Below are 56,865 nucleotides of genomic sequence, written 5' to 3'. Positions count from 1 at the left end.
CGCCAGGTCCTTGTACGCGAGCTGCTGGGCCTTGGTGTTCAGGGTCAGGTCGACACTGGCGCCCTTGGCCGGCTTGCCGCTGACCAGGTCAACCGCGCGGCGGACGATCAGGTCGGGGTGGCTGCCGTCGAGGAAGCGCCTCTCGGCGCCTTCGATCCCGGTGGAGTTCTCCGGGGCGAAGTAGCCGACCACGTGGGCGAAGGGTTTACCCAGCGGATACTGCCGGGCGAACCGGTAGGTGGGGTCCCCGGTGTCCACTGTTTTGGCCAGCGTGGTCTTGCCGTCGTCGGCCGTGATCCAGCCCCGGTCGACGGCGTAGCGGGCGTAGAAGGCCCGCGCGTTGCGCGAGTCGGTCCGCAGCTCCTCGGCCTTTACCGTGCCCAGGTAGGTGACATTGGCCATGAGCAGGCCGAACATCACCAGGCACGCGATCGCGACCCGCTTGAGCGTGCCGTTCATCGTTGCATCACCTGAGTGAGTCCTTCGTCCTGGATGGCCTGGGGCGGCGGGCGCCGGGCGGCATCCGACATGCGTACCAGCAGAGCGATAAGCATCCAGTTAGCGAGCAGCGCGGAGCCGCCCGCCGACATGAACGGCGTGACCAGTCCGGTCAGTGGGATGAGCCTGGTCACGCCACCGACGATGATGAACAGCTGCCAGGCCAGAATGAAGGCCAGGCCGCCCGCCAGCAGCTTGGAGAACGGGTCTCTGGCGGCGAGCGCCGTGCGGAGCCCGCGCTGCACGATCAGGGCGTACACCATGAGCAGGGCCATCAGGCCGGTGAGGCCGAGCTCCTCGCCGGTCGCGGCGAAGATGAAGTCGGAGAACGACAGGGGGATCAGCTTGGGGTGACCCTGGCCGAGCCCGGTGCCCAGGATGCCGCCGGAGCCGATTCCGAACAGGCCCTGCAGGAGCTGGTAGCTGCCGCCGAACGGGCGATCGTAGAGCGCCGGGTCCTGCGGGTCGAGGAACACCTCGAAACGGTCGTGGACGTGGCTGAAGACCTGTCCGGCGAGGATCGCGCCGCCCACGAACAGCAGCACGCCGATGAGCACCCAGGAGGTGCGCTGTGTGGCGATGTACAGCATGGCGATGAAGGCGCCGAACAGCAGCAGCGAGCTGCCGAGGTCCTTCTGCATGACCAGCACGCCCAGGCTGACCGCCCACGTGATGAGGACGGGCCCGAGGTCCCGCGCACGCGGCAGGTCGATGAACAGGAGCCGGCGGCCGGCGAGGGCCAGCACGTCGCGCTTGGCGACGAGGTAGCCGGCGAAGAAGACGACGAGCGCCAGCTTGGCGAACTCGGCCGGCTGGATGGTGAAGCCGCCGATGCCGATCCAGATGCGGGCGCCGTTGATCTCCTTGCCGATGAACGGCAGCAGCGGGAGGACCAGCAGTCCGACGCCGACGAAGCCCGCGGTGTACGTGAGGCGCTGCAAGGCGCGATGGTCCTTCAACACGATCAGAGTCGCGGAGAACATCACGACGCCGAGCGCCGTCCACATGAGCTGGTTGGTGGCGGACGCGCCCGCCTGCCCGGTCTGCTCGATCCGGTAGATCATGACCAGCCCGAGCCCGTTGACCAGGGTCACGAGCGGGAGCAGCAGAGGGTCGGCCCACGGGGCGAATTTGGCCAGCACCAGGTAGGCCGCGAGCATGAGCCCGCCGAGGCCGAGGCCGTAGGTCAGCATGCCGGAGGGGATCTTCTTGTCGATCCCGAGGCCGACGCTTGCGTAGGCGGCCATGACGATGAGCACGGCGAAGGCGAGCATCGCCAACTGCGCCCCGCGCCGCTTCGCGGTCATCGGGACGGGTTCGCCGTCTACGGCACTCACTTGACGGACCTCGTGGGGGTCGGCGTCGCGTCGGCGCCCTGCGGGGGCTGCCCTGCCGGGGCCTTGAAGCTTTTCATCGTCGCGATCCCGGCCTGGAGGTCGTCGGCCGGGATCCCGCTGCGGATCTGGTCCTGCTGGACGGCGGAAAGCGAAGAGACACGCACGTGTTCTGTATAGGCGACCTTTCGGAGTGACACCGGCCCCAGCTGCGCGTCGACGCCCTGGAAGACTGCCAGCTCGTCTCCGTTTGCCCCGACATAGAACTGATCCTGCGTCCACTGATAGCCGAAATAGCCGCCGACCCCGAGCACGGCGACGACCAGCAGCGGAGCGGCCACCTTCGGCCAGGACCGGCGGCGTTTTCTGGAACGCCGGCCGGAGGCCAGGGCCTCCGGCGCGGCGTCGTCGTCGAGATCGTCGTCCACGATCACCGGCTGCGGCGCGGTCACCGTGGTGGCCCGCCCCGCAGGGGTGTCCGGAGGCGCGGAACGCACCCGGCCGGAGCCGGCCGCGCCCACGACCGCCGCGGTGGAGGTCACCGGCGGCTGCAGGTCGTCGATCTCGATCACATCGGCGACCACGCAGGTGATGTTGTCCGGCCCGCCGCCCCTGTTGGCCAGGTCGATGAGCTGCCGGACGACGTCTTCCGGGTCGTCGATCGTGCTGAGCGTGTGGTGCAGGGTCTCGGCGCTGACGACGGTGGACAGGCCGTCCGAGCACAGCAGGTACCGGTCGCCCACCTGGGCCTCCCGGTCCTGAAGGTCGGGATCGACCTCGCCGCTGCCGTCGAGCGCGCGCAGCAGGATCGAGCGTTGCGGGTGGTTGGCGGCCTCTTCCTGCGTGATGCGGCCGTCGTCCACCAGCGACTGCACGAGAGTGTGGTCGTGCGTGATCTGGTACAGCTCGCCGTTGCGCAGCAGGTACGCGCGGGAGTCCCCCACATGGACCAGTGCGAACCGGGGGCCGTTCCAGAGCATCGCGGTGAGTGTGGTGCCCATGCCCTTGAGGCTGGGGTCCCGGGCCACCATCGCGTGGAGCTGATGGTTGGCGTCACGGACCGCCGCTTCGATCTCGCTGAGCAGGTCACCGCCGAAGGCGTCCTTGTCAAGGGACGACAGTGCGGCGATGGCGACCGAGCTGGCCACCTCGCCGTGAGCATGTCCGCCCATGCCGTCGGCGACGGCGAGCAGGCGGCCGCTGGCGTACGCCGAGTCCTCGTTTCCTTCACGGAGGAGGCCGACGTCCGAGCGGGCGGCGTAGCGGAGTGCGATTGTCATTTGCGCAATTCGATGACGGTCTTGCCGATGCGGATCGGAACTCCGAGAGGCACCGGGGTCGGGCGGGTCACTTTCGAGCGTTCGAGGTACGTGCCGTTGGTGGAGCCGAGATCTTCCACGATCCACTGGCCGTCCTGGGGAAATAGCCGGGCATGCCGGCTGGAAGCGTAGTCGTCGCTGAGAACCAGCGTGGCGTCATTCGCCCGGCCGATGGTGATTGGCGTCTCCGTGAGGTTGATGATGGTCCCTTGCAGGGGGCCACCCGTGACGATCAGCTGACGTGGTTCCCCCTTCTTGGGCTTGGACACCGGTTTGGCCACCTTCGCCGGCTTCCGTGCGGGTGCGGGAGCCGTACGCGGGCCGAACAAGTCTGTCCGGATTACGCCGACCGCGGCAATCACGAAGAACCACAGCACCGCCAGGAAGGCGAGCCGGATCAGCAGCAGCGTTAGCTCGGACATGGACCGTTTGTCTACCTCTAATCGCGCCGGAACACCAGTGTCGTGCGACCCAGTGTCACCCTCGTCCCGTCCTGCATCTCGATCCTGCGGATCGGCTGGCCGTTGACGAAGGTGCCGTTCGTGGACCCCAGGTCGACGAGCACGACCTGCTGTCCTTCCACTCGTAGCTCGGCATGATGCCGTGATACGCCCGGATCCACCAGCCGGAGGTCGCAGTCGGTACCGCGGCCGAGCAGCGTCACCGGGGTGGTCAGCTCGTAGGACCGCTGTCCCTGCGGGTCGTCCTGGGTGGAGACCAGTAACCGCGGCCGGCCGGCGAACGCGCCGGGACGGCTCGCGGGCAGGTCGCTCACGGGCTGGCGGATCTCGTCCTGCTCGACCGTCGCCCCCCGGATGACGCCGGACCGGATTCGGAACAGCCCGACCGCGAGGTCGTCGGCGGTCTCGAAACGCACCCGGACGGGGCCGACGAACGAGTACCCCTGCTCCTTGGCGTACTCCCTGGCGAGGTTCGCCAGCTCGTGGCTGATGCTGTCGGCGTACACCTCCAGCCGCTCGCTGTCGGTGGTCGACAGTTCCACCACGAAGTCGTTGGGCACGAGCGTGCGACCCTGAGCGACGATCGCGGCGCGCTCGTCCATCTCCCTCTGAACGGCGCTGGCAACCTCGACCGGCTGAAGCTCGGACTTGAACGCCCGCGCAAAGGCCCCTTCAACCAACCCTTCGAGCCTCCGCTCGAAGCGCTGAAGGACTCCCACCGGGTACCTCCCTTCCACACTGTCTATGGTCGCGACCGCTCCGGCGCTGCAGCGAGCTCCTTCGCTCCGTCGTTTAGAAGGATCGTATCCGGGTTCCGTAGCACGGGCGGTTACGTGCTAACCTTTCCAAGCACCCAGCAATGGGAGTTCCCGCAAGGGGCAAGTGGCGGAATGGCAGACGCGCACGGTTCAGGTCCGTGTGTCCGAAAGGACGTGGGGGTTCAACTCCCCCCTTGCCCACCAGCGATGGTCAGGCCTCGGAAGGCCGGAAGCGAAGCTTCCCTCTCCGGGGCCTTTTCGTTGTGCCGGTCGGCCTGGTCGCACGGAACTGCCTCCCCTTCGTCGGAGTACGGATCAAGCTACTGGCTGGGTGAGCGCGATTGAAGCCCCCGGCGGCGAGCCGGGCGTCTCGTCTCCACGCCGGTCCGGTACGGCGCGCGCCTTCCAAGATTCTCTGGAAATGACCTTTCAAACCGCTTTCTCGTGGCTCGCAGCCATCTCTTGGCGAAAACCCACATGGCCACGCCTTCTGTCTCAATATATGAGCGAATACGTCTTGATATGAGAGATGTGGCGTAAGGTCCCCGGTCATGGAGACACCGAGTCGCTGGGCCATGCTGAGCCTGGGTGTGGCCGCCCAGGGCGCCGGATGCATGTTCATATACGGCCTGCCGTTCCTCCTTCCGACCCTTCAGGCGGCCCGTGGACTGTCCCTCGCCGAGGCGGGCGCCGTCGTCGGTGCTCCGAGCGTGGGGACGCTGTTCACGCTGATCGCGTGGGGCTGGGCCGCCGACAGGTACGGTGAGCGGATCGCGATGACCAGCGGCCTGGCCCTGGCCGCCGTCTTCCTGGCGCTGGCGGCGTTCGCCGGCCATCCGGCGCTGCTGACCGCGCTGCTCGGCCTGGCCGGAGCCGCGGGGTCCTCGGCGAACGCGGCGAGCGGGCGGGTGGTGCTCGGCTGGTTCCCCAAGGAGAGGCGGGGTGTCGCCATGGGCTGGCGGCAAGCCGCTCAGCCGCTGGGCGTGGCCGTCGCCGGCGCGGTGACCCCGCTCGCCCTGCACCTGGGCGGCGTCCGGGGCGCTCTGCTGGCGATGGCCGCGATCTGCCTGGTCACCGCGGTATCAGTGGGCCTCATGGTCGTGAACCCCCCTCGGCCGGAGGCCGTGAAGGGCGAGCGCGCGGCCTCGCCGTACGGGAATCCGGCGCTCTGGAGGGTCCACGCGGCGAGCATGCTGCTGGTGGTCCCCCAGTTCGCCACAGCCGTGTTCGCTCTGACCTACCTGGTGACCGAGCGCCACTGGGCGGCCGGGACGGCCAGCCAGGTGGTGGCGGCCGCCCAGTTCGCGGGAGTGGGCGGGAGGTTGCTGTGCGGCCGCTGGTCGGACTGGGCCGGGAACCGGGTCGGGCCCATGCGGCAGCTCGCCATGATCAACGCCGCCGCCATGATCGCCCTGGCGGCGGCCGTGCAGGCCGCGAACGCCGCGGCCCCCGCGCTGCTGATCGCCGGTCTCGTCATCTCGATGAGCGGCAACGGGCTGGCCTTCACCGCCGTCTCCGAGCTGGCGGGATCGACCTGGGCGGGCCGGGCGATGGGCGCACAGAACACCGTCCAGAACCTCGTGGCGGCCGGGACGCCACCGGCTCTGGGCGTGCTGATCACCCACACCGGCTTTGGTACGGCTTTCGCCCTGGCCGGCGCGCTGGCCCTGGCGGCCTCCGCCGCGACCCCCGGCGTCGCGGCGGTCACACGGCCAGCAGCTCGCCGACCAGCCTAGTGAGGTCGATCACTCCGATGGGCGTGCCGCTCTCGTCCGTGACGAGCCCTAGCTGGGCGTGGGCCTCCTGGAGCACGGTGACCGCGTCCGGGATCGTGGTGCCCTTCACCACGCGCGGCGCGGGCGTGGCCAGCTCCTCCGGGCGCCGCCCCCGCTGGACCAGCACGTCGCGGACGTGCAGGACCCCCATCACGCCCGGTGTGTCGTCCGGCGAGACCACCAGCATCCGGAGGCTGCCCGTGCGAGCCGCCGTCTCCCGCACGAGCCGGTCGTCCGCGCCGGCGGGCACCGAAGGCGCCGCGGAGATCGGCGACATCAGCCGCTCGACCGGCTGTGACTGGACCCGGAGCGCGCGGGTGAGCAGGTCGTGCTCGTCGCGGTCGAGCATGCCCATCCGGCCCGACTCCGCGACCAGCATGGCGAGCTGGTGAGGGGTGCGGGTGGTGGCCAGCTCGTCGCGCGGCCGAACGCCGAACAGGTGCAGCAGGGCGTTGGTCAGGCCGTTCAGCACGGCGAGGATCGGCCGGACAATCCAGGCGAAGCCGCGGAACGGCAGCGCCAGCCCCATGGCCGCGCGCTCCGGGTGGGTGAGCGCCCACGACTTGGGCGCCATCTCTCCCACGACCATGTGCAGGAACGTCACGAGCCCGAGCGCCACGACGTAGGCCACCGGCGTCCGCGCCGACTCGGGCAGCAGCGCGAGCACCGGCTCGAGAAGGTGCTCGATGGCGGGCTCGGCCACCATGCCGAGGCCCAGGGAGCACAGCGTGATCCCGAGCTGGGCGCCCGCGAGCATGAGCGACAGCTCGCGCCCGCCGCGCACCGCCGCCCGCGCGGCCAGCTTCGCGGGCCGGCCGCCCGCGAGCGCGGCCTCCTCCAGCCGGTGCCGCTTGGCCGAGACCAGCGCGAACTCGGCGGCCACGAAGAGCCCGTTGCCGATCAGCAGGACCATTCCGAGCAGGATCGCACCCAGGCTGCTCACGCGGGCCTCCCCTGGAAGAGGGCGGAGAACAGCTCGGGCGCGTAGTCCACGGCGACGTCACGCCGGTCCGTGAGGTCCTCGACGGCCCGGCCGTGGCCCGGCTCCCCGTCGATCAGCGAGAGCCGCACCCACTCGGGGACGCGGCGGCGGACGCTCGTCACGGTGAGGAGGGCACGATGGTCGCCGGGCCGCTCCTCCGCGAACGGGTCGGCCTCGGGAAGGACCTCGACGGTGACCTGGTCGCCCGGCTCGGCCATGCGGCCGAGGGAGGCGAGCACCAGCCCGGCGATGGTCTCGTAGTCGTCGCTCTCCGGCAGCCGGACGCCGGTGGCGCGCTCGACCTCGTCGAGGCGGAGCGTCCCCGGCACGTCCCAGGAGCCGTCCTCGTGCCGGACCACGCCGAGCGGCTCGGGGTCGTTCTCGTCCACCAGTTCGCCGACCAGCTCCTCGGCCAGGTCCTCGATGGTGACGACACCCGCCAGCCCGCCGTACTCGTCGATGACGCACGCGAACGTGTCGCCGGCGGGCTGGGCGGACATCCGCTTGAGCAGCACGGGCAGCGGCAGCGTGGCGGGCACCAGCATGGGAGCCCGCGCGATGCCGCCGATGAGGCCGCCGTCAGGAGAACCGGCCTCCAGGTACTCCCGGACGCCCGTGACGCCCACGACGTCGTCCGCGTCGGTGCCGAGCACCGGGTAGCGCGAGTGGCCGTGCGCGCGCAGGGCGTCGAGCAGGTCGCTCACCGGCCACTCCGCCCGCAGCGAGACCACGCGGGGGCGCGGCACCATGACGTCCTCCGCGGTGCGGTCGCCGAACTCCAGGGCGCGCTCCAGCAGCTCCGCCAGCCGCGGCGGGAGCTCCCCGGCCGCAGCGGACTCGGCCACGATCCGAGACAGCTCCTCGGGCGTGGCGCCGTGCTCCAGCTCCTCGATGGGCTCGATGCCGACGAGCCGCAGCAGCGCGGTCGCCGAGGCGTCGAACAGGTGGATCACCGGGCCCGCGACCTTGAGGTACGCCAGGGTCGGCCGGGCCAGGAACTTCGCGACCGGCTCGGGCCGCGCGATTCCGAGATTCTTGGGGGCCAGCTCGCCTAAGATCATCTGTACGATGGTGGCGATGGTGATGCCAAGGGCCACGGCAAGGCCGGGGACCATGGTCTTCGGCACTCCGGCGCTCTCCAGGGGACCGCGGATGACGTCCGCGATCGCCGGTTGGGCGATGAAGCCCACCAGCAGCGTGGTCACGGTGATCCCGAGCTGCGCGCCGGAGAGCATGAAGGACAGGCGGCCCGTGACGTCGAGGGCCCGCCGCGCCGCGGCGTCACCGCCGGCGGCCTGCTCGCGCAGCGCGCTGCGGTCGGCCGCCACGAAGGCGAACTCCTGGGCGACGAAGTATCCGGTGGCGAGAGTCAGAAGAAGAACGGCCAGCAGGCCGGTGGCGGCGCTCATCGGGCGCCTGCCGTGTGGTCATGGAATCCCGTGCTCGCGCACGGGCTGGTACTCCACGGGTCCGGGACGGACACGGACAATCCTTTCGAGAGGTGGTCTACAACCGTAACGGCTGAGCCGTCTTCGGTGTTTCCACGGCCTCTTTATTGTCCGCTTAGAGCGTGTCTGACTAGCTTTCACGAGGGAAGTCTTGGTGAGAGATCTGCGCTCGTAAGAAGATGGCGGCGTACCGTCAAGCGAGTGGCGGTAATCGCCAAAGCGGGGTCAGGAAGCTGAGGGGCTGGGGAGACGACGTGGCCGAGGACGACGAGGCGACCCGGGCGATTCGCCGGCCGGACGGCGTGCGGTCGGCCGCCGGGCAACCGGCGCACCCGGTTCCCGATGCCGTTCGGGCGGGATCCGGCCACGAGTCCGGCCGATCCGGCCGATCCGGCGGATCCGGGCCGTCCGGTCAGTCCGGTCAGTCCGGTCAGTCCGGTCAGTCCGGTCAGTCCGGTCAGGAGAAGTGGTCGACGACGCTGCCCCGGATCAGGTCCAAGGTGTACGGCAAGCCGCGTTCGGGGCAGGGCCCCGTAAAGCCGATCGGCGGGACGCGCGACTCCGGCCCCGAGGCGGGCGGCGGGTTCTACGGAGGCGGAGGCGGCGGCGCCAGGCGGCCGAGGCGGGTCGGCAGGCTCGTGTTCCGGATCATCGCGGGCCTGCTGGTGGTGCTGATCGTCGCCGCGGTGGTCGGATATTTCTGGATCGGTTCCAAGCTCCGGGGTGTCGAATCGCTCACTGACTACAGCGGGCGGCCGGCCGCGACCCCAGGGGAGGACTGGCTGCTCGTCGGCTCGGACAGCCGGGCGGGCCTGACGGCCGCGCAGCGCAGGAAGCTCGCCACCGGCAAGGCGGTCGGCAAGCGGACCGACACGATGATGCTGCTCCACATCCCCTCCAGCGGAAGGCCGACACTCGTCAGCCTTCCCCGTGACTCGTACGTGCCGATCGAGGGCCACGGCAGCGACAAGCTCAACGCGGCGTACGCCTTCGGCGGGCCCGTGCTCCTCACCAAGACGGTCGAGCGGGTCACCGGGATCCGGATCGACCACTACATGGAGATCGGCTTCGGCGGGTTCGTCGGCATCGTCGATGCCATCGGCGGGGTCAACATCTGCGTGAAGCAGGACATCAAGGACCACAAGGCCGGAATCAACCTGCAGAAGGGCTGCCAGGACATGGACGGCGGCACGGCGCTCGGCTACGTCCGGACGCGGGCCACCGGGGCCATCCCCGACTTCGACCGGACCCAGAGGCAGCGCCAGTTCTTCTCCGCCGTCGTGCAGAAGGCGGCCAGCCCCGGCACGCTGCTCAACCCGTTCAGCTCCGTGCCGCTGGCGCTGAGCGCGGCCGACTCGGTCGCCGTGGATCCCGGCACCGGCCTCTTCGACCTGCTCTCGGTCGGCCTGGCGATGAAGAACAGCCCGGTCACCACGGCGGTGCCGATCGGCTCGCTCCCCACGATCAACGGCGCCGCCGTCGTGAAGTGGGACACCGCGAAGGCCCTCCGCCTTTTCCAGGCCCTCGCCCAGGACAAGCCCATCCCCAAGGACACCATCACCAAGTAGGCATTCACGTCGCGGCTGGATTGCAGGGGCGGTGGATCCCGCTGGCGCTCGGCGGCGGTAGGGCGGGGACGGGCGGGTGTTCCGGCCGGCCGTGACAGTCGCGCTCTGGTGAGGCCGCGTCCGCGGCCCTTCGCGGGCGCGGTGGTCTCTGGCACGGTCTTACGCCGGCCTCCACACCCACCCGCCCCCGCCCATGGGGTGCCGTTGAGGTGAGGCGGGCGACACCAGGTGGCGTACGACGCGAGCGCGGCACCCGGCTGGAGGTGAACGCTTTCAGACCTTCTGGCGCCTACCAGAGGTGTCGCTGACCGGCCGCCGGTTGCCGGTGGTCAGCCTCCGCTGCTGACGGCGCCCCCTGCCACGGCGGCGGCGACCCCGGCGGCGACCGCGGCGTGGACGGAGGCGATGGTCTTCTTGACGGCCACGCCGGCCCACTCCCCCTCGGCAACCTCCTTGATCCGCTCCTTCCGGGCGTGCGGGAACGCCTTCCGGTCGAGCTTCGCGGCGTTCAGCACGGCGATGAGCACGGCCAGCCGCTCGTCAGGCTCCGCCCCGGCCAGCACGCTCTCGACCCGCTGCCGGATGCCCTGCTCGACGCTCGCGTCCAGCGCGGGGTAGCGCCTCGACGGGAAGATGCCGAGGACCTTCGTCTCCTGCTCGGTCAGGACGCCCTGGTCCGCGAGGCGGGAGAGGAGCCGCTTGCGCAGTTTGTTGCCGTTGAGCTTGCCGACCCACCATTCGGGCTTGTGGTCGCGCGACTCTCCGGCCATCCGGGCCAGTGCCGCGTCCAGCTCGTCGTCCCCAAGGGGGCTCACATCGCGGACGACGAGCTTTTTGCCGTCGAGGTCGATGCGTCCGTTGATTGCGAGTTCGGCGACGATGGCCCCAGCGAGGGCGGCGTCAAGCTCGGTCGAGCCGATCTGCGGCTTGCCGGTGTCGTCCCGGTAGGCGAGGAGCAGGACTTCATCTGCGATCGTGATGCTCACGCCCTGAGACTACGCGTCACTTCCGCTGAAGAAAGGGCCCCAATCGGATCGGGATGCTCGGCCGGCGTCGTGGGCCATATGCCCTCAGTTTCGCCCGTACGGCTCGGCCCCTTTGTGGAGCTCAGCGTTGTCCGTACGGCTCGGTGTCGCCTGTGGTTGTGTGAGGTTCAGCGTCGGAATCGGTTGGCGTAGCGGCCTTTTCTGCCGAGGTGGATGAGGGTCCAGGTGCCGTCGTCGTTCCGGCGGATGGTGTAGCGCTCGGGGTGGGCGGCTTTGTCCCGGTTGTGCCAGGTGCAGGCAGGCGCGAGTTCTTCGAGGTCGGTGACGCCGTCGTCGACCCAGCCTTTGACGTGGTCGATTTCGGACATGTCGGCCGGGATTGGGCAGCCATCGCAGTAGCAGGTGGCGTAGCGGGCCATGAGGGCCTGCCGTTGCGCCGGGGTGGCCAGCCGTACGGCGCGGCCCATGTTCAGGATCTGGCCTTCGGCGCCCACGAGCATGCGGACGAGTTTGGAGGTCCGTGCCAGCCGGTGCACGTCAGAGATCGGCAGCAACTGCCCGGTCGCGATCAGTAGCCCGGGCGCGAGCCGATCCGGGATATGCCCGCACCTTCCACACGCCGCGTCCCCGGGGCTTTCGCCCGTGTCTCTGCTTCCGGCACCTGCTCCGGCTGAACCGGTGCCCGCGCTGTCGCAGGCCCCGCCCGCCGGTCTGTCGCCGGTGTTCGCGCTTCGGGTCCCTGCCCTGGCTGAACTCCCGGTGGTGCACGCGCTGTCGCAGGTGCCGCTAACGCAGAAGGTCGTGCCGTGCCCGCTATCAGGCGTCTTGGGCTGAGCACCGTTGAGGTCAGGGGCATCGGCATCCGCAGAGGGCTCGCCATCGCTGAGGTCAGCGGCGGCGGGGTCAGCGGCGGTGGGGTCAGCGGCGGTGGGGTCAGCGGCGGTGGGGTCAGCGGCGGTGGGGTCAGCGGCGGTGGGGTCAGCGTCGCTGGGTTCGTCGACGCCGGCAAGGTTGACGCTGGCAAGGTCGGCATCAGCATCGGCGGCGTCGGCATCGGCGGCGTCGGCGTTGGTGGAGTGGTCGGCGGTGGGGTCAGCGCCGAAGGGGGCATCGCTGGTGTCAGGGTTGGTGGGGTCGTCGGGGAGGGATTCGGCGCGGACGAGGACGAGGAGTTCGGTGGTGACCTTCTTGCTCAACAGCGCGGAGAAGGCGTCGGCTTGGCGGACCCGGAGTGGCCGGTCGTCGTCTTTGGCCTTTGGCCGTGCGTAGGCGGTGAAGAACTCCCGTAGCCGGGCGGCGGCCTCTCGCGGCAACCGGAATTCGCCTTCCACGCCACCGGTGGAGGAGGGGCGGACCAGCAGGAACCGCGTCGCGTAGTCATCGTCGGCGTCGTCGTCGAGTGTGCCGGGGTCGAGTAGTTCGCGTAGGTAGCGCCCGGCTTTGCTGATTTCCGCTGGGGTCGCGTGGTCGGCCAGGTCCACGAGAATTCGTTCGACCAGGGCGGTTTGCTCGTCGGTCAGCCGGGAGGTGACCTGGGCGATCGCGTCGACCGCCCCCTCGGCAAGGGTGCCGGTCGCGAACCGGTCTCGGACGAGGGGCAGGCGGGCGAGTTCGGTGGCCAGGCGGGTCAGGCGGGAGGCGGCCCCGCCGGTCATCCCGGCAGCGGTCCGTAGCCACGTCCCGGTAGAGGCGTGTCCGTGACCTTTGGCTTCACCGGCCGCGTGAACCCGCGATACCCGCGCGGCGATCGCCGAGGTCAACCGATCCCGGGCGAACAGCAGTTCCTCTGTCTCGACCAGGCACAACGCGGCGGTCTCCGGCAGGTCGGTCATCGCGAGCCGGGACGCTACGTCCGCGAGGTCGGACACGAGCGACCCGGAGTTCACCGGCTGGTCCGAATCCGCTGGCCGGTCCGAAGTCATCGGGCCGTCCGAATGCGCCGGTCCGCTCGGCCCCTCCGGCTGGTCTGAAGCCACCCGCTGGTCGAAACCCTTCGGCTGGTCGAAACCCTTCGGCTGGTCGAAACCCTTCGGCTGGTCGAAAGCCGTCGGCTGGTCCGAAGCCACCGGGCCGCTCGACCCTGCGGGGCCGTCCGAAGCCACGGGCTCGTCCCAAGCCACCGGCCCGCCTGAACTCTCTGGCTGGTCAGATTGTGCAGGCTCCCGCGGGACGCCCACGAATTGCTGCCAAAAGTCCTTCTGCCACGCGTTGCCTTGGTCGTCGTCGGCGGAGCGCTGGCGCGGGATGTAGTCGGGGTCGAGCACGGTGCCCTTGAAGATCGCGGGCAACTCGCGCTTGGACCGGCCAGCCGTACGAGAGGAGCCCAACACATCGATCAGCGAATCGAACATCGAAGGCACCCCCCTTTGCGCCAGCGGATCGAACGAACTGCCCTCACGCTATCCGGCGCCTACGACAAACCCGAGCATGATCCACGACAAAACCGCAGGTCAGATGGTCACTTAAAAGATCTACCTACGGTCTGAGAGGTTCACCCGCCGGCCCACCGCTATCACTGCGGCGAGCGCGAGGGCCAGGGCGCGAAGGGGGAGGACCCGAGCCAGGGGGCGAGGGCGAGGGCAACTGGGGGCTGTCCAAAAGTGCCGGCACGCCTGTTCGGACGCGGTCGCGGACTGTGCGCCTGCCCTACCGGTCACGAGGGCGTCCAGCCGTCAGTCCGTCCGCGAGCAGTTGGTGACGCAGGAAAGCGCATCTCTCGACCCGGACCTCGCCTGAACTCGGGAGTAGTTACGGCGAGCACGTGCGCCCGATGGTCCTGCGCCTCTGTAATCGTTGACGCATGACGATTTCCCGCGAGCTGCACGAGATCGGCAGACCTTTGCTCGACGCCCAGCTCGCCCATCCGACGGTCCGGGGCATAGCGAGGGGCGATTTGCCGGTGCCGGTGTTTCGGTCGTGGCTGGAGCAGGACTACCTGTTCCTCCTCGACTACGTGCGGGTGTTCTCCAGGCTGGCCTGGCAGGCTCCGGACGGCCATCTCGGCGACCTGGTTGACCTGGCGCATCTGACCTGGCACGACGAGCTGTCCCTGCACCGGTCGCTGTCCGCCCAGTTCGGGGCCGATCTCGATGGCGCGGTCAAGGGCCCGGCGTGCGCCGCGTACACGGCCTTCCTGCTGCGGTCGGCGGCCCACTACGCCGACGGCCTCGCCGCGCTTTATCCCTGCATGTGGGGATACTCCACACTCGGGCGGATCCTCGCCGAGAACCCGCCCACGGAGCCGCGCTACCAGGCCTGGGTGGACACCTACGCCGATCCCGGATTCGCCGCGCTGGCCGAGCGGATCGCCGTGATGATCGATGAGGCGGCTCCCGACCCGGACCGGGCGAAGGCGCTGTTCGCCGAGGGGATGGACCACGAGCTCGCCTTCTGGGATGTCCCCTGATCGTCCACAGGCTGTGGAAAACGATCGAGGCTCCCCTCCGCGTCCACTCGCGAACGCCGATCGCCGCCGATTACTGTGGAGGGCATGCCGGAGCTACCCGAGGTGGAGGCGCTCGCCGAGTTCCTCCGCGAGCGTGCCGTCGGCCGTGCCGTCCTGGGTGTCGACGTGGTGGCGATCCAGGCGCTGAAGACCTTCGACCCGCCTGTCACCGCGCTGGGCGGGCTCACCGTCACCGGGGTGACCCGGCACGGCAAGTTCCTCGACCTCGACGTCGACGGCCTGCACTTCGTCACCCATCTCGCGCGTGGCGGGTGGCTGCGCTGGCGCGACGACCTCTCGGGCGCGAAACCCGTCCGTCCCGGCAAGAGCCCCCTCGCGGTGCGGGTACGGCTGTCGCCCGGCGAGGACGGCAGGGCTCCCGGGTTCGAGCTGACGGAGGCGGGCACCCAGAAGCGCCTGGCCGTCTACGTCGTGAGAGACCCCCGGGACGTTCCGGGAATCGCGAGCCTCGGCCCCGACCCGCTGGCCGGCGACTTCACCCCCGACGCGCTCAAGGCCATCGTGGGCGGGAGCCGTACGCAGATCAAGGGGCTGCTCCGGGACCAGAAGGTGATCGCCGGGATCGGCAACGCGTACTCCGACGAGGTGCTGCACGTCGCCAAGATGTCCCCGTTCAAGATCGCCGCGACGCTGACCGACGCCCAGATCGCCGGCCTGCACGAGGCGATGGTGACGACCCTGCGCGACGCCGTGGGGCGAGCCCGGGGGCTGGCCGCCAAGGACCTCAAGTCGGAGAAGAAGTCGGGCCTGCGGGTGCACGGCCGTACGGGCGAGAATTGCGACGTGTGCGGCGACACGATCCGCGAGGTGTCGTTCGCTGACTCGTCGCTGCAGTACTGCCCGACCTGCCAGACGGGCGGCAAGCCCCTCGCGGACCGCCGCCTGTCGAAACTGCTCAAATAGGGATCAGACCGACCACGGCGGCGTGATTGTCTGGTCGCCGATGAAGCCCTTGATCCCGGCCGTGGTGCAGCAGACGAACTCCACCGGCTCGGTGTCCGACGTGTTGCCGAGCTGACCAAGCGTGTTGGCGGGGAAGATCACCGCGTCGCCAGGCCCGGCGACTACGGGCCTGCCGTCGATCGTGCCGGTGAGGGTGCCTTTCAGCACGATCAAGACTTCCTCGTGGGTCAAGCTGTGCTCGGCGCCTGTGGTTCCCGGCGGCAGCTCGGCCCGCCAGACGGCCAGCTCCGCCGACCCTCTGGACGGCACCGCGAGCGGCCGGAACGTGACCCCGTCGAATTGGAAGGACGGCGCGTCCGCGAGCGCGGCCACTGTCATCACTTGCCTCCTGATATGGTCAATTCGGTTGACTAATGCGATAAGGTAAACCGGGTTGACCATCGAGTCAAGGGGGTGCAGGAATGACGCGCCGGCCAGGCGAGATCCCGCTGCTCATCGCGATGGCGTTTCGGGTCATGACGGATCAGTTGCACGCGGGAATCGAGGCGGAGGGCCGCGAGCCGCTGCGCCCCGCCCATGGATACACCTTCCGGTTCCTGCTCGGCCGCGACGACGCCACCACCGTCGACCTCGCCGACCACCTGGGGGTCACCAAGCAGGCGGCTTCCAAGATCGTGGCCGAGCTGGAGGGCTGGGGCTACGTCGAGCGCCGTCCGCATCCGACTGACGGCAGGGCCCGCGTCCTCGGCCTTACGGCGAAGGGCCGGACCTACGTCGAGCACGCCGACGAGCTGTGGCGCCAGGCCGAGGACCGATGGGCGTCGATCATCGGAGCCGACCGTCTCGACCGGCTCCACGAGGACCTGCGCGCCTTCGTGGACGCCTCCGGAGGCCGGGCCGCCCTCCGCCCCGTGTGGTAGCGCTGGGGCTCCAGGGACGCATCGAGCCCGCGCGGGGCGGCGCGACATGGATACTGGGCGCATGACGATGCCGGAAATCGCGGCGAAAGCCGTACCTGATGACGCGTACCTGCTGGACGTTCGCGAGCTCGACGAGTGGCGGGCGGGCCATGCGCCGGAGGCCGCGCACATCCCGCTCAACGACCTGCAGCAGCGGGTCGGCGAGGTGCCGCAGGGCCAGCCCATCTACGTGATCTGCCGGGTCGGCGGACGCTCCGCCCACGCGACCGCCTGGCTGAACCACGTCGGCTGGGAGGCCGTCAACGTGGACGGCGGCATGCAGTCGTGGGCCGCCGCCGGACGTCCGATGGTGAGCGAGACCGGCCAACCCCCTTACGTCGCCTAGATCTTTGGACATTTGACCCTTTGATGTCATAATCCGGTACGACATTTCAAATACCGCGGGAGCTCGGGCGAAACCGGGCTGAGAGGGCGGCTCCTCCACGAGGCGTGCCGCCGACCGCATGAACCTGTCCGGGTAATGCCGGCGTAGGGAGTGTGCGATGACGTCCGCCGTCGTTTCCCCCGAGTCCCCCGAGCACGCGGAAGTGCCGCTGACCCTGGACGAGGAGGCCCCGAAAACTCTCGGCCTGCTCGACCAGGGGGCCTTCTGGGCCAACCTCGGCGTCAGCCTTCTCGGCTTCTCCGGGGCGCTGTTCCTGCTCGACCCACTGGGCGGCAAGCCGCTCACCTTCACAGGGGCCGTGCTCGCGGCCGTCGTCGGCAGCCTGATCGGGACGGCCATGGTCGGCCTCGCCGCGATCCCGGGCGCGCGGACGGGTCAGCCTGCGATGGTGCTGCTCCGGGGCCTGTTCGGGGCGAGGCTGTCCTACGTCCCGACCGTGCTGAACATTGTGCAGATGCTCGGCTGGGGCGCCTTCGAGCTCTGGGTCATCGCGACCGGGGCCCAGGCCGTCTTCGGTACGGCGGTGCCGTACAAGGTGTGGGCGATCGTGGCCGGGGCCTTGACGATCGCGCTGACGATCCGTCCGCTGGGCGCGGTGCGGATCCTGCGACGTTACGTGACGGCGGGCGTGGTCGTCGCCATGGTCTGGCTCCTGGTAGCGCTGTTCAGCAGGGGGCCGTCGCTGGCCCACGGCTCCTGGGAGGCCTTCGCCCCCGCCGTCGACTACGTGATCGCGCTGTCGGTCTCCTGGGTGCCGATGGCCGCCGATTACGCCCGGCACTCCCGGTCGAGCGCCGCCGCGTTCACGGGAGTGGTCGGCGGATACACGATCGCGCAGGTCGCCTGCCTGGCCCTCGGCATCGCCGCGCTCGCGCTCGTCGGCAACGACGGGAACAGGGTGTGGGAGCCGTTCGTGGCGGCGCCGCTGGGGGCGCTCTTCTTCGGCATCCTGGTGCTACGCGAGGTGGACCAGTCGTTCGCCAACGTCTACTCGACGACGGTCTCGATTCAGAACCTCCTGCCGCGCGTGGACCGGCGGATCATCTCGGTCGCCATCGGCGTGCTCACGACCGTGATCGCGCTGTTCGTGGACGTGAACTCCTACAGCGCGTTCCTGAGCGTGATCGGCGCCGTCTTCGTCCCGATGTTCGCCGTCCTCGTGGTCGACTACTTCCTCCTCCAGGGGGCCGCCCGGTGGAACACGGCCGGCGACGCGCCGTCGCGCCGGCTCATGGTCGTGCCATGGGTCCTCGGCTTCGTCGCCTACTGGATCGTCACCGCCACGCCGACGGTCGGCTGGTGGGACACGATGTGGGGCCACGTGCGCTCGGCGATCGGGTTCGTCCACCAGCCGTGGATGAACGCCGCGCTCGCCGCGTTCCTCGTCTCCAGCCTGGTCACGCTGGTGCTCGGCTCTCTCACCCGCCGGGTCTCCCGCGTCTGAGAGCGGGACAGGGCTAGGAAAGGGCGCCTTCGAGGCGGAGGAGGTGCTCCTTGGCGGCGGCGCCTCCGGCGTAGCCGCCAAGCGCGCCGGACGAGTCCACGGCCCGATGACACGGCACGAACACGCACACGGGATTGCCGCCGAGGGCGTTGGCCACCGCGTGCAGCGCCTGCGGCCGCCCGATCCGCTCGGCGATTTCCTGATATGTCGTGACGCTGCCGTACGGCACGGCGAGCATCATCTGCACGACCGTCCGGGTGAAGGAGCTGACGAGCTGGAGATCCACAGGCGTCGAGAAGGCCCGGAGCCTGCCCGCGAAATACGCGTCAAGCTCGCGCTTGACCGGGTCGAGACGGCGGGGATCGGGCCCGATGAACGACCCGATGGCCCTCGACACGCGGGCGAAGACCGCGTGCTCGTCGTCGTAGCTGCAGGCGACCACGCCGCGGCCGGTCACCGCCAGCGTCAGGCGCCCGACCGGCGTATCGGTGGTCCCGAAGGCCACATCGGGAGGGGCTTCCCCCACGTAACCCGGCGCGGTCACACGGAGCAGGGCTTCGAGGTCCCCTGTGGACATGGCGCCCCACTTCCTGTCGCTACCTGAAGGGAAGCGTATCGGAGGTGGCCCCACCCGGCGGAAAACCCCAAGATCACCTGTGGAAAGAAGGCACGATGGGGGCGTGGGTGACACCAGGGCGCACGACGCGGACGAGGACGGCATCGCCCGCGCCGTCGTCGCGAGCTCGCCCGATGCCATCGTCGCCCTCGACCGTGACCTGGCGGTCCTGAGCTGGAACGCCGCGGCCGAGCGGCTGTTCGGATGGCCGGCCGAGGAGCTGATGGGCAGGCGGGCGCCGATCGTCCCCGCCGAGCTGATGGCCGAGCACAACGCGGTGCTCGAGCGCGTGCGGACCGGCGGCCCGGTGTCGCTGCGCACCCGGCGCTTCCATCGGGACGGCAGGCTCCTCGACGTCAGGGTGGACACGAGCGCGCTGCGGACCGGCACGGGGGCGCTGCTCGGCTACGTCAACGTGTACCACCCGACCGAGGACGACGAGGCCGCCCGTGACCGGGTCGCCCGGCGCGCCCGGCTGGTGCGACGGCTCACCGACGTCGTCGGCGACATCAACGCCGAGCTCGACCTGCCCGTCGTGCTCGACCGGATCGCCGCCAGCCTCACCGAGCTCACCGGGGCCGACGCGGGGGGTTTCGTGTCGATCGACGGGGAGCGCCTCCGGCTGGTGGGCGTCCACCAGTTACCCGACTCCCTCCGCGGCGCCACCGCCGACCTGCACACCAGCCTGGTCGGCAAGCTGTTGCGCACCGGCAAGACCGTGATGCTCGAAACCGGCCCCGAAGGCTTCCAGGACCTCATCTGGGCGCGGGTGCCCGGCCTGCACACCATCGCCGTCGGCATCGCGGCCGTCGGCGGGCGTCCCTATGGAGCGCTCTACGCGCTGTTCGCCAAGCGCAAGGCCAGCCATCTGGAGCTGGAACTGCTGGAGCTCCTCGCTGGACACGCCGGAATCGCCGTCGGCAACGCGATGGCCTACCAGGACGCCGTACGGCAACGCGCCCACCAGCGGGCGGTCTTCGACGCCAGCGCCGACGGCATCGCCGTGCTGAACGAAGCCGGCGCCGTCATCCAGTGGAACCCTGCGGCGGCCGAGCTGACCGGTTTCCCGGCCAACGAGGTGATCGGCGGCCCGCCGCCGTTCGCGCTGCCCGCGCCCGGGGAGAAGCTGACCATCCAGCTGTCGTCCGGCCGCTGGCTGGACGTGCTCCGCGCGGAGATCCACGAGACCGGCGAGAGCGTCGTCGACTTCCGCGACGTGACGAGGGCCAAGGAGCTGGAGGAGGCCAAGGATCTGTTCCTCGCCACCACCAGCCACGAGTTGCGCACTCCGATCACGATCGTGCGGGGCTTCGCCAGCACGCTCGACTCCCGATGGGACCATCTGTCCGATGGCGAGCGCCGCTCCGCCGTGCACACGATCGCGGAGCGCGCCCGGTCGCTGGGTCAGCTCATGGACCACCTGCTGCTCGGCGCGCGGGCGGGCGCGGACGAGTTGAAGGTCAACGTCGAGATCTTCGACCTCGCGGAGCGGGTCAGGGCGGCGACGCTCGGACTGCCGGTCCTGTCCGACCGGCACCGGATGGAGGTGGACATCCCGGACGGCCTGCCGCGCGTGTACGGCGACTCGCTCGCGACGGACATCCTCCTCGGGCAACTCCTGGAGAACGCGTTCAAATACTCCCCGGACGGCGGGCTGATCAGGGTCGAGGCCTGGCCGGAGGACGGCTGCGTGGTGCTCGTCGTGGACGACGAGGGTGTCGGCATCGCGCCCGCCGACCGGGACCGGGTCTTCGAGCGGTTCGTCCAGGCGGACAGCGGCAACCGGCGCAGGTTCGGCGGGGTCGGCCTCGGCCTCTACATCGTGCGCAGCCTCGCGAGGGCCCAGGGAGGTGACGTCACAGCCCTTCCCCGGCCCGGCGGAGGCACCCGGATGCGGGTCGTTCTGAACGGGGCCGCCCCCTTACCTGATGCGACACACCGGAGTGGTAAGGAGGTAGCCACGTAAGAGCTGATCTATTGTCCAATGTGCACAAGCTGTGATCGCAACACGGTTTCCCGGACGATCGAACGGGGCATTTCGGTCGTACAGGAGACTAGTCTCCTGACGGGGAAGGGGAATCGGGGAGGTGGGTGCGTCGAGCGTCGTGATGTTGCCGTATGCACTGTCGAGTGTCGCCGTCGCACGTCAGCGCCTCAGTGCGGAACTGCAGGGCGCCGGGATGCTCGCAGCCGCGGTGGACGACGCGGTGCTGGTCATGAGCGAGCTGGTCAGCAACTCCCTGCGACACGCGCATCCGCTCCCGTCCGGCCAGCTCAGGGTCGCATGGATCTGCTCCGAAAGCCAGATCGAGATAGCCGTGAGCGACGGAGGAGCCACCACCGAACCACGGGCCGGCCGTCCCACGCTCTCGTCGCTGGGCGGCCGGGGACTCGGCATCGTGGAGTACCTCGCGGACCGCTGGGGAGTCCGCCACGAGGGTGACTTCACCACCGTGTGGGCCATCGTCCACGCCACCTGGGCCGCCCGAAACGGGCAGGCGCGAAAGACCGAAACCACGGCCCAGAAGACCGGAACCCCCGAGCTTCGCGAGGTCGGCTAGCCCACTGGCGGCCCCCCGGGATAGCCCCCGGCCGGCTTTCAGCTGGCCATTCCGGCCCCTTGCCCTGGCCCGCGAGACCCGCTCATCACGGGCGGGTTGCGGAACTCTTCCGGCGTTGCCCGATCCGAAGACCACCCCCTATAACCGTTTGGAACGTTAGGGGTTGGAATGCGGAAAAGCGGATGGCGGCTCGGCCGCGCGCTGGGCGCGGCGCTGGCCGCGGCGCTGATAGCCGGCTTGGTGAGCGGAGCAGTGGCCCGCCTCCTGATGCGTGCGGTCGCGCTCGCCATGGGCAAGGACGGCCACTTCTCCCTGGGAGTGACCGTGGGGATTCTCGTCGTCTTCGCCGTGCTCGCCGTACCAGCCGCCGCGACCGCGACCGCGCGCCCGGCCATCAGCCGCGGCGGCCGGTGGGCCACCGCGGCGCTTACCGGCTGGGCCTGCGCTCGGACCGGGGTGACCGACGGTCAGGCCATCGTCTTGGCCGATGACGGACAACTGCCGCTTCTGGCCGCGCTCATCGTGGCCTTCGCCGTTGTCGTGGTGGCTCACGGTCGGCTCGCCCAGCAGATCATGCGGCGCTTCGCGAGACTGCCCTACGCTTCGCCCGGCGCCGCATCCGGCGCGCACCCCGGGCCGCACGCGGACGGGCCGGTACCTGAGACAGCGGTCGCCCCGGCCGGCGGACGGGACGGCGACCCCAAGGCCGTTCAGGCGGGGCGGGGATAGAGCACGATGCGTTCGGTGGTCGTCCAGGCGGTCGTGACGAGCAGGTAGAGACCCGCCGCGAGCGGAAGCACCGCCGCCGCGAGGACGGTCCCGAACGGCAGCAGCATCAGGAGCCGCCGCATCGGCACGCCCTCGTCCACTCTGCGGGAGGCCACCCACGCCGCCAGCACGAGCAGCGCGAAGAGGCCGAGGAAGACCAGTCCCGGCGCGCTGAACAGCCCCGCCCCCGCCAGCACCGCGCCGAAGTGCTCGCCGAGGGGGACGCCGAGCACGCCCCGCGCGAGCAGGAGGTTCGGATGGCCGGCGATCACGGCGGACGTGAACAGCCGGTAGGCCACCATGAAGAACGGCGACTGCGCCAGCGGAAGCAGGAAGCCGGAGGCCATCGACGTGCCCTCCTTCGCGTAGAGGGCGTTGACCTCCTGGCTCAGCCGTACGGGATCCTGGCGGAACCGCTTGCGCAGCTTCTCGACATCCGGGGCGAGCCGCATCCGGATCCGCTGGCCTCGTGCGATGCGAATGCCGAGCGGGAGCAGGAGCAACCGAACGCCGAGCGTGAAAAGGACGATCGCGAGCGCCGCTCCGGTGAGGTCACTCAGGGAACGGATGAGGTCGTAGGCGGGCACAAGCACAAAATCGAACATCGGCGGAGCCTTTCGTCTGGGGCCTGACATGTGCCGGGACGCCGAGCCGGACACGCGCAGCCCCGCCGAGGTCTGACCGGTCAGGCGAGGGCGGGACGCGAGCCGGACGTGCGCGCCCTCGCCAAGTTCTTGGCGGTGAGGCGGGTCCGGGGCGCATGTCGCTCGGATGGCGTCTCATGCGCGACATGCCTGCTGTCGGCATGCCGGCGGAGACGAGATGACGAAAAGAGCTCGCGATCACTCGCGTGGAGCCGCGCCGGGGTCGCGGAGCCGTACGGCACGTGCCTCGAGGGACGGGCCGCGCGGGACGGGCGAGGGATCAGGCGAGCGCCGGGCTTGCCGATGGGGCTCGGGGACGTGGACGGCCCTCGGTGCCGGGGTCGCGGAACCGGACGAACAGCATCAGGCCGTGCTGGAATCGCCGCCGGGGCGACGGCTCGGGTGCGGTGACGCCGGCCAGACGGCCGACGATCCAGGCGAACACCAGGACGGTGACGCCCGCCAGGCCGAGCGCGGTGAGCAGGCCGAGCCCGGGAGAGCCGGCGAGCACGCCGGCGAACAACCCCGCGAGGAATCCGGCGAGGGACCCCACGCCGGACCCGGCGAGAGACCCGGCGAGAGACCCGGCGAGAGACCTGGTGGCGGCCTGGAGCGAGGTCACGTCAGCGGGACATCTTCCCGACGAGGGTGATTACCGCGACGACCAGGAAGGCGATGATCGCGATGATGAAGAGGAACTTCAGCGTCGCGAACAGCGCGGGGATCACGAATCCGAACACCAGCCACAGGGCCAGGAGGATCCCCAGAACGGTCAGCACAGTACGGGCCATGACCACAAAGTACGCCGTGGCACCGACAGTCGCGACCTTGCTCGGCCAAGATTGACCGCTTTGTCCGCAAGTGCGGCGTAGAGCCCATTGGCTCTCCTGCAAAAACACGTTCCGCCAGCGCCGGGCGGCAGCCGTACGGCAGGCATCGGCACCTGCCCGGCCGGCCTTACGGTGTGATGACGTGTCTCGGAGAACACCCGGCGCGGCCATACCGTGAGGGTGTGCCTTCTCCAGGGACACGACATAGGAGTGCGATGAATGGAAACTCCGCCGCGCGCGTGCTGGTGGTCGACGATGACCCGACCGTCGCCGAGGTCGTCGCCCGCTACCTGGAACGGGACGGCCACGAGGTCGAATGCGTGAGCGACGGCGCAGAGGCCCTGCGGCGGGCCCTGGCCGACCCGCCCGACCTGCTCGTGCTCGACCTGATGCTGCCGAAGATGGACGGCCTCCAGGTGTGCAGGAAGCTGCGGGAACGCTGGCCGGTGCCGGTGATCATGCTGACCGCGCTCGGCGAGGAGATCGACCGGGTCGTGGGCCTGGAGACGGGGGCCGACGACTACGTCACCAAGCCGTTCAGCCCGCGCGAGCTGGCGCTGCGCGTCCAGTCGGTCCTCCGGCGGGCCCGGGGCGCGCTGGTCCCCACGGGGACCGGCGTCCTGCGCGACGGCGACCTCGTGGTGGACGTGGGCGCCCACGAGGTGCGGCTCGGGGGCGAGGAGATCACGCTGACCGCGCGGGAGTTCGACCTGCTGGTCTACCTGCTGCGCAACCCCCGCCAGGCGTTCAGCCGCACCGCGCTCCTCGACCAGGTGTGGGGCTGGTCCTTCGGCGACTCCTCGACCGTGACCGTGCACGTGCGCAGGCTCCGGGAGAAGATCGAGCCGGACCCGACCGATCCGCGGCGTATCGTCACCGTCTGGGGGGTCGGCTACCGATACGAGCCGATGACATGATCCTCCAGATCGTCGCGGTCAGCGCGGGGCTCGGCCTGATCATCGCCGGCCTCGGGCTCGCCCTGCTGCGAGTGCTGCGCCGCCGCTCGATCGGCGTGATGCTCGCGGTCGTCGCCGTCGTCACCGTCACGGCGACGCTCGCCGGGGTCGTGGCGATCACGCTGGAGATGGTCATCGACGGCCGCCCGAAGAACATCGTGCTCACGGTCGTCGCCATCGGTGGGCTCGTCGGCCTCGGCGTCGCGCTCGTCAACGCGAGGCGGGTGGTGCTGGCCAGCAGGCGCGTCGTGGAGGCTCTGGAGAAGGTGTCGCCCTCGGGCCGGTTCAGCCCGCCGGAAGGTCCGCTGCCCGCCGAGCTGCAGACCATCAGCACGGCGCTGGAGCAGGCGTACGAGCGGCTGCGCCTCGGCCGCGAGCGGGAGCGCGCCCTGGAGAGCGCCCGCCGCGAGCTGGTCGCGTGGGTCAGCCACGACCTCCGGACCCCGCTCGCCGGGATGCGGGCCATGGCCGAGGCGCTGGAGGACGGCGTGGCCGACGACCCGGAGACCGTCAAGCGCTATCACACGCAGATCCGGCTGGAGGTGGACCGTCTGTCCGGCATGGTCGACGACCTCTTCGAGCTCTCCCGCATTCACGCGGGCTCGCTCAGGCTGTCGCGCGGCCGGGTCGGGCTCGGCGACCTCCTCGCCGACGCTCTCGCGGGGGTCGAGCCCCTCGCCCGGGCCAAGCGGGTTCACCTGTCCGGCGAGGCCGACGCGGCCGTGCCCGTGAACGCGGACGCCGGCGAGCTCGGCCGGGCCGTACGCAACCTGGTGGTCAACGCCATCCGCCACACCCCCGCCGACGGGACGGTCTCCGTCCGGGCGGTCGCCGACGGGGGGATGGCAAGCCTCTCCGTGCTCGACTGCTGCGGAGGGATCCCGGAGGACGACCTGCCGCGCGTGTTCGACGTGGCGTTCCGCGGCGAGGCCGCCCGGACCCCCGGCCCGGACGGCGGCGCGGGGCTCGGCCTGGCCATCGCCCGGGGCATCGTCGAAGCGCACGAAGGCGAGATCGGCGTGGTCAACGAGGGTCCCGGCTGCCGCTTCGAAATCAGGCTGCCGCTCTCACCCTGACCGTGCCGGGAGTCATGGGTCGCCCTGGTGCTGGAGCCGCTCATCCTTCTCGGGGCGTCCGGAGTGGTCGTACGGCACGAACGCCTCGGCCATCGCCCGGAACGTCGGGCAGGGCCAGCGCCACATGCAGCTCCGGCAGCGCAGGATCGGGTTGGCGGCGTCGCTGGTGATGCCGCCCGCGTCTCTCGGCTGGTGGAGGTCGAGCAGCCGGATGCCGAGCTCCAAGAAGCTCAGCAGCTCCTCGCGGGCCTCGGCGAGGAAGTCCAGGTCCTCACCCGCCAGCCGCGCGCTGATCGGGACGTACCCCTCACGGTTGATCAGCGGCCGGAGCGGCGCGGCGGCGTCACGCCAGGAGGACGCCTTCTCCGTGCGGACCTGGATGACCTCCAGCCGCTCTCGTAGCCTCCGACGCTGGGGATCCTCGGGAAGTTCAGTGTTCATCATGCTGTCGGGCCCACTGTGCTCGGCGCCCGCCCTCCTTCACGAAGTGACGACCAAGACGCGGAGGTTCCGGGCCCCCCTTCCGGCAAAGCCGGTGTCGCATACCGTTAAGCTTCGCGCACTCGGCGTTTACTTGCCCACGGAATCGGGGACAAAGGGCGGACGACTCTTCGGTAAATCCGTAGGAGCGTGACCCGGGGCCGTCACGGCGCTAGTGTGCGGCTCGTGGAGCTCAAAGTCGCGACGCAATCCCACGCCGGTCACGCCGTCATGGCCGTCTCCGGCGAAATTGACCTATATACCGCTCCCCGGCTGCAGTCGGAGTTCACCCGGCTGCTGGAAACCGGGCCGGACCGAGTGGTCATCGACATGTCCGGAGTGGAGTTCTGCGACTCCACCGGCATGAACGTGCTGCTGTCCGCGCTCAAGCGGCTGCGCGAGCGTGGCGGCAGCCTGGAAGTGGCGGCGCCGAGGCCGGCGGTGCGGAAGATTCTCCAGGTCACCGGCCTGGACTCGGTGTTCACCGTGCACGAGGCCGTGCCGGCCGACGTGCTCACGGCGGAACAGCAGGGCTAGACACACATGAGCGAGCTGGTGGTGCCGTCTCCGGACACCGCGGTCGTGATCCCGGCCAAGGACGAGGCCGACCGGATCGGCGGCACCGTGACGGCCGCCCTGAAACTGCCCGGCGTGGATCTCGTGGTCGTCGTCGACGACGGCTCGGCCGACGAGACCGGCCTGGTGGCCAGGGCGGCCGGCGCCCGTGTCGTACGGCACAGCCGCAACAGGGGCAAGGCCGCGGCGATGGAGAGCGGGGCGGAAGCTGTACGGCTCCTCGATGAGGGCATGCCGCGGCACCTGCTCTTCCTCGACGCGGACCTGGGGGACACGGCGGGGGCGGCCCTCCCGCTGATCGTCCCGGTCCGTTCCGGCTCGGCCGACATGACCATCGCCACGTTCACGACCAGGGTCAAGCTCGGCGGTCACGGCATCGTCGTACGGCTGGCCCGCGACGGGATCCAGCGGCTGACGGGCTGGGCGCCGGCGCAGCCTCTCAACGGGCAGAGATGCCTGACGCGGGCGGCGTTCGAGGCGGCGCGGCCACTGGCCCACGGGTTCGGCGTCGAGACCGGTATGACCGTTGACCTGCTGAGGAAGGGCTTCCGGGTCGTCGAGGTGGAGGTCGACATGGCCCACCGGGCCACGGGCACCGACTGGCGGGCCCAACTGCACCGGGCCAAGCAACTCCGCGACGTCGGCCTCGCCCTGGCCGCCCGCGAGCCCACCGTTCAGAGCGTGGTCAAGCAGGGCGTCGACGCCCTCCGCCCCCGCCCCAGAGACCGCCCGTGATCACGTCATGATCACGTCGTGATCATGCACGCTTTCCCGCGTACCGTGGCTGAGCAGGTCCAACGCCGCTCGTGATCATGCAGGGATTCCCGATTGGGGTGTCTGAGCAGGGGTCTCCGCTTTCGTGATCTGGTACTCCCCTTGTGCATGATCACCATTGGCTTCCGCCCAGTTAGATGCCGTACCGCGGGAAGGCGTGCATGATCACGCAGGGGAGGGCGGCTGGTCATCCATGGTGACGGGGAAGGTGTGCATGATCACGCCAAGAGGGATGGCTGGTCATCCATAGCGGCCGGGAACCTGTGCATGATCACCTCCATGAAGGGGGGGTCGTGTGGTGGAATTCGGGGGTGGAATGGGCCGGGACGGAGACCGTACGGGGGCCGGGGTTGCTGGCGCGCCTCACCGTGGCCGGGCGTTCCACCGTCTCCGGATCTCCTCCGTCGCCGATCCTTGCCATCGCCGCCTCAGGCCTGTCGATCCTGATCACGATCACCATCGGGCTGCTCGGCCCCTCGGCCATGGTGCCCGCGCTGCGCGGGCCCGCGTGGCAGCCGCCGTATTCCCTCGGCCTCCGGCCCGATGGCCATCTCGTGATCGGGCTGGCCGCCGCCGCAGTCATCCTGGGCACGCTCGGCCTCGTCGCGGGGCTGCGGTCGCTCCGCCGCCTGCCTGATGCCCGATGGCTCGTGCTGGCGGGATGCCTCGCGGCCGCGGTGCTCGCCTTCCTGCCGCCGTCAGGGTCGAGTGACCATCTCAACTACGCGGCCTACGGACGGTTGGCGGCGCTTGGACACGATCCTTACGTCACCGTTCCCGCCGATCTGCCCGACGATCCGGTCGTCGGCGCGGTCCAGGAGTGGCGCAAGGTGCCCAGCGTCTACGGGCCGGTCGCGACAGCCGTACAGACGCTGGCGGGCGAGATCGGCGGTGACTCCCTCAGGCTGACCGTCTTCGTGATGGCGCTGGCCAACGCCGCCGCGTTCGTCGCCACCGCGCTGCTGCTCCACCGGTTCACCCGCCACGATCCCGTACGGCAGCGCCGCGCCGCTCTGCTGTGGACGCTCAATCCGCTGGTCGTCTACCAACTCGCGGCGGGCATGCACCTCGACACCCTGGCCATCGCCTTCGTTGTCGCCGCCCTCGTGGTCCGGCCTGGACGACCTGGAAGCGGCGTGCTCGCCGGGTGGGGAAGCGCGTGGGGAAGCGCGTGGGGAAGCGGCGTGCTGCTCGGGCTGGGGATCGCGGTGAAGGTCACCGTCGGGCTCGTAGCCCTCGGTCCGGCCTGGGAGCTGCGCGGAGCGCCGCGGAAGCTGGCTCTCGTCGCGGGCTCGGCGACGCTGACCGTCCTGGTGGCCTACTGGCTGGCCGGGCCCCACGCGCTCAATCAGGTGCTCAACGCCAGCAAGTCGGTGTCGCTGGCCACGCCGTGGAAGCTGGTCAAGGAGGCGGCGCAGCTGCTCGCGGGGCCGGGGTCCTACCACGCGTGGATCCAGGTCGGCTCGCTGCTCCTGCTGGCGACCCTGGCCTTCCTGCTTCTCCGAGCCCTGAGGGCAGGCACGCTCGGCGCTCCCACGACGCTCGACAGCGCCCCCACGGCCCCCACGGCCCGCACGGCCCCCACGGCGGCGGCGGTGGACGCTCAGCCAGCTTTGGACGACCCCACGGCGTTGGACGCTCCGCGTGTGGCGCTCGCCTTCGCCGTGGCCTGGCTGTTCGCCACGCCGTACGCGCTGCCCTGGTATGACGGCCTGGCCTTCGCGCTGCTCGCGCTGGTCCCCTGGCCGGCGCTGGACGGGTTCATGGTGGCCCGGCTGGCCGCGCTCTCGCTGGCGTACCTTCCGGCGCGGCAGTATGACCAGCCCTCCGGCATGGAGTGGCTCGTCAGCGTGGTCAGGTCGCAGGTGGTGCCATGGTTCCTGCTGGCGCTGACGATCGGTCTGGCGTGGTGGGCGGCGCGAGCTGGAGCGCGCGCACGGAGGCGGCCAGCGTAAGAGGCACGGCCACCGTGAGGGCCATCGCCGGGATGGCGATCCCGGAGTCGTTGATCAGGAAGCCCACCAGGGCGGCGGTCAGCGCGCCGAACAGCCCGGCACGCAGCGCGGGCGCGTGGCCGTACGCCTGACTGAGAGCCGACGCCCCCCACCTGGACGGCCGGGAGAGCACAAGGAACAGGAACGCCAGCGCCACCACCGACAGCAGCGTCAGTGGCAGGTTTCCCAGCGTGTGCAGCATCGCGCCCAGCTTGCGCCCGACGACCGAGCCGCCCTGGCCGTCGGCGAGCTGCTGGACGAACGTGCCGAGATGGGTCCGCTGGTCGGCCGGCCGCAGCCAGTCGGCCACGGCGATCAGGCCGATCAGCACGGCTCCCGCCAGGGCGATCAGGGCGAGCCTGACGACGGACACCCGTCTCCCGGTCAGCATCAACACGAAAACGGCGAACCCCAGGACGAACGACGGCACGCCGCCGAAGTCGGCCCCCCAGCTCGGCCAGCCGTCGGCGAAGATCGCCAGCAGGCCGTACGCGAGCGAGACGACCAGCGCGAGCCGCCTCAGACCACGATCGATAAGAGTTTGCGCCACACCGGTGAGCAGCAGAATCGTGCCGGTCGAGTAGACGGCGAAAGCCATGTTGCCGAAGCCGTAGAAGCGTCCGCCGGTCACCGGTTCGTAGCCCATCACAGCGTTCACCTGGAGCCTGGAGCCGCTCATGACGTCGGCGAGGAGCGCGAGAGAGCTCACTCCCGCGGCGACCGTCAGGGGCCCGAGGACATGGCCGCGCCACGGGCCGGCGAAGGCGAGCCCGGCGATCAACCCGGCGATGGCCAGGATCGTGCCGACCAGCGCGGGCATCGGGTGAGCGAGGCTCCACCACGGCACCAGCTGAGCGAGGAAAGCCGACACCGGAATCGCGCCGCTGACCACCGCCACGACCTGTATGGCGGCGAGCATCCGCCGGTGCCGCCTGACGACGAGGGCGGCCAGGCCGTAGAAGAGCAGCTGGACGGTCACCAGAGCGATGAAGAACGGCTCTCTGACCTCCTTGAGCACCTGGCTTGCGAGGTCGGCGTCGGCCAGCCGGGTGAGGGTGGCCGCCACGCCCGCCGGGGCGTCGCCCCCGGGTTGCCAGGGCCTTCCCACGACCCCTTCGGGGGTGGCGATGCCGAGCACGTGGGTGACGGTCGTGGTCAGGTCGGTGATCGTGACCAGCGCGTCCTGCCGGGTCGAGGTCGCGGTCAGCCACCGCGTCCGGTACGGCTCCCGCCCCCCAGCCGCGTCGCCGGCGCCGAGGCTTGAGCCGGTGGGACCGGTGGGGCTCGTGACGCCGCCGGCGCCGGAGAGCCCGGTCGAGCCGGTCGGGCCGGTGCCGGTCGGGCCGGTGGCGATGGCCACGTGGAGGTGCGCGGCCGAGCCGGAGTCGGAGAGACCGGCCACGAGGACCGTGGCGCCCTCGGGGATATGCGCGAGCACCGAGCCGACGGTCCGGTCCGCGGCGGCCACGGCGTTCCTGCGGGTCTCTCCGCCACGGTCCCATGCCTGGGCGATCTCACCGGCTTCCGCGAACACGACCGTGTACGGGGTTAGATCGCCCAGCTCGTCCGCCGTGGTGGCATATTTCTGGATCTTTCCACTCTCATCGGCGGCGGCGAGGGCGGCTCCCGGACCGATCGCGGCCACCTTGCCACCCGCGGCGCTGATCGTCTGCCCGAGCAGACCGATCCGCGCCTGGTAGGAGCCTGACTGCTGGAACGCCACGAGCGCGCCCCACCCCGGAATCGTGGCCGAGCCGTCGGAAGCCACCACAGGCGTGGGCGGAGCCGTACAGGACGTGCCCCCCGATCCCGCGCGCTGGCCCGCCGAGACCGTCAGCCAGCCCCCCACCGGGCAGGTGACGGGCAGTCCCTCCGGCGGGATGGTCCTCGTGGACAGCGACGCCGTACCGCCCTTCCCGGCCAGGCTCCACAGGTTGGGAGTGCGGGCGGAGTCCAGATCGTCCCACTGCAGGCCGGGCACCCCGATCACGACCACCCGCCCGGCGGGAGCCCCGGAGGCTCGGGAAGATGAGGCCGCGGACGCCGGAAGGGCCAGGGCCGTCACACACGACAGCAGCGCCAGAGTCAGTGCCAGGGGCAGTGCCAGGACCGTCGTCCAGGTCAGGGGGCGGCGACGGGTTAGCGTGAAGCGCTGAGCACCGTGCACGGTTCGCGGGCTCCTCGGATAACGGGAAGAGACGGACTCCACGGTAGCCTCCCTCGTCATGACGACTGGCCAGACGACCGCCGTCAAGCGGCCCGCGTGGATGTGGTCTCTCTCCCTGCTCATCGTCGTCGTCGCGGCGGCTCCGCTGATCGCGTACTGGCTGACGAACCCGGACGACCAGCGCCTCGTGGACCTTGATGTCTACCGTATGGGCGGCTCGGCGCTCCGGCTGGGCCTTCCCGTCTACGGAGTGATCACCCCGGCTCCACAGCTTCTGCCGTTCACCTATCCACCGGTCGCGGCGATGCTGGCCACGCCGCTCGCCGTGTTGTCGTGGCCTGCCGCGCAGTGGGTGTGGACGATCGGGATCGTCGTCGCCCTCGCCGTCACGGTCTGGTACGGCTTCCGCCCGTTGCTGGAGCGGCTGACTGTGCCGATCGCCGCCCCGCTGGTCTTCGGCCTGCTGACCGCCGCGTGCCTCTACCTCATGCCGATCAGGGACCAGGTCAGGTTCGGCCAGGTCGACCTCTTCCTCGTCGCGCTGTGCCTGACCGACCTCGTGGCCCGGAGGCCGCGATGGCCACGCGGCGTGCTGGTCGGCCTGGCGACAGCCGTGAAGCTCACCCCCGGCGTCTTCCTGATCTCCCTCGCCATCACGGGATTCCCCAGCCGAGATGGGTTCGGCCCGAAACGGCGCGATGGCGGCCGGCTGGAACGGCGCGATGACGATCTGCCGGAACGGCGTGGGGGGGACCGGCTGGAACGGCGCGATCGCGGCCTGCGGCAGCGGCGGGTCTTCTTCATGGCGGCGTTCGTGGCGGCGCTTCTCACGATTCTGCCGTTCCTGGTGATCTTCCATGACGCCAGGGACTACTGGTTCAAGGCACTCCTCGACTCCGAGCGTCTCGGGGCGAACGCGGCCACGACCAACCAGTCGTTGCGGGGCATGCTGCTCCGGCTCTACCTGCCCGGCTGGCTCACTTCGGTGATCTGGCTCGCCGCCGTCGCCGTGATCGGCTGGTACGGCTTCCGCGCCGCCCGCCGGGCCTTCCTGGACGGTGACACGATGACCGGTGTGGCGCTGACCGGGCTGATGGCCGTGCTGCTCTCGCCGGTGGCGTGGATCCACCACCTCGCGTGGCTGGTGATCGTGCTCGCCGCTCTGGCCGGCTCCGGAAAGGACCGCGTCCGGTTGCTGGTCGCCGGTGGCGTCTGGCTCTACTACGTGCTCCCGATTCCCTGGTGGGGGGTGTCGATCAAGGCTCTGGACATCCCCGTCATCAGCCCGGTCATCGGCAAGGTCGTGCAGGACGCCTTCGGCCTCGGAGCCGTCGCGCTCGTGTGGGTGCTCGCCTCCTGGCTGCCCCGGCGCCGGACGATGGACCGCCTGAGCTCGCCGGTTCCCAGTGCGGTGTCTTGACCGAGTCGTTACGCTCTGTGTCGTGCTGGTTACCGTTGTGATGACGGCCGGCGCCTTCGCGGGGGCGACCGGCGTGGCGATCGGCCTCCTCGCGCTGCGGAGCGCGCGGTGCTCGGTGGAGGACTGCCTGGACGCGCTGGCCCGCCGCAGTGCCGTCGACGGCCCCGTGGACAGCAAGGCCATCCGGGACGTGGCGGTGTACCGGTACGACGCCCTTGAGGAGATGACCGGGCGGCTGTCGTTCTCGGTGGCCCTCATGAACGGGTTCGGCGACGGCATCGTGCTGACATCCATCAACGGCCGATCGGAGACCCGCACCTACGTCCGCGCCATCAGCGGCGGCAAGGGCAGCCAGCCGCTCTCGCCCGAGGAGGAGCAAGCCGTCAGGGCCGCCCGTCTCGGCATCGGCCCCGAGGTGGAGGCCCAGCGGACCCGCCGGTAGGCAGGGCCGGTAGACGCGGCGGGCAGACGCGGCGGGCAGACGCGGCGGGCAGACGCGGCGGGCAGACGCGGCGGGTAGACGCGGCGGGTAGAAATGCGCACACCGGTGCTGCTCAGGTGCGGTTAACCTTGTGCTATGCCTAAGCTCGCTTACCTGGGGCCCCAGGGCACCTTCTGTGAGGCCGCCCTGCGAATCCTGGCGCCGGAGGCCGAGCGCCTGCCGTCCGCCAACGTGGGCGCCGCGCTCGACGCCGCCCGCAGCGGCGAGGCAGACGGCGCCGTCGTCCCCCTGGAGAACTCCGTGGAGGGGGCGATCACCCAGACCCTCGACGAGCTGGCCTGGGGACAGCCGCTCCTCATCACCGGTGAGCTGCTGCTTCCCGTCGAGTTCTCCCTGCTCGTACGGCCCGGCACCGAGCCGCGGCAGATCAAGCGTTTGATCACCCACCCGGCGGCGCACACCCAGTGCCGCGGCTATATCGAGCGCGAGTTCCCCGGCGCCGTCGTGATCGCGGCGCCTTCCACCGCCGCCGCCGCGCAGGAGGTCGCCGCGCCCGGCTCGCCGTACGACGCGGCGATCAGCCCGGCCATCGCAGGCGAGTATTACGGTCTGGAGGAGGCCGCCTCGAACATCGGCGACCGGGCCGACACGGTCACCCGGTTCGTCCGGGTCAGCCGGCCCGGAGAGCTGCCCGAGCCCACCGGCGCCGACCGCACCTCGCTGGTCGCCTTCCTCCGGGACGACCACCCGGGCGCGCTGCTGGAAATGCTGAGCGAGTTCGCCGTCCGGGGGGTCAACCTGACCCGCATCGAGTCGAGGCCCACCGGCGACGGCATCGGCCGCTATTTCTTCCACTTCGACTGTGAGGGCCATGTCGCCGACTTCCGGGTCGGTGAGGCGATCTCCGGACTGCACCGTCTGTCCGACGACCTGCGTTTCCTCGGCAGCTACCCCCGGGCCGACCAGGTCGCCACGAACATCAAGCGCGGCACGGCCGACGCCGACTTCGCCGAGGCCGCCGGCTGGCTTAGCCGCATCCGGTCCGGCCTCGTCTGAGCGTTGTCCCGGGGAAGGATCCTGGCTGGTGGGCCGGGGTCCGGACGTTCGGGCGGTGTCGCGGACTCGCGGCGGCGAGCGCGGGGCGGCAGCCGTACCGGCTCCGGTAGCCTTTGATCTGTGATTGACCTGCGTACCCTTCGTGAGGACCCTGACCGGCTCCGGGCGTCGCAGCGCGCCCGCGGCGAGGACGACTCGGTCGTCGACACGCTGCTCTCCCTCGACGAGCGCCGCCGGAGCGCGCTGAGCGGCTTCGAGTCTCTGCGCGCCGAGCAGAAGAGCATCGGCAAGTCGGTGTCCCGGGCCTCCGGGGACGAGCGGCAGGCACTGCTCGACCGGGCGAAGGACCTCGCCGCGCAGGTCAAGGCCGCCGAGGCGGAGGCCGTGGCGCTCGGAGGCGAGCTCGACGGGCTGCTGATGAGCGTGGCCAACCTCGTGGAGGAAGAGGCACCCCCGGGCGGTGAGGACGATTACGTCGTCCTCGAGGAGGTCGGGGAGAAGCCCGTCTTCGACTTCGAGCCCCGCGACCACGTGGAGCTCGGCGAGCTGCTCGGCGCGATCGACACCGACCGCGGCGCCAAGGTGTCGGGGGCCCGGTTCTTCTACCTGACCGGCGTCGGCGCGCGGCTCCAGCTCGGGCTGCTCAACATGGCGATCCAGCAGGCCATCGAGGCCGGCTTCGTCCCCATGATCACTCCGGTGCTCGTCAAGCCCGAGGCCATGGCGGGCACGGGCTTCCTCGGCGCGCACGCCAGCGAGGTCTACCGGCTGGAGGCCGACGACCTGTTCCTGGTCGGGACGAGCGAGGTGCCGCTCGCGGCCTACCACTCCGAGGAGATCCTCGACACCTCGTCGCTGCCCCTTCGGTACGCCGGGTGGTCGTCGTGCTTCCGCCGCGAGGCGGGGTCGTACGGCAAGGACACGCGGGGCATCATCCGCGTCCACCAGTTCGACAAGGTCGAGATGTTCTCCTACTGCCGTCCCGAGGAGGCGCAGGCGGAGCACCGCCGGCTGCTCGGCTGGGAGAAGGAGATGCTGGAGAAGGTCGAGATTCCGTACCGCGTGATCGACGTGGCGGCGGGCGACCTCGGCACGTCGGCGGCCCGGAAGTTCGACTGCGAGGGCTGGGTGCCGACCCAGGGCCGCTACCGCGAGCTGACCTCGACGTCCAACTGCACCGACTTCCAGGCGCGGCGGCTGCGCATCCGCTACCGCGACGAGGACGGCAAGCCGCAGCACGTGGCCACGTTGAACGGCACGCTCGCCACCACCCGCTGGATCGTCGCCATCCTGGAGAACCACCAGCAGGCCGACGGCTCGGTGGTCGTTCCCAAGGCGCTGCGTCCCTACGTCGGGCTCGACGTCCTGGAGCCGATCAAGCGGCCCGCCTCCCGTTAAGGCTCGCCGCCCAGAGTCATCTCAGAGCCGTCCCTCGGCGTCGCGATTCACGTCGACGGACGAGATCCCGTTGGAAGCGCCCTCGCCGGTGGAGATACTGCGGGGCCGGCCTCGCAAGTGCATGCCGTACGAGAACGGCCCTGAACACACGAAAGGCGGGGTCCGCAGGTGCGGACCCCGCCTTCAGTGAGTCAGTGGTCAGATCGCCCGGACGTTGGACGCCTGCGGACCCTTGGGGCCCGAGGTGACCTCGAACTCCACCCGCTGGCCGTCCTCCAGGTTGCGGTAGCCGGAGCCGCTGATCGCGGAGAAATGGACGAAGACGTCCGGCTCCCCGCCATCCGGTGCGATGAAGCCGAAGCCCTTCTCAGCGTTGAACCACTTGACGGTTCCCTGAGCCATTAACGCTCTCCCTAAGGAAGTGAATCTTGGGGACCACACCTCGTGGACCCCGGGTGTGTCGCACAGCTCCCCGGGTGGCTCATACAGTCAAGCTGGTTTTCGCTACGGGAACAGCTAATACAACGCCATCACATCTAACACTATGACGCCCGTTGGTGTTCCACGTCCGGGGGAGATTTCTTGTCCTCGAAGGTGTGAGCGCACATTTGACGGTGCAAACTGGAACCTGTCATGACGTGCCCCCGCCTTGTCGCCACAGACCTCGACGGCACCGCGCTGCGTGCCGATGGCACCATTTCCCCACGCACCGCCGCAGCGTTCGCCCGGGTGGAGAACGCCGGCGGAACGCTCGTCTTCGTCACCGGGCGGCCGCCCCGCTGGATGCACAGCGTCGCGGGAGCCGTACATCATCGCGGGCTCGCGATCTGCGCGAACGGTGCGCTCGTCTACGACCTCCACACCGAGGAGATCGTCGAGTCGCATCTGATCGCTGCCGACATCCTGGAGGAGTCCGTCCAGCGGCTGCGGGGCCAGGTGCCCGACCTGACGTTCTCAGTGGAGTATGAGGGCGGGTTCGCCCACGAGTCCGACTTCAAGCTCGGGGGGTGGGACACCAGGACGGTGTCCGGGCTGCGGGTGGGGACCTCCACGCTGACCTCGCGGCCCTGCGCCAAGCTGCTCGCCCATCACCCGTCCATGAACCCGGACGAGCTGCACCGCCGGGTCCTGGAGGTCGTGGGAGACCTCGTAACGCCGACCCATTCGAGCGGGCGGGCGCTGATCGAGATGAGCGCGTACGGCGTGACCAAGGCGTCGGCGCTGGCCGCGCTGGCCGCCGAGCGGGGGATCAAACCCGACGAGGTGGTGGCCTTCGGCGACATGCCCAACGATCTGCCGATGCTGACCTGGGCCGGCACGTCGTACGCCGTGGCGAACGCCCACCCCGACGTGCTGGCCGCCGTCGATCACGTGACGGCGGCCAACAACGACGACGGAGTCGCCCAAGTCCTCGAAGGTCTGTTCTGAGCTGGGGTTCCTGCGGGCGTCTTCGGTAGGTCTCTACAGGTAGGGGCCGCCTGCGCCGCGATGTCCCTGGTCGTCGGGTGACTGCGACATGCCGCCGGGGAGGGCGCGGCGCATCTGCTCAAGTTGCGCGCGGGCGGCCATCTGCTGGGCGAACAGCGTGGTCTGGATGCCGTGGAAGAGCCCCTCCAGCCAGCCGACCAACTGCGCGTGCGCGACCCGCAACTCAGCGTCGCTTGGGGGAGCTCCGTTGTCGTCGGTGAACGGCAGAGAGAGCCGTTCCAGCTCGTCCACGAGCTCGGGCGCGAGGCCGTCCTCCAGCTCCTTGATCGAGCTCTGGTGAATGTCCTTGAGCCGCTTGCGGCTGGCCTCGTCGAGGGGAGCCGCGCGGACCTCTTCGAGGAGCTGACGGATCATGCTGCCGATCCGCATCACCTTGGCCGGCTGCTCGACCAGCTCGGCGACGGACCGCTCCTCGTGCTCCCCGTCCTTGCCGTTGTTGCCGGAGATCGAGAGGCCCTCGGGCCCCACGACCACGATCTGTGGGGTGCTCTCGTCTGCGTTCATCGGTCGCTAACCACTCCTGTTTCGCTCCGCGGGCCGTCGCCGTCTCGTCCGGCGGGCCGCTGTGCTCGGTGACCTCTGTCCGGTTACCTGTGCTCTGTCATCCGTGCTCGATCGGCTCAGCTAGGGCTCGGTTCGAGCCCATGCGAACCAACCTAGCTCACCGCGTCAGCAGGATCTTTCCGATGTGCTGACCGGCTTCAAGCATTCGATGAGCCTCAGCCGCGTTCGCCATGGGGACCTCGGCGTGCACGACGGGCCGGATGGCTCCGGCGCTGATCAGGGGCCAGATGTTGTTCGCCACTCCGCGGCAGATCACGCCCTTCTCGTCCACTGGACGGTTCCGGAGGCCCGACGCGGACACGGACGCCCGCTTGGCGAGCAGCTTGCCGAGATCGAGCTCGCCCACCGTCCCGCCCTGCATGCCGATGACGACCAGCCTGCCGCCGGTCTTCAAGGTGTCGATGTTCCCGGGGAGATATCTGGCGCCCACGATGTCGAGAACGACGTCGGCCTGGCCCGCGAACCTCTCCGCGAAGTCCTCCTCGCGGTAGTTCACGCCCTCGTCCGCGCCCAGATCGAGGCAGCGCTGGACCTTCTCCGCCGACCCGGCCGTCACGAGCACGCGGGAGCCGTACGCCTTGGCGAGCTGGATGGCCAGCGTGCCGATCCCGCTCGCGCCGCCGTGGACGAGCAGGGTCTCGCCCTTTCGGAGGCGGGCGGTCATGAAGACGTTGGACCAGACCGTGCAGGAGACCTCGGGCAGCGCGCCGGCCTCGGCCAGCGAGATCCCGTCCGGGGCCGGCATGACCTGCTGCCACGGTACGGCGACGCGCTCGGCGTATCCGCCGCCCGCGAGCAGCGCGCAGACCTTGTCTCCCACCGAGAGACCCTCGACGCCCTCGCCGACCTCGGAGATGACTCCCGAGCACTCGAGGCCGAGGATGTCGGACGCGCCCCGTGGTGGCGGATAGTGTCCCTGGCGCTGGAGGAGGTCTGCCCGGTTCACCGCCGAGGCGGCCACGTCAATGACCACCTCACCTGCGGCGGGACGGGGATCCGGCACTTCTTGCCAGACCAAAACCTCGGGTCCGCCCGGTTCCGAAATCACGATCGCGCGCATGTGACCTAAAGTAGCGTGGTGGAGAACTCGGCGGTTGCCCGCATTCACCGTATTACGGGACGCTAATCTGCAATGTGTTTGCTGCCCATTTAGCCCATCCCGAGGGGGTACACGGTGGCGAGACATGATCGCGAGGATCCCCATTCTCTCGAGGACCAGCTCGCATGGCTGGACGCGATCAAGGAAATGCCGGACGAGGTCGAGATCGCGGTGAGCGCGGTGACGTCCGCGACCTTGGCGTCTCCCACGCCGCCTCCCCCGCCTCCGGCCGAGCCCGAGCCCGCCTCGCCGTACCCTAACGACCCCTGGAGCCTGGTGCCGTCCGAGCCCGCCTCCGGCGCGCTCTTCCGCAGCGCGGTCGACTCCGTGTACGGCCCCGGCTCGGTTGGCGTGGCCGACGACACGGCGGATGAGGATGGGACGCCGGCCGGGGAGACCGCCTCGGCTTCTGGTCCCGCGCCTGGGGTGAGGTCCTCGGAGGACGCTCCCGTTGAGCCCTTCGCCGCTTTCGGTTCGTCTTTTGGATCATCGGCGTCCGCGGCCCCGTCGGGGAGGGCTACGGCCGGGTCCGGGGACACCGCGGAGCGGTCGTCAGGCCGTGACGACGACGCGCCGGAGGACGACTACCCGACGTCGCCGCCCGGGACCCTGGGAGTGCGGGAGAGCTTGGCTTTCGGGGAGAAGTTCGGCCGGGGCGCGTTCGGCGACTCCCCGGCGGACACCGACTCCTTCAACCTCGGCGCCTTCGCCGACTCCGAGGCCCGCAAGGTGTACGGCGAAGCCGACTCCTATGGCGCCGACCGGGACTCTCATCGGTCCGACCGGGACTCATATGCGGACGAGCGTGAGTCGCGCGCCGACGCCGGGTCGTACGGGGACTCCTCCGGGTCGTATGGGGACACTGGGCAGTACGGGGATTCTGGGCAGTACGGGGACCAGCGGGAGCCCTACGGGGACGCGGAGTCCTCCGGGGCGTCGTCCGGGGCGTCGTCGGCTGAGGAGCCGGTGCGGGGCTGGCTGGAGCCGGCGTTGCCCGTCGAACTGTCCGCCCCCGTGGAGCAGCCCTCCTTCCCGGCGGAGCCTCCCAAGGAGTCGCCTTTCCCGCAGAAGCCGGTGTTTCCGAAGGACGCGGCTTTTGGGAAGGAGCCGGCGTTCGGGCAGGAGTCCGCTTTCGGGCAGGACTCCGGGTTCGGTAAGGACTCCGCGTTCGGGCAGGAGTCCGCTTTCGGGGTGGAGCGGGAGGAGTCCTTCGCGCCGCCGGAGAGCGGGCCGCATGTTGTGGGCGCTCCGCCGAGTAGGTCGCCGGCTGGATTCAAGGACGACCGGTTCACCGGCTCCCTCCGGGACGACCTGTCCGGCGAGGAGCGGCAGTCATACGAGCGTGATCACGGAAGTGCCGACGAGCGCCAGCCGTACGGGCGCGACCGGGGCGCCGAGCGGCAGCCGTACGAGCGCGACCATGGTGCCGAGCGGCAGCCGTATGACCGCGACCATGGTGCCGAGCGGCAGCCGTATGACCGCGACCATGGTGCCGAGCGGCAGCCGTATGACCGCGACCGGGGCATCGAGCGGCAGCCGTACGAGCGGGATCGCGGGAACGTCGCCGAGCAGGAGCCGTACCAGCCGCGACGTCGTCAGGCGCCGCAGGTTTCCGCGTTCAGCTCCCCGGCGCGCGCGGCGGGCGGCAAGCCGCCCGCGGACAGCCTTGACCCGGTCAGCCTCCTCAAGGGCCGCCGGAACGCCCCAGCGGGTGGATGGCGGAAGCTCGTCTACAAGGCGTCGGCCGGGTGGATCAAGCCGGGCGAGCCCCCAGAGGTACGGCGGCGGCGTGAGCTGATCAACCGGGCCCGCACGCCGGTGGCCACCGGGCACCACAGGGTCGCCGTGCTCAGCCTCAAGGGCGGCGTCGGCAAGACCACGACGACGGTCGGCCTAGGGGCCACGCTGGCGCAGGTGCGCGGCGACCGCGTGATCGCGGTCGACGCCAACCCCGACCGTGGAACGCTCTCGGACAAGGTCGAGCTGGAGACCTCGGCGACCGTCCGCGACCTGCTCAACGAGCGCGCGCAGATCAAGCGGTATGTGGATATAAGGGCATTCACGTCGCAGGCGCCGTCGCGGCTGGAGATCCTGGCGTCGGACCGTGACCCGTCGGTGTCCGAGGCGTTCAGCGCCAAGGACTACCACGCCGTGTCGCAGGTGCTGGAGAACTTCTACTCGATCTGCATCACCGACTGCGGCACCGGCCTTCTTCACTCGGCGATGTCCGGAGTGCTGGGGCTGGCCGACCAGATCGTGCTGGTCAGCTCGCCATCGGTGGACGGCGCTCGGGCGGCGTCCGCGACCTTGGACTGGCTGGAGGCTCACCACTACGGCGACCTCGTTAAGGCGGCCACCGTGGTGCTGTGCAGCGTGCGGCCGCGCTCCAAGTCGACCGTCGACCTGGACAGGCTGGAGGCCCATTTCGCCGCCCGCTGCCGGGCCGTCGTCCGCGTGCCGTACGACCCGCATCTGGAGGAGGGCGCCGAGATCGATCTCGACCGGCTGCAGGAGGCGACCCGCGAGGCGTACCTGCGCCTGGCCGCGAGCGTGGGAGACGGCTTCGCCGGGCCCCAGGCCCTCGGTGAGCGCCGGTTCTCGGAGATCCCGGACCAGCTCTAGCGTCTCCCCGGCCCTGGGCTTTCAGTTCGCGCCGAGCTTCAGCTCCGTGCCGGGGAAGATCGTCTTATGCTGTCGCGGGCACTTGCCGCGCGGTGAGAGACTATGGTGCATCGTGACGTCCTCTTGGGCGTCACCCAGGAGAGCTCGCCTAGTGGACGATGGCGGCGGTCTTGAAAACCGCTAGGCCGGGTGACCGGTCTCGTGGGTTCGAATCCCACGCTCTCCGCTCTGTGATGTCTCAAGACATTGGAAGCCCCTTGAACCTACGGGTTCGGGGGGTTTCTTTGTGTACTGGGGTTGGTAGTCGCGGGTGGGGTCGATGATCAGCTCGCGGAGGAGTTCTCCGGTGGTGGCGGCGACAACCCGGACGTCTCGGTCGGCGATGAGCAGGATGACGTAGGTTCGGGCGTGGGTTCGTCCGATGTGCGTTCTGGCAGTCAGCCCCCGTCCGTGTGGGCCCCGATGCCCAGCCGACTCAGCGGCCGTGGGCCCAGATCAAACCGCTGCGGCCAGAAGGTGCCGCGCCGACCGCCCAGACGGAACCGCTCTCCGGCTGGATGGCGAGGTCACGGACGGACGCGTTCTGGTTCGGCGGAGCCGGAAAGGCGCCCGGCTCGACACTATCGGCGCCGATGTGCAGATACCCGCTGCCTCCGCCCTTGGCGTCGTAGACGATCCAGGCCCCGCCTCTGCCGTCGGGCTCCGCCTGGGCGCGCGGCTGGATGCCCGGTTCACCACGGACCTCGAAGTTCCAGCCGCCCAGATAGCCGGACAGCAGCAAAGTCTCACCGCAGAAGGGGTGCTTCGCACTGCCACACGGCCAGGCGACCCAGCCGACGGCCATCACCCGGCCGGTCTCACCGTCGACCGCGACATCCGTCAGCTCCGAGATCTGGCCCGAGTGTGCGGACGGAATCGCTGGAAGTGCAACCGCGCGCCAGGCCGTGCCGGTCCAGCGGGCCAGAGCCGCCGTGCCCCGCACCGAGCCCGCCGCCCACGCGCCGTCGAGTCCTTTGACCACGATCGGCGTGTGGACCCTGCGCCACACCGACCCGGTCAGGCGCCGCAGCGTGGATCGTGCCTTCCACCCAGCGTTACCGGCCGGCGGGAACGCGCTGGAGTTCTCGATGACCCACAGGTTCCTGCCGATGGCGTACGCCCGGTCCACCCGGCCGTAGCGCCATCGCTTGACCTGCCAGTGCTTGCCGTCCCACCGGGCGTATCGCGACGTGCCGAACGCCCAGACCCTGGTGTCGGACGCCGACGTCAGCCGCTTCACCTGGAAGCCCGGCCCGGTGACACGCTTGAAGGTGGACCGGCTGCCCTTCAATAGGAGCGACTCGGCGCCGGTCGATCCGCGATCCGGGCGCCTCGTCCCGGCGACCCAGACCGCCCCACCGGGCGTCACCGTCACCGCGTCGTAGGAGTCGCGGCGGTCGTCATGGACGACGCTCCACTGACCGGCCGGCGCCACGGCGTGGGCGGCGGCCGGCCCCGCAGTGACGAAAAAGGCGACGGCTGCAGCGGTGCCGCGAAACAACATTCCCATAAAGGATGGGACGCGCCTTCCGGAGGAAAAGTTGGCATACCGGCAGGGAATGGGCTGGCGAGATCCGGACCTATCGCGCGCCATCGATCGCCACGCTCTCCGTTCATCAAGCCAAGACGGCGTCTGACCAGCGGTTTCGCTAGGTTCAGAAGCCGTTGATCATTTTCGCCGTGTGCAACCGTACGCCACCCTGAGCAGCCCTCGGCCGCTGTTCGCGGAATATGCGCGGAATATGCGCGGAATGATGTTGGTCGCATTTCCCCAGGTCGTGCGTGTGCGCCGAGAGTGGCGGGAGGACGGCGCTGGAGCGTGTGGACTGGGCACGGATACCCAGGAGATGGGAAATCCCGGCACCTCCGTGGACGCAGCCGGAGATCGCCGCCCCCGCCGGTGAAAACCGGGTGACATCTCGCGTCGCTTGCCGGAATGCTGGGCACGGGCGATGAGTTTTGTCGGTGGTGCCTGTCAGGCTTGCCCATGACCACAAATTCTTGTGGAACCCCAGGCTGGCACGCCAGCCATGACCACGTCATTTCCCGACAACCCCTGATCGAGGTGCCGTGTCCATCGGACAGCTTGATTCGTCTGCCAAATCCGCGACCGCCGTTTCAGGGCGCACCCCGGCCGTGATCCGGTTGCTGGTGCTCGCCACGTTCGTGGTCATCCTCAACGAGACGATCATGATTAACGCGATCCCGCGGCTGATGGGCGCCCTGCACATCACCGAGCAGACCGCGCAGTGGCTCTCGACCGCCTTCATGTTGACCATGGCCGCTGTCATCCCGATCACCGGATGGTTCCTGCAGCGGGTGTCCACCCGTCGCGCGTACGCCACCGCGATGGGTTTGTTCCTGTTCGGCACGGCGTTGGCCGTCGTCGCGCCGTCGTTCGAGGTGCTGCTGGCCGCCCGCATCATCCAGGCGTCCGGGACGGCCGTGATGATGCCGCTGCTGATGACCACGTTGATGCAGGTGGTGCCGGAGGCGGAACGGGGCCGCGTGATGGGCAACGTCACCCTGGCCATCTCGGTCGCCCCCGCAATGGGCCCGGCGGTCTCGGGCTTGATCCTCCAATTCGGGTCCTGGCGGCTGCTGTTCGCCGCGGTGCTGCCCATCGCCGCGGTGATCACATGGCGCGGCCTGAAGCAGCTCAAGAACATCGGAGAGCCGCAGTTCAGCACCATCGACTGGTTGAGCGTGGTCACCGCCGCCGCCGGCTTCGGCGGCCTGGTCTACGGGCTCAGCCGGTTCGAGGGCGGTGACGTCCGCGTGGCCGTCGCGATCGTGGCAGCGGGCCTGGTCGCCATCGCCGTCTTCGTCATCCGCCAGCTGTGGTTGCAGAAGCGCGGCGTGCCGCTGATGGACCTGCGTACCCTGCGCCACCGCACCTACACGGTCGCGCTGATCCTGATGTCGGTGGCCTTCATGGCGATGCTCGGCTCGATGATTTTGCTGCCGCTGTACCTGCAGAACGTCCGCGAGCTCAGCCCCCTGCAGACCGGACTCCTCGTGATGCCGGGCGGCCTCGCGATGGGGCTGCTCGGTCCGACCGTCGGCCGCGTGTTCGACCGGTTCGGCGGCCGGGTTCTGGTCATCCCCGGCGCGATCGGAATCACGCTCGCGCTCGCCGGCCTTACACAGGTCACCATGACCATGCCGTACTGGCAGCTCCTGGGTCTGCACGCGCTGTTGATGGTGAGTCTGGCCGCGACCTTCACCCCGGTGTTCACCCTCGGGCTCGGAGCGGTTCCCCCGCAGCTCTACTCCCACGGCAGCTCGATCCTGAGCACCCTGCAGCAGGTCGCCGCGGCCTTCGGCACCGCACTCGTGATCACCGTGATGAGCGCGCGCGCCGATGCCCTGAAATCCGCGGGAGCCGCGGAGGTGCTCGCCAACCTCGACGGCATGCGGCTGGCCTTCATCATCGGCGCGGTGCTGTCTTTGCCGGTGGTCGTCACCGCCGTGCTCCTACCGGCCCGAGCGGACAGCGTCGTCGAGCTCGAGGAATCCGGCCGATGAAACGGGCGTGACGGCGGTGGAGCGGAACGCAGAAGAGGCCTCTGGCCAGCGGTGACGCCGGCCAGGGGCCCTTCTATGTTATCGGCCTACGTCAGCCGTCGTTCTCCGACGACGGGATGTAGGCGCCCGGCACCTGGTCCGGTGTGTAGATCTCGGTCTCACCCGGGTAGGGCTTCGTCCAGTCGTGTGCCTCGTACCACGAGAAGTGGTTCATCTGCGCGGGGTTGGCGGAGTCGGCCTTGGCGTCGGGCCCGGCGAATCGCTGCTGCGACTTCCAGGCCCCCCACTTCGCCGCGACCTCCTTTTTGTCCGCCGGCACCTTCGCCGACGGCGCGGCCGCGGCGTTCGGGTTCTGCGGCGCCGGGGCGTCCGCACCGCAGGCCGGCGGGGTCGACAGACCCAAGGTCAGCGAGGTGCGGTTCGGCAGGGCGTTGAACGGCGTGTAGTCGGGCTTGTTGGTGAAGGCCCGGCTCATCGGGGTGGCGGCGCTGTCCTTCTGGTTCATCGGCTGAATCCCGAGGATCTGCTCGATGGTGCGGATCATGGTGATCTGCGTGTAGTAGTGGCTGTCCACGGTGCCGTGCTGGGCCCAGGGGCTGATGACCTGGATCGGGGCACGGTGGCCGTCGACGTGGTCGAGGCCGGCCTGGGAGTCGTCCTCGACGACGAAGATCGCGGAGTCCTTCCACCACTTGCTGTGCGAGATGGTGTGGACGATCTTGCCGACGGCCAGGTCGTTGTCGGCGACCTGAGCGGCCCCGTTCGGCGGACCACCGGTGTGGTCGCTGGAGAGCCAGAACATGTTCAGGTTCGCCGGCCCGTTAGCCTCGAAGTCACGCTTCCAGATCTCGTACCGGTAGATGTCCGGGACGCTGGTGTCGAACTTGGGGAAGCCGTGCACCGACACGTCGTTGAGCGACGGGATCGGCGAGGACGAGTCCAGGGCGTAGGCGGTGTTCTGCCCGGTCGCCTCCATGTTCTTGGTGTCGCAGTACAGGTTCTGCCAGCTCGCGCCGGACGGCTTGGTCAGGAACTGCTGGAACTCGCCGAAGTCCCGCACGGTCTTGCCCGCCGCCTGCGCACCGGTCCAGATGAAGCCGGTCCGCTGGTGGCCGAGAGCGTCGTCCTCGGTGTCGTAGCTGCGCAGGTACTCGCCGGCGCTGGACTCGGTGTACTCCGGGTCGTCGGCCTGCATCAGCCAGTTGTGGCCCTCGGCGGAGTTGGTGCCGATGTCGTACGTGTTGTCGTACAGCCCGAACTGACGCGCCAACGCGTGCTGGTTCGGCGTCACGTTCTCGCCGTACTGGGCCAGCGACGGGTCGCCGTTGCCACGCGGGTCGTCACCGAAGACCTGGTCGTAGGTTCGGTTCTCCTTGACCAGCAGGAAGACGTGCTTGATGGTCGACGGGTCGCCGAGGCGCTTCGGGACCGGCACGGCGTGCGCGGAGTTGCCCTTGGTCTGCTTGACGTCGTTCTTGCCCCAGCCGTTCTGCGCGAAGACCGTGGCCGTGGACTTGGCGATCTCCGAGTCGTCCGGCAGCGTGAACCGCTGCAGGCTCGACGTCGTGTCGTGGGTGCCGTGCCCGGCGCTGTTGGTGGGGCGGCGGGCGTCGATACCGCGGGTGTTGGAGACCAGCACGTCGTTGCCGACGGTGGTGATCTCCGCGGGGAAGTAGTCCGTCGGGAGCAGGCCGACGTAGCTGACCGGCTCCTGCGGCGTGGTGTACCGGTAGACGGCGACCGCGTTGGCGCGGCCGAGCGTGACCAGCAGGTGACCGTCGTCGGTGAGCGTCACCGCGTCGGGCTCGTAGCCCACCGAGGCCACCGGCCACGGCTGGGTGGCAATGGTCTGGACGACCTTGTCGCTGGACGTGTCGATGACCGACACGTCGTTGGTGGCGGTGTTGGTGACGAACAGCGCCCCGTTTTTGGCGTACAGGGCGGTCGGGTGCAGACCGACGTCGATGCTCGTGGCGGCGGCAGCCGGGTTCGCCAGGTCGATGACGCTGACCGTGCCGGTGGTGGTGGCGCCGGTGATCAGGTCGGCCGGCACCTGGGTGTTGTAGGAGTTGATCGTGGTGTCGCCGGGCTCCGCCGGACGCCCGCCCTCGTTGCTGACGTAGAGCTTGGTCCCGACCATGACCATGTCACGCGGGGCGTTGCCCACGGCCCAGCTCTGCTGGATGGCTCCGGTCGCCGCGTTGATGGCGACCACGCGGTTCTGGCCGTTGACGGCTGAGTACACGGTGGAGCCGTCGGGCGAGAACACCGGCTCACCCACCAGCGCGTGCCGGGGCCCGTCCGCCGGGATCTGGATGAACGTCGGGTTGGCGAGGGTGCCGTCCGGGTTCACGGTGAACTTGCGGTAGCCGTCGGTCTGGCCCAGCCACAGCTGCGAACCGTCGGGCGAGTACGTGGGACCTTCCTGGCCCACGTCGTTGCCGCTGATGCGCAGGTTCGCCGCCGCGTTCTTGCCGACGAGCTGCTGCACATTCCAGTTCTTCAGGTCAACGATGGCGAGCGCCATCCCACCATCGGCGACCGAGGCCGCGAGGTGGGTGCCGTCCGGGCTGACCGAGGACGACATGATCTTGCCGTTGTTGATGACGAGGCGGTCACCGATCGGCTTGATGTACTGGTCGCCGGACACGACCAGGCCCTTGTCGGTGGTCTGGCCGACCTGGTCGGTGCCGAACACATCGGTGGAGGCGTAGGCGATGCCCCCGCCGGCGACGACGAGAGCGGTGGTGGCGGCCGCGAGGAGGCGGGTCCGCCGGCCGGTGTGTCGATCGGAGAGCCCAAGACGGACCTTCGCGACGCGCTGGCGCGTGACGTGCATGAATCATTCCTTCGGGGTGCTTGCGAGCAGGTCGACGTTCCCGTCGAACTGCCACAGGGGGTTGGGCGCGTCCCCGCCCGGGGTGCGCACCTGGAAGTAGCCGTTCACCTCCTTCGGCCCATCTCCGTCGGCGACGTACCGCCCGTCTGCGGTGACGTCGAGCTGGTAGATGGCGCTGCCCACGGCGGTCGGGCCGGGGAGGCGCCAGGACACGACGCACCGCCAGTCGTTGCCCGGTCCCTGGTCGAGGACCCGGGAGTCGCCCTTGTCGCAGGATGCGGTGGCCCGTAGCCGGCCCTCGGTGACGTCGGGGCGATGGAGCTCCCGGGCCTGCAGCCGGTAGAGGTGGGCGTACGCCGTGGCGAGCGAGTCCTGCAGCTTGGCCCGTTCGATCCCCGAGCCCTCAGCCGACGTCGCGCCGGCGACAACTACGACGGTGAGGGCGACCAGGCCGGCCAGTGGCAGCACCCCGGCCACGAGGACGCGCCGGCCCGATCCGTCGTATGTCAGGTCCGTGAAGTCGCGGCGCAGGAACAGGCGGTAGGCCAGCGCGGTGGCGGTGACCGCCCACGCGAGGCTCACCGCGAGGCCGATGAGGAGAGGGCCCGCCTGCGCCGGGCTGGTGAAGAGCCCGCGCCAGGCGAGGAAGGCGTGGCTCGGCAGGGCCTGCCGTACGGCCACCGGCAGCGGGAGCAGCTGTGCGAGCTGCAGCGCGAAGGCGAGCAGTGCGGGCATCAGCAGCCCCATCGGAGAGCGGCCAAGGGTCACCGAGCCGAGGAGGCCTACCGCGGCGAACGCCAGCGTCGGCGCCAACGCGCAGGCCCACGCGAGCAGGACCGTGCCGGCCGCGTCCGCCGGGGCGAGGAGATGGCCGTCCAGGCCTACGAGCGGTCGGTTGCCGACCGCGGCCAGGCCGCCGGCGATGCCCGACGCGGCCAGCCCGGCAACCAGCAGAAGGATCACGGTGAGGCTGGCAAGGGTCTTCGCCACGAAGATCCGCCTCGGCGAGCGGACCGCCACGAGGAGATGGCGCCAGGTGCCAAGCCGGTCTTCGACGGCGAAGACGTCGCCCGCGACCAGCGCCGTCAGCAGCGGGAGCGCCCAGCTGCACGAGAAGTCCAGCACCACCAGCGACCCCGCCCAGCCGGTCGCATTCATCCAGCGGCCGAAGACCGTGTCGGCGGGTAGCGAGCTCTGCAGGCTCACCACGGCCACAAAGGCCGCCGGGGCGATCCAGCAGGCGAGCAGCAGCAGGCGGATCCGCCACTGGGAGAGCAGCTTGACCAGCTCGAACCGATAGCCGTGCAGCACGGGCGCAGGCCGGGCGCCGGCCCGGGGTCGGGTGACGGTCGCGGTCATCGCGGGTCCTCCTGGCCGGTCCGCGCGGGCATGGTGCCGGTCCCGGTCAGGGCCAGGAACGCGGCCTCGAGCGGCGCCACCACGGGCCCCAGCTCTCGGAGCGCCACGCCGGCTCGCACGAGCCGTACGACCAGCTCGTCGAGGGCCGGCACCGGCCCGCGGACGACGACGCTGGCGTCCGGCCGTTGACCGGGGTCGTGGCCGGACACGACGCGGAGCCCGGGCGTCTCTGACGCCAGCCGGTGGGCGGCCGCCGGGTCGGAGGTGAGCAGCCGGTAGTCGAGCTCGCCACTCTCGGCGGCGAGCTTGCTCACCGGCCCGGAGAAGACGACCCGTCCGGTAGCGAGGATGGTGACCTCGGAGCACAGTGCGGCGAGGTCGTCCATCCGGTGGCTGGAGAGGACCACCGCGGTCCCGTCCGTGGCGAGTCCGGTGATGACGCGGTGCACGTGGTGCTTGCCGGCAGGGTCCAGACCGTTGGCCGGCTCATCGAGCACGAGCAGCCGCGGCTTTGTGAGCAGCGCGGCGGCCAGCCCGAGCCGCTGGCGCATCCCCAGCGAGAACCCCCGGACACGGTCGTCGGCGACGTCGGTGAGCCCGACCTGCTCCAGCACGGTGTCGACACCTGCGGTGCGACCGGCGTCGTACCCGCGCAGTGAGGCCAGGGCCGAGAGGTTCTGCCGCGCGGTCAGCGACGGATAGAGCCCGGGCCCGTCCACGAAACCCGCGACACCGTCGGGGACGGCGAGCGTCCGCCCGACCGGCGTACCCAGGATCTCGAGACGGCCGCTGTCCGCGACCGCCAGGCCCAACAGCAGACCGAGGAGCGTCGTCTTTCCCGCGCCATTCGGGCCGACAAGGCCGTGGACCTGCCCACTCGCCACGTCGAGGTCGACGCCGTCGAGTGCGACCACATCACCGAAGGACTTTCTGATCCCGCGACCCCGGACTGCGGGGGCCCTGTGCATGTCGGTTTTTCGCATCCGCGTCCTTCCTCGACATCCCGGCACCGGTCGCCGGTTGGGCGGCCAGTCCGGCAGTGCAAAAGTTAGCCACACTAAGGACGCGATAAGGTGTGTGTTGTGACAATGACGTATTTATGCTGCGTGAACAGACATATATGATTTATTCGGGCGTAGGAATCGCAAAGTTCATATAAATGACAGGCTCTCGTTGATCAAGCGCCATCACCCTCATGTCCGGTGTGGCGTCACCTGCGACTGGAGCCGGCAGGCGCCGAACGCGGTTTCGCGCTCGGCGACGGCGATGCGAGGCCGGCCGTCCCCCGTCGAGGTGTTCGTGTACGGCATCCGAACTCGTCCAACCAGCGGTTTTCGCTCGGTGCGGACGGCGTTGATCGTTCCAGCCATGCGCAGCCGTACGCCGCCATGTCCTGAATTCGGTACTCGACTACCAGCAGTGATCAAGGGCCAGTACGCTCGTCCAGTCGTTCGATCTTCGGGCTATTGCGGGGGAGTTCCAATGAGCCGAAGTCTCAGGGCGTTCGGGGTGGCGCTGGCGCTTTGTGCTGGGTTCGTTGTGATCCCCGCGGGTGCCACCCGGGCGGCCGACGAGGGGGTGAAGCACTTCTACGTGGCCGACGCGGCCGTCCCGGCCGACGGCGAGAGCGAGGTCACCTTCTGGGGATCGCTGGTGACCGCGTGGGGCGACCCCACTACCGGGACCAAGCCGGTCGACGACTTCGACATCGTCATCGCCGTACCGGGCAAAGGGACGCGGCTGGCCGAGGTCGAATGGGAGCGCGTGCCGGGCGCGCCGATAGAGGGCCTTCCCCCGGCGACGGTCCCCTTCACCGGGAAGTTCACGGTCAAGAGCAGCGACCCGGGCGGCACCTGGGAGGTCCGCGCACTCGTCTCCCGTCAGGACAGCGACACCAAGCCCATCGTCTTCCGGTACAGCTTCCCGGTCGTCGGGCGCACCCTGACTCTGACGGCAAGCCCCGCCGAGGTCGCCAAGGGCGGTCGCATCACGCTCACCGGAACCGCCAAGTACGGCACGAAGCCGCTCGCCAAGACCAAAATCGCCGTGTACTTCAAGAAGCAGCGCGCCTCGTCCTGGAAGCTGGTCGCCTACGTGAGGTCAACCACGACCGGCCGGTACGCCAAGGCGTTCGTCCCCACGCAGGACGGTTACTGGCGCACCAGGCTGGTCGCCTTTCCGTCGGTGCTCTCTCCGTTCCGCTTCGTCGACGTCACCTGAGCTTGCCGGAACTCGACGGAGCAGCCATCCGGGGTCATCCCGCCGGGTCCCGCGCCGTAACACGTGCTCATGACCGCCCCTTTCCCGGCCCGTCACCGCTCACTCGGCGCGGCCGAGGCCGTCCGGTGGTTGGCGTCCGTCGCGGCGCGGACGAACTCGCGCACACGTGCCGTCGTATTGGTTTCCAGCCAGACCAGCCCTCGTTCGATTGGTGGGGCGTCGTGGATCGGGACGTACGCGATGTCCGGGCGGGGGTAGTACCGCTGGCTGTGTTCGCCCACAGGCAGGACGCCCTTGCCCAGCGCGACGAGGGACAGCATCTCGGAGAATGTGTTGCCCGCCGGCCCTTTGGGCACCGGCCGGCCCGACGGCGTGTGGCCGGGTGTGCGGTCGCGCTTGAACTCCGCCGATGTCACCGAGGGGTATTGCACCACGGGATGCCCGGCGAGAACTTCGAGGGAGACCGACTTCTCGCGGGCCAGCGGGTGACCCGCGGCCACGGCCAGGACACGGCCTTCCGTCAGCAGGGTGGGCCCGCAGGCCATGCCGTCGAAAGGATACGAGGCGAAGAGGATGTCGATGGAGCCGTCGAGCAGGCTCGATCGCGAGTTGAAGAGCTGCGCTTCGTGAACGTCGACCTGACAGTCCGGGTGGCGCTCGGCGAACAGGCTGACGGCCTTGAGCAGCACCGGCGCCGTCCACTCGCCGAGGAAGGCCACCCGCAGTCGTCCGGTGACACCGCGGCCGGCGTCGATGGCTCTGCTTACCGCCTCGTCCATCTGGGCCGCTAAGGGCCTCAGATCCTCGGCCAGCCGCCGTCCGATCGGGGTCAGGCGGACGACGCGGCTGGTGCGCTCGAACAGTGGAGCGCCGATGCGGCGCTCCAGCTTCTTGATCACCTGGCTGATCCGCCCGGTCGTCACCCTCAGACGCTCGGCGGTGCGGCCGAAGTGCAGCTCCTCGGCGAGAGTCAAGAAGATCTCGATCTCGTGCCGCTCCAGCATGGACTCTCCGTCGTTTAGTTCGAGTCAACGATCGTAGCTCCATCGTGGCTTGGTGGCCGCTGTTGTCCGGGGCATCGTGGAGAGCGTCATCCGGTCGCGCGGAAGTACGGCGATCGGCCCTATCGGACACTTGGAGCTACCCGCATGCGCATCAACACCGATGTCCGCGAAACCGGCATCGCCGACTACCTGGCCGCACTCGACGACCCATTGCGGGAGATCGGCGAGGAGCTGTCTCTCCTCATCGACGCGGCGCTGCCCGGCGTCAGCGGCACGATGTGGCACGGCCATCCGACCTGGAGCCTCGGCGACAAGCCGGGAAAGAACCCCGTTTGCCTGCTCAAGGCGTACCGGTCGTACCTCACGTTCGGGCTGTGGCACGGGCAGGAAGTCGCCGACCCGTCCGGGCGTCTCACCGCGGGTGCCCGTCAGATGGCTTCCGTGAAGCTTCATCAGGTGGGCGACATCGATCAGGCCCTGTTCACCGACTGGCTGCGTCAGGCCTACGACCTGGAGTCGAGGTGACCATCATGCGGGTCAAAGCCTTCGATCACCTGGTGCTCAACGTCCGGGACGTCGAGCGCGCACTGGAGTTCTACTGCGGGCTTCTCGGTCTGGAGCCGGTACGCGTCGCCGAGTGGCGGGCCGGCGATGCCCCGTTTCCCTCGGTGAGGGTCACTCCGGAGACCATCATCGACCTGGTCCGCCGCCCCCGGGGGGAGTCGAACGTCGACCATATCTGCCTGGTCGTGGAACCGCTGGACTGGCACGAGGTAATCGACTCCGGCGTCTTCACCGTCATCGAAGGGCCCGTGGACCGGTTCGGCGCTCGTGGCACGGCGACCTCCGTCTACGTGCGGGACCCCGACGGCAACACCGTCGAACTCCGCTGGTACCCCCAAGACGCGGGGGGATAGAGAAGTCCCTAGGCGGCGAGGGGGAGGCGGAGAACGAAGCGGGCGCCGGTGGGGTGATCGGCGGCGTACAGGCGGCCGCCGTAGGCCTGGGCGATCTCGCGGGCGATCGACAGACCGAGCCCGGAGCCGCCGGGGTCCTGGCGGCGGGCGTCGTCGAGCCGGTAGAGGCGTTCGAAGATCCTTTCGCGATCGCCCGGCGCGATGCCGGGCCCGTCGTCGATCACCTCGAGGACCGCCTCGGGCGGGTCGGTGGTGACCACGATCTCGATCTTCGTAGAGGTGTGCCGTTCGGCGTTGGCCAGGAGGTTGGCCAGGAGCCGGGTCAAGGGGATCCGGGAGGCGTACACCGTCACGTGCTGATCGAGTCGCGGGTGGACGGCGGCGTTGACGGTGCGGCGTTCGAGTTCGTCCACGACGAGCTGGGCCAGGTCGATCAGTTCCGTGGCGGCGGGCGCCGTGGTGTCCAGGCGGGCCAGGGCGAGGAGATCGGCCACGATGTCGTTGAGTCGCTCGGCGTTCCGCAGCAATCTGCGCAGAATCTGCTGCATGTCGATGTGGGGTTCTGAAAGTGCGACCTCGAGTTCGGTCAGGAGCCCGGCGATCGGGTTGCGCAGGTCGTGGGACGCGTCGATGACGAACTGCCGCTGCCGCCTGATGGAGTCCCGCAGCGCCGATGTGGTCTGGGTTTGTTCCCTGTGGGTCTGCTTGAGCCGTTCGTTGAGGTCCTGAAGCTCCCGGTTGCGGGCGTAGAGGTGGTTCTCCATCGCCTTGAGCTTCGCCCGTGCGCCGGTGACGCCTCGCCGGCTTGACCACCTCAGCTGCTGGAGGAAGTCGGTGACCTCCTCGGTGCTGTGAATGATCAGTTTGACCTTTCCGTCCGGCCCGAGGACCGGGGTGTTGACCGTGCTCCAGTGCCGTTCCTCGAACACGCCGGGCATCCCCGGCGGCTCGACGTCGTACCTTTGCAGCGCCATGGTGTCCCGTTTGCCGGTGGCGAGCACGCGTTCCAGCGAATCCCGCAGAACCTTGATCCCCTGCGCCTCGGGATCGTCGGCGGTGTCGGGGTTGTCGGGGAAAGCGGTGAAGACGCAATGGCCGATCAGCTCCGCCCGGGTCCGCTGCGTCACCTCCAGAAAGGCGTCGTTGGCTGCGACCATGGTGAAGTCCGGCGTCAGCAGCAGCGTCGGAACTGGGCCGGCGTTGAACATCGCCTCGTAGTCGATCTCTGTCTTCATCACCCCCGGGCCTCCCCTCGACCTCTATATGCCCAGGCTAGGTGGGAAAATGGGGTTTGGACCAGACGGGACGCACCCTGCATCCTCCGCCCGGGTGACGCTCATAGCTCGGTAGCGCATGCCGGCATTTCAGCGATAGCTCGATGGAAGCTTCACTGTCCGGACTCCCGGTTGGGTGACCTTTGATGGCGGCCGATAGCGAACAGCCGAGAGCCCGCGCTGCGCGGGAGCAGGCCCGTGCGGGGCTGGCGGCGGCGGTGGCGCGGCAGGCGTCGGCCGGTATGGCGAAGATGACGCCCCCGGCGCTGCTGGCCGCGCTCTCCGCCGGTGCCTTGGCCCCGTTGGCATTGGCGCCACCGGGTGAAGTAGCCCTGGCAGGCATCGGCGTGGCGGCCGGAGTCGGGACCAACATCCTCAGCCAGGTGATCAGCGGGTCGCTGGTCGTGCTGCGCCGCCGTACCGGCGAACCCCGGCCTGACGAGGTCGAGCGGGAGTTGTATGAGCGGATCGGGCAGATGCTCGCCACCGGCAACGCCCACGGCGAGCGCCTCAGGGCGGAGATCGCGGCGATGCTGCGCGAGATCGACGCCGCGGGTGTCGCCCTGGAAGTGGCCATCGACAGCGGCAACCGGGTCCTGCAGGCACAGGTGGCCCAGGCGTTCGCCGCGCTCAGCGCCGAATTCGCGGAGTTCGCCTTCCTGCTCGCCGGCATCGACCGGGCCGCCTCGGCGATCCAGGAGACCCTGCATCGTCAGGATGCCGAGCAACGCCACGACCGCGACCGGATGCGGGAGCAATCGACTCAGCTGATGCTCATCCGCGAGGACCTGGCGATCCTCAAGCAGGCCCGTCGAGAAGACGCGGACGTCACGCGATGGGAGCGCGGCAGCCCCTACCGAGGGCTGTGGCCGTTCGAGGCCGACCATGCCCCGATCTTCTACGGGCGGGAGCAGGCGACCGCGCGTCTGGTGGGCAAGCTGGCCGAACGGCTGAGCGGGCCGGGAACGGTGGTGGTCACCGGCGCCTCCGGGGCGGGCAAATCCTCGCTGTTACGCGCGGGGCTGCTGCCCGCCCTGGCTCGCGGACTGCTTCCCGTGCCGGGATCTGAGCAGTGGCCGCGGCTTCTCATCACCCCGACCCGGGCGCCGCTGGACGAGTTGGCCACCCATCTGGCGGCTCTGGGCGCCGCGGACCCGGTCGCTGTCCGGCGTGCCCTGGCCGACCACCCGCACGACACTCACCTGCTCGTACGGCAAGCCATGATCGCTTCTGGCAGCCCGGATCGGGCGCGTCTGGTGATGGTAGTGGACCAGTTCGAGGAGGTCTTCACGTCCGGCGAAACCGGCCAGAGGGAGGCGTTCATCTCGGCGTTGACCTCGGCCGGCACGCTGCCGACTGGGCCGGACCAGCAGCCCCGCGCGCTGATCGTCGTGGCCGTACGCGGTGACCTGGCCGATCGATGCGCCGGCTATCCGGCATTGGCCGAAGCGCTGCAGGACGGGCAGTTCGTGGTCGGCCCGATGACCGGGCCCGAGCTGCGCCGCGTCATCGCGGGCCCGGCCGCGGCCGCCGGCCTGGAGCTCGAATCCGGGCTCGCTGACGCCATTTTGGATGAGCTCGGCTCACGGGACGGCTACGGCGCGGGTGTGCTGCCTCTGCTGTCCCAGGCGATGCTGCTGACCTGGGAGAACCGCGAGGGTAACCGGTTGACCAGCCGTGGATACGGCCTGGGGGGCGGCATCGAGCACGCCGTGCAGACCAGCGCGGACACGGTTTACGACGGTCTTCCGCCGGACCGGCAGGTCATCGCCCGAAGCGTCTTCCACCGGATGACGTTGGTCTCCCGTGACGGACAGCTCGCCCGCCGCCGCGTGAGCCGAACCGAG

Annotated in this window: 51 protein-coding genes, 2 tRNA genes and 1 riboswitch (2 of these 54 cut by a window edge); of the genes, 28 read left to right on the top strand and 25 right to left on the bottom strand. The window is 69.8% G+C overall.

Annotated features, from left to right (window positions below; all coding sequences use genetic code 11):
- The 5 genes in view from N5079_RS16270 to N5079_RS16250 are tightly spaced (at most 26 nt apart) and all read right to left on the bottom strand, a layout consistent with a single transcriptional unit that may run on beyond the window.
- Positions 1-459: the beginning of a peptidoglycan D,D-transpeptidase FtsI family protein gene (locus N5079_RS16270; RefSeq protein WP_261584657.1), read on the bottom strand. Its footprint begins 999 nt before the window's first position; 459 of the gene's 1,458 nt are visible here — the first part of the coding sequence; it begins with the start codon at positions 457-459; the stop codon falls past the left edge of the window.
- Positions 456-1,805, bottom strand: a complete 1,350-nt coding sequence (locus N5079_RS16265; protein ID WP_261584782.1) for an FtsW/RodA/SpoVE family cell cycle protein — start codon at positions 1,803-1,805, stop codon at positions 456-458. The genes N5079_RS16270 and N5079_RS16265 overlap by 4 nt, the downstream gene beginning before the upstream one ends.
- Positions 1,806-1,831: 26 nt before the next feature.
- On the bottom strand, positions 1,832-3,112 hold the full coding sequence (locus N5079_RS16260; protein ID WP_261584656.1) for a Stp1/IreP family PP2C-type Ser/Thr phosphatase: 1,281 nt from the start codon (positions 3,110-3,112) through the stop codon (positions 1,832-1,834).
- Positions 3,109-3,573, bottom strand: coding sequence for an FHA domain-containing protein FhaB (locus tag N5079_RS16255; RefSeq protein WP_261584655.1), 465 nt, complete (start codon positions 3,571-3,573; stop codon positions 3,109-3,111). The genes N5079_RS16260 and N5079_RS16255 overlap by 4 nt, the downstream gene beginning before the upstream one ends.
- A 17-nt stretch (positions 3,574-3,590) precedes the next feature.
- A complete protein-coding gene (locus N5079_RS16250) occupies positions 3,591-4,331 on the bottom strand; it encodes an FhaA domain-containing protein (protein WP_261584654.1) in 741 nt (246 codons plus the stop codon).
- 157 nt (positions 4,332-4,488) lie between these two features.
- Here N5079_RS16250 and N5079_RS16245 point away from each other — a divergent pair.
- Both N5079_RS16245 and N5079_RS16240 read left to right on the top strand, forming a co-directional pair.
- Positions 4,489-4,574, top strand: a tRNA-Leu gene (locus N5079_RS16245).
- 347 nt (positions 4,575-4,921) lie between these two features.
- Entirely contained in the window at positions 4,922-6,106 is a 1,185-nt protein-coding gene (locus N5079_RS16240; RefSeq protein ID WP_261584653.1) for an MFS transporter, read from the top strand.
- On the opposite strand, the gene N5079_RS16235 is transcribed toward N5079_RS16240, so the two are convergent.
- Positions 6,075-7,088: a hemolysin family protein gene (locus N5079_RS16235; RefSeq protein ID WP_261584652.1), complete on the bottom strand. Its 1,014-nt coding sequence runs from the start codon at positions 7,086-7,088 to the stop codon at positions 6,075-6,077. The genes N5079_RS16240 and N5079_RS16235 overlap by 32 nt on opposite strands.
- Positions 7,085-8,536: a hemolysin family protein gene (locus tag N5079_RS16230; RefSeq protein ID WP_261584650.1), complete on the bottom strand. Its 1,452-nt coding sequence runs from the start codon at positions 8,534-8,536 to the stop codon at positions 7,085-7,087. The genes N5079_RS16235 and N5079_RS16230 overlap by 4 nt, the downstream gene beginning before the upstream one ends.
- A gap of 293 nt (positions 8,537-8,829) precedes the next feature.
- Here N5079_RS16230 and N5079_RS16225 point away from each other — a divergent pair, with 293 nt between their 5' ends.
- Positions 8,830-10,143, top strand: a complete 1,314-nt coding sequence (locus N5079_RS16225; protein WP_261584649.1) for an LCP family protein — start codon at positions 8,830-8,832, stop codon at positions 10,141-10,143.
- 329 nt (positions 10,144-10,472) lie between these two features.
- Here the strand turns inward: N5079_RS16225 and N5079_RS16220 are convergent, their stop codons facing one another.
- Positions 10,473-11,129: a GOLPH3/VPS74 family protein gene (locus N5079_RS16220; protein ID WP_261584648.1), complete on the bottom strand. Its 657-nt coding sequence runs from the start codon at positions 11,127-11,129 to the stop codon at positions 10,473-10,475.
- 167 nt (positions 11,130-11,296) lie between these two features.
- Complete coding sequence (locus N5079_RS16215; protein ID WP_261584647.1) at positions 11,297-13,480, bottom strand: DUF222 domain-containing protein; 2,184 nt, start codon at positions 13,478-13,480, stop codon at positions 11,297-11,299.
- Between the two features lie 449 nt (positions 13,481-13,929).
- On the opposite strand from N5079_RS16215, the gene N5079_RS16210 reads away from it, so the two are divergent.
- Entirely contained in the window at positions 13,930-14,535 is a 606-nt protein-coding gene (locus tag N5079_RS16210; protein WP_261584646.1) for a TenA family protein, read from the top strand.
- An 84-nt stretch (positions 14,536-14,619) separates the two neighbouring features.
- Entirely contained in the window at positions 14,620-15,498 is an 879-nt protein-coding gene (locus N5079_RS16205) for an Fpg/Nei family DNA glycosylase (protein WP_261584645.1), read from the top strand.
- A gap of 3 nt (positions 15,499-15,501) precedes the next feature.
- Here N5079_RS16205 and N5079_RS16200 read toward each other — a convergent pair whose 3' ends face one another.
- The gene (locus N5079_RS16200; protein WP_261584644.1) at positions 15,502-15,876 is read right to left on the bottom strand and encodes a cupin domain-containing protein; all 375 of its coding nucleotides are present in this window, start codon (positions 15,874-15,876) and stop codon (positions 15,502-15,504) included.
- A gap of 83 nt (positions 15,877-15,959) precedes the next feature.
- On the opposite strand from N5079_RS16200, the gene N5079_RS16195 reads away from it, so the two are divergent.
- From N5079_RS16195 to N5079_RS16185, 3 genes are all read left to right on the top strand, one after another.
- Entirely contained in the window at positions 15,960-16,418 is a 459-nt protein-coding gene (locus N5079_RS16195; RefSeq protein ID WP_261584643.1) for a MarR family winged helix-turn-helix transcriptional regulator, read from the top strand.
- A gap of 61 nt (positions 16,419-16,479) precedes the next feature.
- Entirely contained in the window at positions 16,480-16,803 is a 324-nt protein-coding gene (locus N5079_RS16190; RefSeq protein WP_261584642.1) for a rhodanese-like domain-containing protein, read from the top strand.
- Between the two features lie 45 nt (positions 16,804-16,848).
- Positions 16,849-16,971: riboswitch (TPP riboswitch) on the top strand.
- On the top strand, positions 16,961-18,307 hold the full coding sequence (locus N5079_RS16185) for a purine-cytosine permease family protein (RefSeq protein ID WP_261584640.1): 1,347 nt from the start codon (positions 16,961-16,963) through the stop codon (positions 18,305-18,307). It overlaps the preceding riboswitch by 11 nt.
- 13 nt (positions 18,308-18,320) lie before the next feature.
- Here the strand turns inward: N5079_RS16185 and N5079_RS16180 are convergent, their stop codons facing one another.
- Positions 18,321-18,884, bottom strand: a complete 564-nt coding sequence (locus N5079_RS16180) for a methylated-DNA--[protein]-cysteine S-methyltransferase (protein ID WP_261584638.1) — start codon at positions 18,882-18,884, stop codon at positions 18,321-18,323.
- 103 nt (positions 18,885-18,987) lie between these two features.
- Between N5079_RS16180 and N5079_RS16175 the strand changes: the two genes are divergently transcribed.
- From N5079_RS16175 to N5079_RS16165, 3 genes are all read left to right on the top strand, one after another.
- Complete coding sequence (locus N5079_RS16175) at positions 18,988-20,889, top strand: PAS domain-containing sensor histidine kinase (RefSeq protein ID WP_261584637.1); 1,902 nt, start codon at positions 18,988-18,990, stop codon at positions 20,887-20,889.
- Between the two features lie 142 nt (positions 20,890-21,031).
- Positions 21,032-21,484, top strand: coding sequence for an ATP-binding protein (locus N5079_RS16170; RefSeq protein ID WP_261584636.1), 453 nt, complete (start codon positions 21,032-21,034; stop codon positions 21,482-21,484).
- A 168-nt stretch (positions 21,485-21,652) separates the two neighbouring features.
- Complete coding sequence (locus N5079_RS16165) at positions 21,653-22,213, top strand: hypothetical protein (RefSeq protein WP_261584635.1); 561 nt, start codon at positions 21,653-21,655, stop codon at positions 22,211-22,213.
- Here the strand turns inward: N5079_RS16165 and N5079_RS16160 are convergent.
- From N5079_RS16160 to N5079_RS16150, 3 genes are all read right to left on the bottom strand, one after another.
- Entirely contained in the window at positions 22,195-22,857 is a 663-nt protein-coding gene (locus N5079_RS16160; protein WP_261584634.1) for a YidC/Oxa1 family membrane protein insertase, read from the bottom strand. The two genes, N5079_RS16165 and N5079_RS16160, sit on opposite strands and share 19 nt — an antisense overlap.
- Before the next feature lie 319 nt (positions 22,858-23,176).
- On the bottom strand, positions 23,177-23,518 hold the full coding sequence (locus N5079_RS16155) for a DUF6412 domain-containing protein (protein WP_261584633.1): 342 nt from the start codon (positions 23,516-23,518) through the stop codon (positions 23,177-23,179).
- 1 nt (position 23,519) lies between these two features.
- Complete coding sequence (locus N5079_RS16150; protein WP_261584632.1) at positions 23,520-23,687, bottom strand: hypothetical protein; 168 nt, start codon at positions 23,685-23,687, stop codon at positions 23,520-23,522.
- Positions 23,688-23,941: 254 nt separating this feature from the next.
- On the opposite strand from N5079_RS16150, the gene N5079_RS16145 reads away from it, so the two are divergent.
- Positions 23,942-24,643, top strand: a complete 702-nt coding sequence (locus N5079_RS16145; protein WP_261584631.1) for a response regulator transcription factor — start codon at positions 23,942-23,944, stop codon at positions 24,641-24,643.
- The gene (locus tag N5079_RS16140) at positions 24,640-25,758 is read left to right on the top strand and encodes a sensor histidine kinase (protein ID WP_261584630.1); all 1,119 of its coding nucleotides are present in this window, start codon (positions 24,640-24,642) and stop codon (positions 25,756-25,758) included. Before N5079_RS16145 ends, N5079_RS16140 begins: the two co-directional genes overlap by 4 nt.
- A 12-nt stretch (positions 25,759-25,770) precedes the next feature.
- Here the strand turns inward: N5079_RS16140 and N5079_RS16135 are convergent, their stop codons facing one another.
- Entirely contained in the window at positions 25,771-26,202 is a 432-nt protein-coding gene (locus N5079_RS16135; protein WP_261584629.1) for a hypothetical protein, read from the bottom strand.
- A 222-nt stretch (positions 26,203-26,424) separates the two neighbouring features.
- On the opposite strand from N5079_RS16135, the gene N5079_RS16130 reads away from it, so the two are divergent.
- From N5079_RS16130 to mptB, 3 genes are all read left to right on the top strand, one after another.
- The gene (locus N5079_RS16130; RefSeq protein ID WP_261584628.1) at positions 26,425-26,775 is read left to right on the top strand and encodes an STAS domain-containing protein; all 351 of its coding nucleotides are present in this window, start codon (positions 26,425-26,427) and stop codon (positions 26,773-26,775) included.
- Positions 26,776-26,781: 6 nt separating this feature from the next.
- Positions 26,782-27,549, top strand: coding sequence for a glycosyltransferase family 2 protein (locus N5079_RS16125; protein WP_261584627.1), 768 nt, complete (start codon positions 26,782-26,784; stop codon positions 27,547-27,549).
- A 332-nt stretch (positions 27,550-27,881) separates the two neighbouring features.
- Positions 27,882-29,543, top strand: coding sequence for a polyprenol phosphomannose-dependent alpha 1,6 mannosyltransferase MptB (gene mptB / locus N5079_RS16120; protein ID WP_261584626.1), 1,662 nt, complete (start codon positions 27,882-27,884; stop codon positions 29,541-29,543).
- On the opposite strand, the gene N5079_RS16115 is transcribed toward mptB, so the two are convergent.
- A complete protein-coding gene (locus N5079_RS16115; protein WP_261584625.1) occupies positions 29,443-31,749 on the bottom strand; it encodes a hypothetical protein in 2,307 nt (768 codons plus the stop codon). The genes mptB and N5079_RS16115 overlap by 101 nt on opposite strands.
- Before the next feature lie 58 nt (positions 31,750-31,807).
- Here N5079_RS16115 and N5079_RS16110 point away from each other — a divergent pair, with 58 nt between their 5' ends.
- The 4 genes from N5079_RS16110 to serS all read left to right on the top strand — a co-directional run bounded on the left by N5079_RS16110 (position 31,808) and on the right by serS (position 36,065).
- Positions 31,808-33,169, top strand: coding sequence for a glycosyltransferase 87 family protein (locus N5079_RS16110; protein WP_261584624.1), 1,362 nt, complete (start codon positions 31,808-31,810; stop codon positions 33,167-33,169).
- Between the two features lie 22 nt (positions 33,170-33,191).
- On the top strand, positions 33,192-33,611 hold the full coding sequence (locus N5079_RS16105) for a DUF4446 family protein (RefSeq protein WP_261584623.1): 420 nt from the start codon (positions 33,192-33,194) through the stop codon (positions 33,609-33,611).
- Between the two features lie 135 nt (positions 33,612-33,746).
- Positions 33,747-34,667 carry a prephenate dehydratase gene (pheA, locus tag N5079_RS16100; protein ID WP_261584622.1) on the top strand — a complete coding sequence of 307 codons (921 nt, stop codon included), beginning with the start codon at positions 33,747-33,749 and terminating at the stop codon, positions 34,665-34,667.
- 120 nt (positions 34,668-34,787) lie between these two features.
- Complete coding sequence (serS, locus tag N5079_RS16095) at positions 34,788-36,065, top strand: serine--tRNA ligase (RefSeq protein WP_261584621.1); 1,278 nt, start codon at positions 34,788-34,790, stop codon at positions 36,063-36,065.
- A 198-nt stretch (positions 36,066-36,263) separates the two neighbouring features.
- Here serS and N5079_RS16090 read toward each other — a convergent pair whose 3' ends face one another.
- Positions 36,264-36,467 (bottom strand): cold-shock protein, encoded by a 204-nt coding sequence (locus N5079_RS16090; RefSeq protein WP_203952538.1) that lies wholly within the window; start codon positions 36,465-36,467, stop codon positions 36,264-36,266.
- A gap of 231 nt (positions 36,468-36,698) precedes the next feature.
- On the opposite strand from N5079_RS16090, the gene N5079_RS16085 reads away from it, so the two are divergent.
- On the top strand, positions 36,699-37,493 hold the full coding sequence (locus N5079_RS16085; RefSeq protein WP_261584619.1) for an HAD family hydrolase: 795 nt from the start codon (positions 36,699-36,701) through the stop codon (positions 37,491-37,493).
- Positions 37,494-37,526: 33 nt separating this feature from the next.
- Here the strand turns inward: N5079_RS16085 and N5079_RS16080 are convergent, their stop codons facing one another.
- Positions 37,527-38,057 carry a bacterial proteasome activator family protein gene (locus N5079_RS16080; RefSeq protein ID WP_261584618.1) on the bottom strand — a complete coding sequence of 177 codons (531 nt, stop codon included), beginning with the start codon at positions 38,055-38,057 and terminating at the stop codon, positions 37,527-37,529.
- 157 nt (positions 38,058-38,214) lie between these two features.
- A complete protein-coding gene (locus N5079_RS16075) occupies positions 38,215-39,177 on the bottom strand; it encodes an NAD(P)H-quinone oxidoreductase (protein ID WP_261584617.1) in 963 nt (320 codons plus the stop codon).
- A gap of 114 nt (positions 39,178-39,291) precedes the next feature.
- Between N5079_RS16075 and N5079_RS16070 the strand changes: the two genes are divergently transcribed.
- Both N5079_RS16070 and N5079_RS16065 read left to right on the top strand, forming a co-directional pair.
- Positions 39,292-41,838 (top strand): AAA family ATPase, encoded by a 2,547-nt coding sequence (locus tag N5079_RS16070; RefSeq protein WP_410007794.1) that lies wholly within the window; start codon positions 39,292-39,294, stop codon positions 41,836-41,838.
- Positions 41,839-41,975: 137 nt separating this feature from the next.
- A tRNA-Ser gene (locus N5079_RS16065) sits at positions 41,976-42,064 on the top strand.
- Positions 42,065-42,313: 249 nt separating this feature from the next.
- Here N5079_RS16065 and N5079_RS16060 read toward each other — a convergent pair.
- The gene (locus N5079_RS16060; protein ID WP_261584616.1) at positions 42,314-43,381 is read right to left on the bottom strand and encodes a hypothetical protein; all 1,068 of its coding nucleotides are present in this window, start codon (positions 43,379-43,381) and stop codon (positions 42,314-42,316) included.
- Between the two features lie 632 nt (positions 43,382-44,013).
- Between N5079_RS16060 and N5079_RS16055 the strand changes: the two genes are divergently transcribed.
- Entirely contained in the window at positions 44,014-45,405 is a 1,392-nt protein-coding gene (locus tag N5079_RS16055; RefSeq protein WP_261584615.1) for an MDR family MFS transporter, read from the top strand.
- 91 nt (positions 45,406-45,496) lie between these two features.
- Here the strand turns inward: N5079_RS16055 and N5079_RS16050 are convergent, their stop codons facing one another.
- The 3 genes from N5079_RS16050 to N5079_RS16040 are packed head-to-tail and all read right to left on the bottom strand — an operon-like array spanning position 45,497 to position 50,517.
- Positions 45,497-48,244: an alkaline phosphatase family protein gene (locus N5079_RS16050; RefSeq protein ID WP_261584614.1), complete on the bottom strand. Its 2,748-nt coding sequence runs from the start codon at positions 48,242-48,244 to the stop codon at positions 45,497-45,499.
- A 3-nt stretch (positions 48,245-48,247) separates the two neighbouring features.
- Entirely contained in the window at positions 48,248-49,603 is a 1,356-nt protein-coding gene (locus N5079_RS16045; protein WP_261584613.1) for an ABC transporter permease, read from the bottom strand.
- Positions 49,600-50,517, bottom strand: coding sequence for an ABC transporter ATP-binding protein (locus tag N5079_RS16040; protein ID WP_261584611.1), 918 nt, complete (start codon positions 50,515-50,517; stop codon positions 49,600-49,602). Before N5079_RS16040 ends, N5079_RS16045 begins: the two co-directional genes overlap by 4 nt.
- Before the next feature lie 568 nt (positions 50,518-51,085).
- Here N5079_RS16040 and N5079_RS16035 point away from each other — a divergent pair.
- Entirely contained in the window at positions 51,086-51,823 is a 738-nt protein-coding gene (locus N5079_RS16035) for a hypothetical protein (RefSeq protein WP_261584610.1), read from the top strand.
- 92 nt (positions 51,824-51,915) lie between these two features.
- On the opposite strand, the gene N5079_RS16030 is transcribed toward N5079_RS16035, so the two are convergent.
- Positions 51,916-52,827 (bottom strand): LysR family transcriptional regulator, encoded by a 912-nt coding sequence (locus tag N5079_RS16030; RefSeq protein WP_261584609.1) that lies wholly within the window; start codon positions 52,825-52,827, stop codon positions 51,916-51,918.
- 144 nt (positions 52,828-52,971) lie between these two features.
- Between N5079_RS16030 and N5079_RS16025 the strand changes: the two genes are divergently transcribed.
- On the top strand, positions 52,972-53,352 hold the full coding sequence (locus tag N5079_RS16025) for a DUF1801 domain-containing protein (protein WP_261584608.1): 381 nt from the start codon (positions 52,972-52,974) through the stop codon (positions 53,350-53,352).
- Positions 53,353-53,357: 5 nt separating this feature from the next.
- Complete coding sequence (locus N5079_RS16020; RefSeq protein WP_261584607.1) at positions 53,358-53,744, top strand: VOC family protein; 387 nt, start codon at positions 53,358-53,360, stop codon at positions 53,742-53,744.
- An 8-nt stretch (positions 53,745-53,752) separates the two neighbouring features.
- Here N5079_RS16020 and N5079_RS16015 read toward each other — a convergent pair whose 3' ends face one another.
- Entirely contained in the window at positions 53,753-54,979 is a 1,227-nt protein-coding gene (locus tag N5079_RS16015; RefSeq protein WP_261584606.1) for a PAS domain-containing sensor histidine kinase, read from the bottom strand.
- Positions 54,980-55,164: 185 nt separating this feature from the next.
- On the opposite strand from N5079_RS16015, the gene N5079_RS16010 reads away from it, so the two are divergent.
- Positions 55,165-56,865, top strand: partial view of an AAA family ATPase gene (locus N5079_RS16010; RefSeq protein ID WP_261584605.1) — the start only. Its footprint extends 2,583 nt past the window's final position; the window shows 1,701 of its 4,284 coding nt (coding positions 1-1,701); its start codon is at positions 55,165-55,167; its stop codon lies beyond the right edge, outside the window.

It is taken from the genome of Planotetraspora sp. A-T 1434 (assembly GCF_025420585.1).
GTDB lineage: Bacteria > Actinomycetota > Actinomycetes > Streptosporangiales > Streptosporangiaceae > JAOEGB01.
This window is presented reverse-complemented; position numbering and strand designations above follow the sequence as displayed.

Excerpts from the sequence above, each read along its gene's own strand:
- N5079_RS16265 (WP_261584782.1), bottom strand. The coding sequence starts at position 1,805 with ATGACCGCGAAGCGGCGCGGGGCGCAGTTGGCGATGCTCGCCTTCGCC.
- N5079_RS16260 (WP_261584656.1), bottom strand. The coding sequence starts at position 3,112 with ATGACAATCGCACTCCGCTACGCCGCCCGCTCGGACGTCGGCCTCCTC.
- N5079_RS16255 (WP_261584655.1), bottom strand. The coding sequence starts at position 3,573 with ATGTCCGAGCTAACGCTGCTGCTGATCCGGCTCGCCTTCCTGGCGGTG.
- N5079_RS16240 (WP_261584653.1), top strand. The coding sequence starts at position 4,922 with ATGGAGACACCGAGTCGCTGGGCCATGCTGAGCCTGGGTGTGGCCGCC.
- N5079_RS16230 (WP_261584650.1), bottom strand. The coding sequence starts at position 8,536 with ATGAGCGCCGCCACCGGCCTGCTGGCCGTTCTTCTTCTGACTCTCGCC.
- N5079_RS16215 (WP_261584647.1), bottom strand. The coding sequence starts at position 13,480 with ATGTTCGATTCGCTGATCGATGTGTTGGGCTCCTCTCGTACGGCTGGC.
- N5079_RS16210 (WP_261584646.1), top strand. The coding sequence starts at position 13,930 with ATGACGATTTCCCGCGAGCTGCACGAGATCGGCAGACCTTTGCTCGAC.
- N5079_RS16205 (WP_261584645.1), top strand. The coding sequence starts at position 14,620 with ATGCCGGAGCTACCCGAGGTGGAGGCGCTCGCCGAGTTCCTCCGCGAG.
- N5079_RS16200 (WP_261584644.1), bottom strand. The coding sequence starts at position 15,876 with ATGACAGTGGCCGCGCTCGCGGACGCGCCGTCCTTCCAATTCGACGGG.
- N5079_RS16195 (WP_261584643.1), top strand. The coding sequence starts at position 15,960 with ATGACGCGCCGGCCAGGCGAGATCCCGCTGCTCATCGCGATGGCGTTT.
- N5079_RS16190 (WP_261584642.1), top strand. The coding sequence starts at position 16,480 with ATGACGATGCCGGAAATCGCGGCGAAAGCCGTACCTGATGACGCGTAC.
- N5079_RS16185 (WP_261584640.1), top strand. The coding sequence starts at position 16,961 with ATGACGTCCGCCGTCGTTTCCCCCGAGTCCCCCGAGCACGCGGAAGTG.
- N5079_RS16180 (WP_261584638.1), bottom strand. The coding sequence starts at position 18,884 with ATGTCCACAGGGGACCTCGAAGCCCTGCTCCGTGTGACCGCGCCGGGT.
- N5079_RS16170 (WP_261584636.1), top strand. The coding sequence starts at position 21,032 with ATGTTGCCGTATGCACTGTCGAGTGTCGCCGTCGCACGTCAGCGCCTC.
- N5079_RS16165 (WP_261584635.1), top strand. The coding sequence starts at position 21,653 with ATGCGGAAAAGCGGATGGCGGCTCGGCCGCGCGCTGGGCGCGGCGCTG.
- N5079_RS16160 (WP_261584634.1), bottom strand. The coding sequence starts at position 22,857 with ATGTTCGATTTTGTGCTTGTGCCCGCCTACGACCTCATCCGTTCCCTG.
- N5079_RS16150 (WP_261584632.1), bottom strand. The coding sequence starts at position 23,687 with ATGGCCCGTACTGTGCTGACCGTTCTGGGGATCCTCCTGGCCCTGTGG.
- N5079_RS16145 (WP_261584631.1), top strand. The coding sequence starts at position 23,942 with ATGAATGGAAACTCCGCCGCGCGCGTGCTGGTGGTCGACGATGACCCG.
- N5079_RS16140 (WP_261584630.1), top strand. The coding sequence starts at position 24,640 with ATGATCCTCCAGATCGTCGCGGTCAGCGCGGGGCTCGGCCTGATCATC.
- N5079_RS16135 (WP_261584629.1), bottom strand. The coding sequence starts at position 26,202 with ATGATGAACACTGAACTTCCCGAGGATCCCCAGCGTCGGAGGCTACGA.
- N5079_RS16125 (WP_261584627.1), top strand. The coding sequence starts at position 26,782 with ATGAGCGAGCTGGTGGTGCCGTCTCCGGACACCGCGGTCGTGATCCCG.
- N5079_RS16110 (WP_261584624.1), top strand. The coding sequence starts at position 31,808 with ATGACGACTGGCCAGACGACCGCCGTCAAGCGGCCCGCGTGGATGTGG.
- pheA (WP_261584622.1), top strand. The coding sequence starts at position 33,747 with ATGCCTAAGCTCGCTTACCTGGGGCCCCAGGGCACCTTCTGTGAGGCC.
- N5079_RS16090 (WP_203952538.1), bottom strand. The coding sequence starts at position 36,467 with ATGGCTCAGGGAACCGTCAAGTGGTTCAACGCTGAGAAGGGCTTCGGC.
- N5079_RS16085 (WP_261584619.1), top strand. The coding sequence starts at position 36,699 with ATGACGTGCCCCCGCCTTGTCGCCACAGACCTCGACGGCACCGCGCTG.
- N5079_RS16080 (WP_261584618.1), bottom strand. The coding sequence starts at position 38,057 with ATGAACGCAGACGAGAGCACCCCACAGATCGTGGTCGTGGGGCCCGAG.
- N5079_RS16075 (WP_261584617.1), bottom strand. The coding sequence starts at position 39,177 with ATGCGCGCGATCGTGATTTCGGAACCGGGCGGACCCGAGGTTTTGGTC.
- N5079_RS16060 (WP_261584616.1), bottom strand. The coding sequence starts at position 43,381 with ATGTTGTTTCGCGGCACCGCTGCAGCCGTCGCCTTTTTCGTCACTGCG.
- N5079_RS16050 (WP_261584614.1), bottom strand. The coding sequence starts at position 48,244 with ATGCACGTCACGCGCCAGCGCGTCGCGAAGGTCCGTCTTGGGCTCTCC.
- N5079_RS16045 (WP_261584613.1), bottom strand. The coding sequence starts at position 49,603 with ATGACCGCGACCGTCACCCGACCCCGGGCCGGCGCCCGGCCTGCGCCC.
- N5079_RS16035 (WP_261584610.1), top strand. The coding sequence starts at position 51,086 with ATGAGCCGAAGTCTCAGGGCGTTCGGGGTGGCGCTGGCGCTTTGTGCT.
- N5079_RS16030 (WP_261584609.1), bottom strand. The coding sequence starts at position 52,827 with ATGCTGGAGCGGCACGAGATCGAGATCTTCTTGACTCTCGCCGAGGAG.
- N5079_RS16025 (WP_261584608.1), top strand. The coding sequence starts at position 52,972 with ATGCGCATCAACACCGATGTCCGCGAAACCGGCATCGCCGACTACCTG.
- N5079_RS16020 (WP_261584607.1), top strand. The coding sequence starts at position 53,358 with ATGCGGGTCAAAGCCTTCGATCACCTGGTGCTCAACGTCCGGGACGTC.
- N5079_RS16015 (WP_261584606.1), bottom strand. The coding sequence starts at position 54,979 with ATGAAGACAGAGATCGACTACGAGGCGATGTTCAACGCCGGCCCAGTT.